Origin of the sequence: Lysinibacillus sp. IITD104 (genome assembly GCF_036698265.2) — a bacterium.
Lineage (GTDB): Bacteria > Bacillota > Bacilli > Bacillales_A > Planococcaceae > Lysinibacillus > Lysinibacillus boronitolerans.
The window spans coordinates 2,934,056-2,991,726 of sequence record NZ_JBAHYH020000001.1; the positions used below are offsets into that span (position 1 = coordinate 2,934,056).

53 protein-coding genes, 1 other RNA gene and 1 pseudogene (2 of these 55 running past the window's edge) are annotated in these 57,671 nt (G+C 38.9%); 8 read left to right on the forward strand and 47 right to left on the reverse strand.

The window, feature by feature from the left end; translation table 11 throughout:
- The 4 genes in view from V1L66_RS15050 to V1L66_RS15065 are tightly spaced (at most 32 nt apart) and all read right to left on the reverse strand, a layout consistent with a single transcriptional unit that may run on beyond the window.
- Window positions 1–184, reverse strand: partial view of an ABC transporter substrate-binding protein gene (locus V1L66_RS15050; protein ID WP_016991919.1) — the 5' portion only. It extends 1,397 nt beyond the left edge of the window; 184 of the gene's 1,581 nt are visible here — the first part of the coding sequence; its start codon is at window positions 182–184; the stop codon falls past the left edge of the window.
- A 32-nt stretch (window positions 185–216) separates the two neighbouring features.
- Window positions 217–1,008 (reverse strand): IclR family transcriptional regulator, encoded by a 792-nt coding sequence (locus V1L66_RS15055; RefSeq protein ID WP_016991920.1) that lies wholly within the window; start codon window positions 1,006–1,008, stop codon window positions 217–219.
- Window positions 1,005–1,982 carry an ABC transporter ATP-binding protein gene (locus V1L66_RS15060; RefSeq protein ID WP_036077504.1) on the reverse strand — a complete coding sequence of 326 codons (978 nt, stop codon included), beginning with the start codon at window positions 1,980–1,982 and terminating at the stop codon, window positions 1,005–1,007. Before V1L66_RS15060 ends, V1L66_RS15055 begins: the two co-directional genes overlap by 4 nt.
- A complete protein-coding gene (locus V1L66_RS15065) occupies window positions 1,957–2,970 on the reverse strand; it encodes an ABC transporter ATP-binding protein (protein WP_026023343.1) in 1,014 nt (337 codons plus the stop codon). The genes V1L66_RS15060 and V1L66_RS15065 overlap by 26 nt, the downstream gene beginning before the upstream one ends.
- A gap of 481 nt (window positions 2,971–3,451) precedes the next feature.
- On the opposite strand from V1L66_RS15065, the gene V1L66_RS15070 reads away from it, so the two are divergent.
- The 4 genes from V1L66_RS15070 to V1L66_RS15085 all read left to right on the forward strand — a co-directional run bounded on the left by V1L66_RS15070 (window position 3,452) and on the right by V1L66_RS15085 (window position 6,535).
- Window positions 3,452–3,913, forward strand: a complete 462-nt coding sequence (locus V1L66_RS15070) for a chemotaxis protein CheX (RefSeq protein ID WP_004269332.1) — start codon at window positions 3,452–3,454, stop codon at window positions 3,911–3,913.
- Window positions 3,914–4,248: 335 nt separating this feature from the next.
- Window positions 4,249–4,371 (forward strand): hypothetical protein, encoded by a 123-nt coding sequence (locus tag V1L66_RS15075; RefSeq protein ID WP_009370491.1) that lies wholly within the window; start codon window positions 4,249–4,251, stop codon window positions 4,369–4,371.
- Window positions 4,372–4,395: 24 nt separating this feature from the next.
- Entirely contained in the window at window positions 4,396–4,887 is a 492-nt protein-coding gene (locus V1L66_RS15080) for a cytochrome b5 (RefSeq protein WP_004269330.1), read from the forward strand.
- Complete coding sequence (locus tag V1L66_RS15085) at window positions 4,874–6,535, forward strand: b(o/a)3-type cytochrome-c oxidase subunit 1 (protein WP_048390013.1); 1,662 nt, start codon at window positions 4,874–4,876, stop codon at window positions 6,533–6,535. Before V1L66_RS15080 ends, V1L66_RS15085 begins: the two co-directional genes overlap by 14 nt.
- A 65-nt stretch (window positions 6,536–6,600) precedes the next feature.
- Here V1L66_RS15085 and V1L66_RS15090 read toward each other — a convergent pair.
- The 29 genes and pseudogenes from V1L66_RS15090 to V1L66_RS15230 all read right to left on the reverse strand — a co-directional run.
- Window positions 6,601–6,879: pseudogene (locus V1L66_RS15090) on the reverse strand (carboxypeptidase M32); the annotation flags it as partial.
- Between the two features lie 426 nt (window positions 6,880–7,305).
- A complete protein-coding gene (locus V1L66_RS15095; protein WP_036077509.1) occupies window positions 7,306–7,572 on the reverse strand; it encodes a hypothetical protein in 267 nt (88 codons plus the stop codon).
- Window positions 7,573–7,915: 343 nt separating this feature from the next.
- Window positions 7,916–9,412, reverse strand: a complete 1,497-nt coding sequence (locus V1L66_RS15100) for a carboxypeptidase M32 (protein ID WP_333005876.1) — start codon at window positions 9,410–9,412, stop codon at window positions 7,916–7,918.
- Window positions 9,413–9,488: 76 nt separating this feature from the next.
- Window positions 9,489–10,583 carry an AraC family transcriptional regulator gene (locus V1L66_RS15105; protein ID WP_333005875.1) on the reverse strand — a complete coding sequence of 365 codons (1,095 nt, stop codon included), beginning with the start codon at window positions 10,581–10,583 and terminating at the stop codon, window positions 9,489–9,491.
- A 267-nt stretch (window positions 10,584–10,850) separates the two neighbouring features.
- Complete coding sequence (mdh, locus tag V1L66_RS15110) at window positions 10,851–11,798, reverse strand: malate dehydrogenase (protein ID WP_016991928.1); 948 nt, start codon at window positions 11,796–11,798, stop codon at window positions 10,851–10,853.
- Window positions 11,798–12,166, reverse strand: coding sequence for a BMC domain-containing protein (locus tag V1L66_RS15115; RefSeq protein WP_312124495.1), 369 nt, complete (start codon window positions 12,164–12,166; stop codon window positions 11,798–11,800). Before V1L66_RS15115 ends, mdh begins: the two co-directional genes overlap by 1 nt.
- Window positions 12,159–12,443, reverse strand: coding sequence for a EutN/CcmL family microcompartment protein (locus V1L66_RS15120; protein ID WP_004269324.1), 285 nt, complete (start codon window positions 12,441–12,443; stop codon window positions 12,159–12,161). The genes V1L66_RS15115 and V1L66_RS15120 overlap by 8 nt, the downstream gene beginning before the upstream one ends.
- 36 nt (window positions 12,444–12,479) lie before the next feature.
- Window positions 12,480–13,349, reverse strand: a complete 870-nt coding sequence (locus V1L66_RS15125) for a phosphate propanoyltransferase (RefSeq protein ID WP_258860627.1) — start codon at window positions 13,347–13,349, stop codon at window positions 12,480–12,482.
- A gap of 12 nt (window positions 13,350–13,361) precedes the next feature.
- On the reverse strand, window positions 13,362–13,952 hold the full coding sequence (locus V1L66_RS15130; protein ID WP_016991932.1) for a phosphate propanoyltransferase: 591 nt from the start codon (window positions 13,950–13,952) through the stop codon (window positions 13,362–13,364).
- Between the two features lie 142 nt (window positions 13,953–14,094).
- Window positions 14,095–14,373 (reverse strand): BMC domain-containing protein, encoded by a 279-nt coding sequence (locus tag V1L66_RS15135; protein ID WP_274772468.1) that lies wholly within the window; start codon window positions 14,371–14,373, stop codon window positions 14,095–14,097.
- A 20-nt stretch (window positions 14,374–14,393) separates the two neighbouring features.
- Window positions 14,394–15,884 carry an aldehyde dehydrogenase family protein gene (locus V1L66_RS15140; protein ID WP_274772465.1) on the reverse strand — a complete coding sequence of 497 codons (1,491 nt, stop codon included), beginning with the start codon at window positions 15,882–15,884 and terminating at the stop codon, window positions 14,394–14,396.
- 15 nt (window positions 15,885–15,899) lie between these two features.
- Window positions 15,900–16,550, reverse strand: coding sequence for an ethanolamine utilization microcompartment protein EutL (eutL, locus tag V1L66_RS15145; RefSeq protein ID WP_036077522.1), 651 nt, complete (start codon window positions 16,548–16,550; stop codon window positions 15,900–15,902).
- 11 nt (window positions 16,551–16,561) lie between these two features.
- Window positions 16,562–17,572 (reverse strand): ethanolamine ammonia-lyase subunit EutC, encoded by a 1,011-nt coding sequence (gene eutC / locus V1L66_RS15150; protein WP_333005874.1) that lies wholly within the window; start codon window positions 17,570–17,572, stop codon window positions 16,562–16,564.
- A 9-nt stretch (window positions 17,573–17,581) separates the two neighbouring features.
- Window positions 17,582–18,952 (reverse strand): ethanolamine ammonia-lyase subunit EutB, encoded by a 1,371-nt coding sequence (locus V1L66_RS15155; RefSeq protein WP_008176446.1) that lies wholly within the window; start codon window positions 18,950–18,952, stop codon window positions 17,582–17,584.
- A 5-nt stretch (window positions 18,953–18,957) separates the two neighbouring features.
- Window positions 18,958–20,379: an ethanolamine ammonia-lyase reactivating factor EutA gene (locus V1L66_RS15160; protein WP_112117723.1), complete on the reverse strand. Its 1,422-nt coding sequence runs from the start codon at window positions 20,377–20,379 to the stop codon at window positions 18,958–18,960.
- Between the two features lie 17 nt (window positions 20,380–20,396).
- Window positions 20,397–20,897 (reverse strand): EutP/PduV family microcompartment system protein, encoded by a 501-nt coding sequence (locus tag V1L66_RS15165; protein WP_333005873.1) that lies wholly within the window; start codon window positions 20,895–20,897, stop codon window positions 20,397–20,399.
- 10 nt (window positions 20,898–20,907) lie between these two features.
- Entirely contained in the window at window positions 20,908–21,249 is a 342-nt protein-coding gene (eutS, locus tag V1L66_RS15170) for an ethanolamine utilization microcompartment protein EutS (protein ID WP_004269314.1), read from the reverse strand.
- Between the two features lie 26 nt (window positions 21,250–21,275).
- The gene (gene eutH / locus V1L66_RS15175) at window positions 21,276–22,520 is read right to left on the reverse strand and encodes an ethanolamine utilization protein EutH (RefSeq protein WP_036077540.1); all 1,245 of its coding nucleotides are present in this window, start codon (window positions 22,518–22,520) and stop codon (window positions 21,276–21,278) included.
- 83 nt (window positions 22,521–22,603) lie between these two features.
- Window positions 22,604–23,182, reverse strand: coding sequence for an ANTAR domain-containing response regulator (locus tag V1L66_RS15180; RefSeq protein ID WP_036077542.1), 579 nt, complete (start codon window positions 23,180–23,182; stop codon window positions 22,604–22,606).
- Window positions 23,175–24,605: a sensor histidine kinase gene (locus V1L66_RS15185; protein ID WP_258860630.1), complete on the reverse strand. Its 1,431-nt coding sequence runs from the start codon at window positions 24,603–24,605 to the stop codon at window positions 23,175–23,177. Before V1L66_RS15185 ends, V1L66_RS15180 begins: the two co-directional genes overlap by 8 nt.
- A gap of 256 nt (window positions 24,606–24,861) precedes the next feature.
- Complete coding sequence (locus tag V1L66_RS15190; RefSeq protein ID WP_258860631.1) at window positions 24,862–26,769, reverse strand: ATP-dependent DNA helicase; 1,908 nt, start codon at window positions 26,767–26,769, stop codon at window positions 24,862–24,864.
- A gap of 85 nt (window positions 26,770–26,854) precedes the next feature.
- A complete protein-coding gene (locus V1L66_RS15195) occupies window positions 26,855–27,991 on the reverse strand; it encodes a class I SAM-dependent RNA methyltransferase (RefSeq protein ID WP_036077548.1) in 1,137 nt (378 codons plus the stop codon).
- A gap of 3 nt (window positions 27,992–27,994) precedes the next feature.
- Window positions 27,995–29,740, reverse strand: coding sequence for a GGDEF domain-containing phosphodiesterase (locus V1L66_RS15200; protein WP_036077551.1), 1,746 nt, complete (start codon window positions 29,738–29,740; stop codon window positions 27,995–27,997).
- 492 nt (window positions 29,741–30,232) lie between these two features.
- Window positions 30,233–30,613, reverse strand: an RNA gene (rnpB, locus tag V1L66_RS15205) — RNase P RNA component class B.
- Between the two features lie 60 nt (window positions 30,614–30,673).
- Window positions 30,674–30,970, reverse strand: a complete 297-nt coding sequence (gene gpsB, locus V1L66_RS15210; protein ID WP_004269307.1) for a cell division regulator GpsB — start codon at window positions 30,968–30,970, stop codon at window positions 30,674–30,676.
- A 124-nt stretch (window positions 30,971–31,094) separates the two neighbouring features.
- Window positions 31,095–32,345: a ribonuclease H-like domain-containing protein gene (locus V1L66_RS15215; protein ID WP_312124501.1), complete on the reverse strand. Its 1,251-nt coding sequence runs from the start codon at window positions 32,343–32,345 to the stop codon at window positions 31,095–31,097.
- 153 nt (window positions 32,346–32,498) lie between these two features.
- Complete coding sequence (locus V1L66_RS15220; RefSeq protein WP_258860633.1) at window positions 32,499–34,766, reverse strand: DEAD/DEAH box helicase; 2,268 nt, start codon at window positions 34,764–34,766, stop codon at window positions 32,499–32,501.
- Entirely contained in the window at window positions 34,741–35,124 is a 384-nt protein-coding gene (locus V1L66_RS15225; RefSeq protein WP_333005872.1) for a YppE family protein, read from the reverse strand. The genes V1L66_RS15220 and V1L66_RS15225 overlap by 26 nt, the downstream gene beginning before the upstream one ends.
- Window positions 35,125–35,333: 209 nt before the next feature.
- Entirely contained in the window at window positions 35,334–35,528 is a 195-nt protein-coding gene (locus V1L66_RS15230; RefSeq protein ID WP_036077560.1) for a hypothetical protein, read from the reverse strand.
- Window positions 35,529–35,908: 380 nt separating this feature from the next.
- Here V1L66_RS15230 and recU point away from each other — a divergent pair, with 380 nt between their 5' ends.
- Window positions 35,909–36,553 (forward strand): Holliday junction resolvase RecU, encoded by a 645-nt coding sequence (gene recU / locus V1L66_RS15235; protein WP_036077562.1) that lies wholly within the window; start codon window positions 35,909–35,911, stop codon window positions 36,551–36,553.
- A 2-nt stretch (window positions 36,554–36,555) separates the two neighbouring features.
- Window positions 36,556–39,234: a penicillin-binding protein 1A gene (locus V1L66_RS15240; protein ID WP_258860635.1), complete on the forward strand. Its 2,679-nt coding sequence runs from the start codon at window positions 36,556–36,558 to the stop codon at window positions 39,232–39,234.
- Window positions 39,235–39,399: 165 nt separating this feature from the next.
- Here V1L66_RS15240 and V1L66_RS15245 read toward each other — a convergent pair whose 3' ends face one another.
- From V1L66_RS15245 to V1L66_RS15275, 7 genes are all read right to left on the reverse strand, one after another.
- Window positions 39,400–39,714 (reverse strand): YpoC family protein, encoded by a 315-nt coding sequence (locus V1L66_RS15245; RefSeq protein ID WP_016994288.1) that lies wholly within the window; start codon window positions 39,712–39,714, stop codon window positions 39,400–39,402.
- On the reverse strand, window positions 39,711–40,373 hold the full coding sequence (gene nth, locus V1L66_RS15250; protein WP_016994289.1) for an endonuclease III: 663 nt from the start codon (window positions 40,371–40,373) through the stop codon (window positions 39,711–39,713). Before nth ends, V1L66_RS15245 begins: the two co-directional genes overlap by 4 nt.
- Before the next feature lie 12 nt (window positions 40,374–40,385).
- On the reverse strand, window positions 40,386–41,114 hold the full coding sequence (locus V1L66_RS15255) for a DnaD domain-containing protein (protein WP_016994290.1): 729 nt from the start codon (window positions 41,112–41,114) through the stop codon (window positions 40,386–40,388).
- Between the two features lie 77 nt (window positions 41,115–41,191).
- Complete coding sequence (gene asnS / locus V1L66_RS15260) at window positions 41,192–42,487, reverse strand: asparagine--tRNA ligase (protein WP_333005871.1); 1,296 nt, start codon at window positions 42,485–42,487, stop codon at window positions 41,192–41,194.
- Between the two features lie 28 nt (window positions 42,488–42,515).
- The gene (locus V1L66_RS15265; protein ID WP_016994291.1) at window positions 42,516–43,709 is read right to left on the reverse strand and encodes a pyridoxal phosphate-dependent aminotransferase; all 1,194 of its coding nucleotides are present in this window, start codon (window positions 43,707–43,709) and stop codon (window positions 42,516–42,518) included.
- Between the two features lie 16 nt (window positions 43,710–43,725).
- Window positions 43,726–44,208 carry a DUF5590 domain-containing protein gene (locus tag V1L66_RS15270; protein ID WP_016994292.1) on the reverse strand — a complete coding sequence of 161 codons (483 nt, stop codon included), beginning with the start codon at window positions 44,206–44,208 and terminating at the stop codon, window positions 43,726–43,728.
- 318 nt (window positions 44,209–44,526) lie between these two features.
- Window positions 44,527–45,951, reverse strand: a complete 1,425-nt coding sequence (locus V1L66_RS15275; protein WP_333005870.1) for a tetratricopeptide repeat-containing diguanylate cyclase — start codon at window positions 45,949–45,951, stop codon at window positions 44,527–44,529.
- A gap of 321 nt (window positions 45,952–46,272) precedes the next feature.
- Between V1L66_RS15275 and V1L66_RS15280 the strand changes: the two genes are divergently transcribed.
- Window positions 46,273–48,120, forward strand: coding sequence for a multicopper oxidase family protein (locus V1L66_RS15280; protein WP_333005881.1), 1,848 nt, complete (start codon window positions 46,273–46,275; stop codon window positions 48,118–48,120).
- 61 nt (window positions 48,121–48,181) lie between these two features.
- Here the strand turns inward: V1L66_RS15280 and V1L66_RS15285 are convergent, their stop codons facing one another.
- Window positions 48,182–49,432 (reverse strand): MFS transporter, encoded by a 1,251-nt coding sequence (locus V1L66_RS15285; RefSeq protein WP_333005869.1) that lies wholly within the window; start codon window positions 49,430–49,432, stop codon window positions 48,182–48,184.
- Between the two features lie 193 nt (window positions 49,433–49,625).
- On the reverse strand, window positions 49,626–50,507 hold the full coding sequence (locus V1L66_RS15290) for a LysR family transcriptional regulator (RefSeq protein WP_333005868.1): 882 nt from the start codon (window positions 50,505–50,507) through the stop codon (window positions 49,626–49,628).
- A gap of 129 nt (window positions 50,508–50,636) precedes the next feature.
- On the opposite strand from V1L66_RS15290, the gene V1L66_RS15295 reads away from it, so the two are divergent.
- Complete coding sequence (locus V1L66_RS15295; RefSeq protein ID WP_333005867.1) at window positions 50,637–51,839, forward strand: MFS transporter; 1,203 nt, start codon at window positions 50,637–50,639, stop codon at window positions 51,837–51,839.
- Between the two features lie 108 nt (window positions 51,840–51,947).
- On the opposite strand, the gene V1L66_RS15300 is transcribed toward V1L66_RS15295, so the two are convergent.
- From V1L66_RS15300 to V1L66_RS15320, 5 genes are all read right to left on the reverse strand, one after another.
- Window positions 51,948–53,183, reverse strand: coding sequence for a Zn-dependent hydrolase (locus V1L66_RS15300; protein WP_333005866.1), 1,236 nt, complete (start codon window positions 53,181–53,183; stop codon window positions 51,948–51,950).
- A gap of 186 nt (window positions 53,184–53,369) precedes the next feature.
- Window positions 53,370–53,828 carry a nucleoside deaminase gene (locus tag V1L66_RS15305; RefSeq protein WP_333005865.1) on the reverse strand — a complete coding sequence of 153 codons (459 nt, stop codon included), beginning with the start codon at window positions 53,826–53,828 and terminating at the stop codon, window positions 53,370–53,372.
- Window positions 53,829–53,841: 13 nt separating this feature from the next.
- The gene (arcC, locus tag V1L66_RS15310) at window positions 53,842–54,792 is read right to left on the reverse strand and encodes a carbamate kinase (protein ID WP_016994302.1); all 951 of its coding nucleotides are present in this window, start codon (window positions 54,790–54,792) and stop codon (window positions 53,842–53,844) included.
- A gap of 2 nt (window positions 54,793–54,794) precedes the next feature.
- Window positions 54,795–56,273, reverse strand: coding sequence for a cytosine permease (locus V1L66_RS15315; protein ID WP_333005864.1), 1,479 nt, complete (start codon window positions 56,271–56,273; stop codon window positions 54,795–54,797).
- A 31-nt stretch (window positions 56,274–56,304) separates the two neighbouring features.
- Window positions 56,305–57,671, reverse strand: partial view of a DUF1116 domain-containing protein gene (locus V1L66_RS15320; protein ID WP_333005863.1) — the 3' portion only. Its footprint extends 61 nt past the window's final position; the window shows 1,367 of its 1,428 coding nt (coding positions 62–1,428); its start codon lies off the right edge, out of view; its stop codon occupies window positions 56,305–56,307.

Consider the following 57,671-nt stretch of genomic DNA (forward strand, 5'->3'; position numbering starts at 1 on the left):
CCCAGTTTTGTGGGTCTCCTGCCACACGAATAACTAATTCATTTCCACGTGTTGCTGCTGGATTTTCACCAGATGATTTACTACTATTTTTACTTTCGTCTTTTGATGATGTACCGCCACTACATGCTGTTAAAACAATCATTATACAAACAAGTAATAGCGCAATCCATTTTTGTTTCTTCATACATTGTTCATCCCCTTTTGTATTTGTGCTATCTATACGCCATAAGGATATGGCATCGAATAACCTAGTTCAGCAGATATTGAAGCTGCCGTTTCCCACAGACCTTCTAAAAATTCATTTATTTTTTCTTTTGGTATGAGTGTCTCTATGCCCGCTATACTAATCGAGTATTCTACCTTGCGTTCACTATTGAAAATCGGTACTGCTATTGATACAGTGCCTTCTTCCAATTCTGACACGCTGTAGGCATAGCCATTTTTTTTCCCAAATTCAATTAGTTCAAATATCTCTTCATCAGTAACAGGTGTTCCACTAGCATATTTTTTACGAGTTTTTTGAAGTACCTCACTAATTTTTTCCTCTGATTGAAAGGATAAAAGTATTCTTGAACAAGCGCCTGCATAAAGAGGTGCTCTTCTCCCCACCCGTGTATATAATAAAACTGGTTTTAAACTTTCGATTTTTTCGATATAAAGACCATCTGTTTCATCCAGTATGCTTAGTTGAACAGCCAAGTCAAACTTCTGTTGCAACATCTTCATATACGGTATAGCCAAAGAACGAATTTCAATTGAATTTGCAGCAATTGCACCTAATTCAATGAGTTTATTCCCAAGTAGATAATGATCACTCAATACTAACTGTCCACCGCTTTGAACGTAAGGACGTTTTAATACGCCTAAATCTGTAAATGTTTTTAAAAACCTATGTAAAGTCGGTTTAGGAATATCCGTTTCGATCGCTAGCTCGTCTAACCGCCAAGAAGGTTTTTCTTCAGTAAATAACGTTAAAATATTAATACCTTTTTCCAATGTTTTGCTCATGTTAATCGCTCCATTTGCTCTTCATAAAGTAAACAGGAAACTTCATGCTTATCGCCAATTTTTTTAAATTTCGGAGGTGTCACTTTACATATTTCCATGCAGTTTGGGCATCGTGTATGGAATGTACAACCCGATGGTGGATTAGCAGGATTGGGAACATCTCCACTTAGCACAATTCGCTCCTTTACTTTTGAAGGATGAGATTTTGGTAATGCCGATAGTAAAGCTTTTGTGTATGGATGTTTAGGATTATTAAATAATTCGTGTTTATCTGCCATTTCCACTAACTTTCCTAAATACATTACCCCTATGCGGTCACAAAAATGATGCACTACACTTAAATCATGTGATATGAAAATGTAGGTAAGGTTCATTTCCTTTTTTAAATCTTTCATAATATTTAATACTTGAGATTGAATGGAAACATCCAGAGCAGATACTGGTTCATCTGCAACAATCAATTTTGGATTGGACACTAATGCTCGAGCAATTCCAATCCGTTGTCTTTGACCACCTGAAAATTCATGTGGAAAACGTTCTAACTGCTTTTGTGTAAGTCCAACCTGTTTAGCTACTTCATAAACGCGTTGTTTTCTCTCTTCCTTTGTACCTATTCCAAAATTCACCAAAGGTTCTTCGATTATTTTAAACACCTTCATACGAGGATTAAGGGAAGAAAAAGGGTCTTGAAAGATGATTTGCATATCACGGCGCTTTTGACGTACCTCTTTTGGGCTAAGAGTGGCAATATTTTCTCCATTCAGTAAAATTTCACCCTCAGTAGGTGTTAGAAGCTGAATTAATGTTTTACCCATAGTGGACTTTCCGCACCCAGACTCTCCGACAATTCCTAAAACCTCACCCTCATTTACAAAAAATGAAACATCATCTACTGCTTTTAAATGACCTGAACGTGATCCTTTAACTGGAAAATATTTCTTTAAGTGTTTAACTTCTAACAATGGACTGCCCATTGACAATTCCCCCTCCTACTTCGTTCTCTTCGTACAGCCAACATCTAACTTTGGTACCAATAGAGGTTGTATATAGATCAGGCTTCTTTTTACATTGATCTGTTGCAAATTCGCAGCGATCGAAAAATCTACAACCTGAAGGCATATCGGATGGTGATGGCACCACCCCTTCTATTGATGGAAGGTACTCTTGTTCTGATTCAATGTCAGGCAATGAATTTAATAACCCTTTTGTATATGGATGAAGCGGATAATTAAACAAATCTAGCACTGTTGCCTCTTCAACAATTTCACCAGCATACATCACAATTACTTTCTCACATATTTCTGCTACTACACCAAGATCATGGGTAATTAAAATGATGGACATATCTAGTTTTTCTTGTATGTCTCTCATTAAATCTAAAATCTGAGCCTGGATTGTCACATCTAATGCTGTAGTAGGTTCATCTGCAATTAATATTTCTGGTCCACAAGCCAATGCCATGGCGATCATAACCCTTTGTCGCATTCCTCCTGATAATTGATGAGGATATTCATTCACTACTTTATCTGGACGAGGAATACCTACGAGACGAAGCATATCAACGGCACGTTCATGAGCTTCTTTCCTTGAAATTTTTTCATGGCTATGAATCATTTCCATAATTTGAGAACCAACCTTATATACTGGATTGAGCGAACTCATTGGTTCTTGAAATATCATAGAAATTTTTTTCCCACGAATCTTTCGCCATTCCTTATTCGACTTTTTATTAATTTGTTTTTGATCTATGTAAACTTCTCCACCTTGCCAGTTAACCCCAGCAGGTAACAATCCCATAAGTGAAAGTGATGTCATGCTTTTTCCACAACCTGATTCCCCTACAATCCCCAAAGTTTTTCCTTTTTCAAGTTGAAATGATACTCCATTCACAATGGCAATATCTTTTTTATTTTGTTGAATACCTATTTTCAAATCGCTTACTTCTAAAATATTCAAACTCATTTCCCCCTCCGTTCCAAAATATGAAACGCGATTCCATTTTTTAAAATCTTAACAGAAAAACTTGGTTATTTCAATAGTTTTCAGAAAAAAATAAAAATTCATCTTAATTAAATTATTCCGAAAAAACATTTAATTTTTTTATCATTCCTAGAAATACAAAAAAACATGGTCCGAATATTCGGACCATGCCTATAGATGTTTAACAAGTATTAGCTCTTATTTCAAATGTGCAGTTGCCTGGTTCATGACGTATTTTCCAACTCCAATATAGATCACTACTGCTGCTCCAATCAATACGAAAGTCATTGCGAACCGCTCCTTCTTAGTTATTTTTCGTTAAGTTTTCAGACGTTTACATTGAATTTGAAAATCATTCTCATTAATATATTATAAATTTCACGTTAATTCGTCAAGACATACTTTCATCTTACCCTTTTTACATGGTAAGATGTAGAAAAGTCGGAAAAAGGATGCGGTAATGATGAGTAATTCGAAGTACTTTCAAACTATTTTAAACGGGACAATCCACGCTTTAAAAACCATTCTTCCTATGGATATAGAAGTAAAGTCGCCTAGTATTATTTCTGAACCCTTTCAACAGCAACAAATGGGCGTATTAATTGGCTTAATCGGAGATTTAAAGGGACGCGTTATCATTGACTCCTCCCCCGAAGTGTTCAGCGGGATCGGTAGTACTATGTTCGGTATGCCGCTTGAAGGAGAAATGCTAGAATCCTTTACAGGGGAATTTGGTAACATGATTGCAGGAAATTTATGTACAGCTGTTGGGCAAGAAAGCTTAGAAATTGATATCACTCCGCCAACAGTGATGGTGGGCAATACAAAATTATATGGCTTTGAAAAGGCCTTTGCTCTCCCAGTTTCGGTCCCAAGCGTCGGTGCCCTAACAGTTCTATTAACAATTGAAGAAGAAGCGGAATAGAAGCTTGGTAGGTTTAAAGTCTGTTCCAAATAAGACATTGTATGCAAGACATTCAGCATGTATGTGTAAGATTTGCCTTTCGCCCACAAGGGAATGAGAAGGACTGTTCTCCCTTCCTTAAAATCTATTATTTTTATTAAAAAAAGTTAATTACAATCATTAAGCAAGCCATCTCAATGACTTTTGAGATGGCTTGTTTTTTTTCTCTCTTAAATCCTTCACACTTTCTTCACATAATTCTTCTAGAAGTGTGATTTTTTTCACATCAAAATGCAGGGGATTTTTATATGATGACTGTAAGAAACACAACAATAAAAAGCGTAGGAGGAGCAAAAATGGCAAATAAAAAGAAGTCAGATGAAAATTTAAAAGGTTCACTCTATGCAGTTTTTGGAGTAGGTATTATCATCATTTTACTTTGGGTGTACTGCTTCGATTTGTTCATTGGACGGTTTTAATCTACGAAGAAGGGACAGAAACATATGCACATACATAAGTATGAGAAATACTGGCTTGTGTTTGGAGTTACCACTTTAGTGGCATTCCTGATCATTCTCGGTATCGGAGCATTTCATCAAGGCTCCCATCCAAACAATGGTAAAAAAACACTAGATTACGAGAAAGTGAAAGAGACAGCGCCTTTTGATAATCCAGGTGTCCATAAGGTTGAAGGTAAAGATTGGGATTACGAAGTGGTAGTAGTTGCTTCTGCATTCAATTATAATCCTCCACAAATTGAGGTTCCACTTGGTGCAAAAGTGAAATTTATCGCGACAAGTGAGGATGTTATGCATGGTTTTGAGGTTGCAGGTACGAATATCAATATGATGCTTGAGCCTGGCTATATTTCGGAATATGTAACAGAAGTCAATAAGGTCGGCGAGTTTTTAATCGTATGTAATGAGTATTGTGGTACAGGACATACGATGATGCACTCTATGCTAAAGGTGGTGGATTCAAATGAGTCACACTAATTCAATGACAAAAGTGGATCGTCGAGATGCAAAGCTAGCAATGGCACATATTTACGTGGCATTTATCGCATTGTTATTAGGTGGTCTTGCAGGTTTATTACAGGTTTTTGTACGTTCTGGTCAATTTACATTACCAGCAGGCATTGGTTATTATCAAGTATTAACAGTTCATGGTGTATTACTCGGTCTTATATTAACTACATTCTTTATTTACGGCTTCCAAATTGCAAGTGTAAGTCGAACATCTGGTACGTTCACTGATACTCAGAGAAGACTTGGCTGGATTGGTTTCTGGTTAATGACGATTGGTACAGCTGCTGCCGCAACGATGGTGTTATTGAATAAAGCAACTGTTCTTTATACATTCTATGCACCATTAAAGGCACATTGGATTTTCTATTTAGGTCTTACATTAGTCGTTGTTGGTTCTTGGGTTGGCGGCGCAGGTCAAATTTTACGTTATGTCCAGTGGCGCAAGGAAAATAAAGCGAGTGGACAACGCAGCCCGTTACTATCATTTATGGTAGTTGTTAATAATTTAATGTGGTTCGTGGCAACGCTTGGTGTTGCAGCTTCTGTTTTAATTCAATTATTACCATGGTCCTTAGGTTTAATTGAACGTGTCGATGTAGCATTATCACGTACCCTTTTCTGGTATTTTGGTCATGCACTTGTATACTTTTGGTTATTACCTGCCTATATGGTTTGGTACGTAATTATTCCAAAAGTAATTGGTGGAAAAATTTTCTCCGATTCTTTAGCAAGACTTTCGTTTATGCTGTTCTTACTCTTCTCTATTCCTGTTGGGATTCACCATCAGTTAACAGAGCCTGGTATTGATGGTACATGGAAGTTCATTCAAGTTGTTTTAACATTTGCTGTAATCGTGCCTTCTCTCATGACGGCCTTCTCGATGTTTGCAATGTTTGAGTTACGTGGACGTGAATTAGGTGGCAAAGGACTATTTGGTTGGTTTAAAAAATTACCTTGGAAGGATGCTCGTTTCTTCGTACCATTTATCGGTATGGTGTCATTTATTCCAGGTGGTGCAGGCGGTATTGTCAATGCCTCTTATCAAATGAACCAATTAATTCATAATACTATTTGGGTTACAGGGCATTTCCATTTAACGATTGCCACAGCTGTTGTTTTAACTTACTTCGGTGCGGCATTCTGGTTAATTCCACATTTAACAGGCCGTACACTTTCGAAGTCTTTAAATAATCTTAGTAATTTCGCTGGTATCTTATGGGCTACTGGTATGACGATTATGTCTTCAGCAATGCATATTGCTGGTCTGATTGGTGCGCCTCGTCGCTCAGATTACTCAGAATATGGTGGCGCTCAGCAGGCTTACGATTGGATTCCTTATCAAATCGCACAAGCTGTGGGTGGAACAATCCTCTTTATCGCCATCCTAGTGATCATTTATATCGTCGTGAAATTAGCTTGGTTCGCACCTAAAGGTGACGAAGAATTCCCTGTAGGTGACGTACATGAGCTTAGCGGTCCGACACCAGCTATTTTAGAAAACTTTAAAATATGGCTTGTTATTTTAGTAGCCTTAATTTTATTCGCTTACACAGTACCAATTATCGATATTATTTCGAACTCACCAGCCGGCTCCAAAGGCTATCAATTGTGGTAAGCATCCAAACGCATCTTCCTATAAAAAAGCGATTTCTCTGTAACGAGAAATCGCTTTTTTTCACTTTATAATTGATAGAGTTTCGTATATTTTTCTTGTAAATAGTCTGCTAGGTACTTCGCATTTAAGCCTTCCCCTGTCGCTTCTTTCAGCAATTCAAATGGCTTTTTCAATGCTCCATATTGATGAACTTTATCAGTTAGCCACTCTCGAATTGGCAGTAGCTCTCCCTTTTCTAGTAGCTCATCAAAGTTTGGAATATCCTTGTCCATCGCATGTTTCCACTGCGCGGCATAAATCATACCTAACGCATAGGATGGGAAGTAACCGAACATGCCACCTGACACTCACTAAAATGTCTCTCGATGTTGCTTACTCTGAAAATCGTCAAGTAAATCCCTCAATTACTCATAAATTTAAATAGTTGTCCCATAATATCATATTCTTGAGCAGGAATTGCATTAATTAACTTATTATATTTTCCATCTGCCTATGTTCCTTCTTTTCCATATAAAAGTTACCAAGTTACATATACTTCACAAACTTAATCGAATTCTAACATAAACTTCTTGTTGATTAGATTTGTAATAAAGTTTGATTAAATTAACGATATCAACCTTGATATGAGAACAAAACTAAAGAGCAAGTTTTGAAAAAATGATTGTTCAAAGCTTGCTCTTATTTAATGGGATAGATTAAATTTTTTAAAGTTCGATAATTTTTGAAACTCTTGTTGTACAAAGCGCTACGTTAACTCAATTAGTAATTCATTATTTAACCAACGTTTGAAGACTTATTAACACGGGGGCATACACAACTAGTGGAATAAGCAAAATTACTGCACCAATTTTTTTATTCCCCTTTTGTAATAATAAAAGAGTAGTCAAGAAAAATAATGGATAAATAATAAAAGTAATTATTAATACACCATCAACTACTTGATACAATTTTCCTGTAAATGCACTTATGAATGGGATTGAAATCCATTCTAGTACGCAAAATGCAATAACCAATATCCACAACCATTTAAGTGTCACCATAATCACCCCTAAATTTTTAATTGGTCAAAAAAGTATCATACATAAGCTACACAAATAAATATTTACTCAACAATCTGGCCAGATTGTTTAACACAATAGTTCAATTTAAAAATGACTCTTTATAATGTTGAACATTATAAAAAAATATTGATGTAACATGAAATGTAGCTTACTTTCAATCTTGACTTGTAATTTTAGTAGCCTTATTTATATTAGCTTACACAATTCCAATCTTCGAAATTATTTCAAATTCACCAGCGGGCTCAAAGGCTTTAAGCTTTGGTAAGAATATTTTCAAAGCAACAAGCGATTTCTCTAAAATGAGAAATCGCTTGTTTTTCTATAGCTGATATAGCTTTGTATATTTTTCTTGTAAATAATCTGCTAGGTACTTCGCATTTAAGCCTTCCCCTGTCGCTTCTTGTAATAGCTCGAATGGCTTTTTCAATGCCCCATATTGGTGGACCTTGTCTGTTAACCACTCACGAATAGGTAGTAGCTCTCCCTTTTCTAATAGCTCATCAAAGTTTGGAATATCCTTATCCATCGCGTGCTTCCACTGTGCTGCATAAATCATTCCTAATGCATAGGATGGGAAGTAACCAAACATGCCACCTGACCAGTGCATGTCTTGTAATACTCCCTGTGCATCTGTCTCAGGACGAATACCTAAATATTCCTCATATTTATCATTCCATACTTGCGGTAGATCTTTAGCTTGTAAATCCCCATTGAATAAGTCACGTTCAATTTCATAGCGAATCATGATATGTAATGGATATGTTAGTTCATCTGCTTCAATGCGAATCAATGATGGTTCTACCATATTGATGGCACGTAAAAAATCGGCTAATGGCACATCACCAAATTGAGCTGGTGAGAAGTGCTGAAGACGCTCATAGTTATGCTCCCAGAACTTTTCATTTCTGCCGACAAAGTTTTCATAAAATAATGATTGTGATTCATGAATCCCCATCGATGTACCAGTAGCTAATGGTAGACCAGCAAGTTTTTCATCAATGTTTTGCTCATACATCGCATGACCACACTCATGAATCGTGCCAAAAATAGCTGAACGGAAATCATTTTCATCATATTTAGTGGTAATACGAGCGTCACCATAATTTAAGCCGATCATAAATGGATGGACACTTTCATCCAAGCGACCAGCATCAAAGTCATAGCCGAGCTGAGTAAGCAATTCTAACGATAATTCACGCTGTGCCTCTCGCGGGAAATGCTTAAATAACATGCTAGTATCAGGTTTATTCGATGAATGAGCAATTTTTTGAACAAGCGTCACAATAGACTCTCGTAATTCACCAAATACTTGATCTACGACATCTGTTGTCATATCTGGCTCATATAAATCTAGTAATGTATTGTATGGAGATCCATTTTTAATGCCCCAATATTGAATGAATTTTTTCTGCCATTGAATGATTTCTTCTAGGTATGGTAGGAATAGAGCAAAATTATTCGTTGCCTTCGCTTCTTCCCAAGCCGTTTCTGCCTTCGATTGAAGAATGACGAATTCTTTGTATTCATTCGCAGGAATTTTTTTATTTTGATCGTAATTCTTTCTTACTTCTTCTACTAAACGTAGTGTTACATAGTCAAGATCAGCTTTTTGTGCCTCTAATGCTACTAAAAGCTCTCCTAGTTCTTCACTCGTCTGCATATCAAATAAGGAGGCTGATAATGTACCAATTACCTCAGAACGTTGTGCTAACCCCTTTTTCGGTGCACCCGTCCGCATATCCCAATAAATCACATTGAGCGCTTCCTCATAATGCTGCATTTTCTTCACATAGTCTGTAAATTGTTGAACAGTCATGCATTCATCCTCCTTTTCACGTTATTATTTTATCATATTTTCGAAAATTTTGTATATTGCGGACTTTCCAGGATAATTATTCAGAATATTCCTTTTTTATCTTCTCTATTATTTTAATATATTGTCTATCCCCCAATCCATAGTGTGGAAATAGAGAAAACAATTGCTTTAACAGGTCATTTTGAGATAGATGGAGGTGTTTTTTTATATACACAGTGATCTCATTCTCTTCATTTAAATAGCTGAAAAATAATTGAATGCCCTGATACATGACAGGTATAAGCGTTGTCTTGGGTAGACAATGGTGCATCAATACCTCCTGATAGACCTCCCCATACGGTCCAAGTTTTATCTCTGTTTCTTCCACTTCATAGGTCATTTCCTTGACCATATAATAATAGACTTTACCTTGATAGCTTTGTTGCTCTAGGAAAGCGAGGACGGTCAATAAATTCATCTGACAAAACATATCATCTCCAAACCATAAAACAATACATTCATAGTCATTTGTTAACAATGGCTTTAACGGATTCAATGTCACCTGCTCATATTGTTGTAAAGACACCTCATGCCCTATAGCGCGTAGTTTATTAAATTCTTCACTGAAAATGGGACTAATCGTTGGATTCGCACACATCGCTTCATTGAAAGGAACGTAATCGCTGTTGCCCATTAATTGTTGTTTTGCGAACTCCTCATACATCATTTGACCATTTAATACATTCAATAGCTTCTGATCGTATTGCGCATTCATCTTCTCTTGTAATACATCAATTTTTAATTTCTGAGAAATATCCATCGTCAACCATCCTCCATCATCCTGTAATCTCAACTTTACAAAGGTTTGTAAAGGTTTAGGGGACTTTCTGTAATCATTCGGACTTATACCAAAGTACCTTTTAAAACCTCTAGAAAAGGATTCCTGCGATGAAAAGCCGTAGTGAAAGGCGATGTCGATTATTTTCTTTTGGGGATCTTTTAATGCAGTAGTAGAAAGATAGATTTTACGTAGTGATCGATATTTTTTAATCGTCATCCCTGTCGCCTGATGGAATTTAAAAGAACAGTAATAAGGAGAATAACCCATATCCTTTCCTAATTGCTCCAATGAAAATCCTTCTGATAGGTGACGCTCAATCCAATCAATCATCTCCTGTACAATGTTGTTCATCCACATCCCTCCTAATTTCATTATAGTAGAAGCGATAATGATTTTTATGATATAAGTTGTGAATGAAAAAAACTGCAGCAAACTTTAAAGTCTGCTACAGTTTCTGCTCCCATAAATACAGGAGAGCTTTCTATATAATTGGGGATTTATACTAGCCTTCAAGTCATGTTCGGTTTCCAATCAAACATTTTTTGAGCTATCATGAAATTTTATTGGAAAGAAAGTTGGGGATCCTTTCGATCCATTGAAAAATAGAGTCTGTTTACTCTATTCAATGTTTTGGCAAATAGCAATTACCTGTTTCACAGCCTCTGCAGAGTGCTGAAGGGCTGTTTGTTCTTCATTTGTTAGGTGCAATTCAATGACAGATTCGATGCCATTGCCACCTAAAATAGTTGGTACCCCTAAAAAGAGATCGTGGTACCCATATTCTCCTTCTAATAGGGCAATAGAAGGGATAATTTTTCGTTGATCTTTGATAATAATTTCAACCATTTGGGCACACGCTGCTGCTGGTGCATAGTAGGCACTACCATTACCTAGTAAGCCAACAATTTCACCGCCGCCTTTACGCGTACGCTCCACGATTTGCTGTAGTCGTTCCTGAGGAATTAGTTTCTCTAATGGAATGCCGCCTGCATAGGAATAACGGATTAATGGTACCATTTCATCGCCATGTCCTCCTAGGACGAAGCCTGATACATCCTCTGGTGCAATGTGAAGCTCCTGCGCCACAAACGTGTTGAAGCGAGCTGTATCTAATACACCAGATTGACCAATGATACGATTTTTGGCAAAGCCTGTTTCCTTATGACACACATACGTCATGGCATCAACAGGATTACTCAACACAACAACAATACTATTTGGAGCATAGTGTTTAATTTGTCTTGAAACCTGTTGAATGATTTTAGCATTTGTTGTGACTAAGTCATCACGACTCATCCCTGGTTTACGTGGAATACCTGCTGTAATGACAACAATATCCGCACCAGCGATATCTTCATATTGACTCGTGCCTTTAATGGACACATTGAATTTTTCGATGGGGCCTGTTTGTAGCAAATCCAAAGCTTTCCCTTTTGTCGGGTTCTCGGCCTCTGGAATATCAACAAGCACTACATCGCCTAATTCTTTCTGTGCTAAAAATAAACTCAGTGTGGAACCGGTGTGGCCTGCTCCAATAACAGCGATTTTATTTTTACGAAATGCCATTATGCCTCACCTCGATTATCTGTCGCTGATGTTGTTTCTGTTGTTTTTTTAGCACGCATTGCTGCTGGTGCAGAGACAGCCTTTTTCTTTGGTGCCTCTGGTCCTTTAATCATTTTAAAGACATCTTCATCAGGTCTCGGAATGACGTGAGCGCCTAATAATTCACCAACACGCATAGCGGCTGCTTTTCCAGCCTCTACTGCGGCTTGTACAGAACCTACGTCACCCTTCACGACAATCGTCACGATGCCACCATCCACAAACTCTTGTTTGACGATTGTGACGTCTGACGCTTTAATCATCGCATCAGCAGCTTCATAAGAGCCTACTAATCCTTTTGTTTCGATCATTCCAATTGCGCTACTCATTGTCCTCACCTCTCATTACTTCCGTAGAATCAATAATACCAATGACAACTGCATCAATCGGTAACGGATTATCTTTCATGATATAGCGAGATGACCCACCACTTGTAATCAGGACATCATCACCAATACCCGCTCCTATACGATCAGCTGCAACCATTTCTGTGCGAATCGGCTGTTGATTGGAATCAATAGGTTGAATGATTAGTAGCTTTAAACCATTCAGTCCCTCTTCCTTGCGTGTTGCCCATACACTGCCTATCACTCTTCCCATTTGCATGAACTTCACCCTCTTTATGCGACACACATTGTCTAACTACTCTGAACGAATCGTTAATGTTTTATTTAACTCTCGCAGCTTATCATAAGCCAATGCTGTCACAATGGTTTTCTTTGGAACGACAATTTCTTGTGCATCGATATCGAGCACTTCTATTTGTGAAAGTAGCTTTTTGTCATAATGATAGACGGACGGTTGCTCTACTTTCTGTACGACTGGCGACTGCTCTTTCACAGTGATCATAGGTTCACTTACTTGATGATGCACGATTTCTGCAAGCGTTCCTTGTTGAATTAACCCTGCATTTGCTTCATCTGTATCAATATGCATTTCTAAGCGATAGCGCTCTGAAACACGGATAACCACATTCGATAAAATAATTGGGCGAATACCTTCTACCTTAATTTGGACAGATTGCCCATCTACGACTTGGAATCTCGCACTATCCGCTGGGGACATATGAATATGTGCCTGTGCAATAATGAGGCCTTCCTTTAACACAACACTTCCCTTTGGACCAATTAATGTAACAGGACTGGAACCTTGAATATCACCAGAAATTCTTAATGGTGGCTTCAGACCTAATTTCATAGCATCTGTCCAGCTTACTTCCACTTGGGATAAGGAACGAGCGGGACCAAGAATACGCACTCGCTCAATTGACCCTTTTGGACCTGCAATTACTACAGTTTCCTCCGCAGCAAATTGCCCTGGCTGTGAAAGCTCGAATTTCGGTGTGAGCTGATAATTTTCACCAAAGAGCTGTTCCACTTCTGCTTGTGCAAGATGGACATGGCGGGCAGAAACACCAATCGGAATTTTACCGTCATGTGGAGGGGAAGATTGATTTTTTAAGACCTGTTGCAGAACTTCTTCCACAATTTTTTGCACTAAATTTTCTTGCATCTTGCCTCCTCCTTACGATGATACTTTTATTAATTTACCCTGTGCCTGCTGTTCGATAAAACCAGCATTTGCTTCATCTGTATCAATGTGCATTTCCAGACTAAAATCATTGGAAACACGTACAACGACACCTCGGAAAGTGACAGGTCGATCACTTACAACTTCCACTGAAACTATTTCATTATTGCGTACTTCCAATGCTTTGGCATCTTCCTCAGTCATATGAATATGCGCTTGCGCAATGATGACTCCCTGCTGGATCTCTATTTCTTTGTCTTGAGAAAGTATTTTAATGCCCGCAGAATTGTCTATATCACCTGATTGGCGTAAAGGTGGTGTCACTCCTAGCTTCATGGCATCAGTGCGGCTTACCTCTACTTGGGTTGCTGGTCTTACAGGTCCAAGGACACGGACATTATGAATAACGCCTTTAGGTCCCTCAATAGAGACGCGCTCTTTTGCAGCAAATTGCCCTGGCTGTGATAAGTCAAAATCTTTCGTTAGAGTCGCATTTGGGCCAAAAAGTGCTTGTAAATCCGCTTCACTTAGATGGATATGACGAGCCGAAATGGCCACTGGAAAAGTTTTTATTGCTGTTGTCATGTTAGCCACCTCTTTATTTTATGGATTGATATTATCAGAACAAGTTGAGAGCTGTTCTAAAGTTAGATCCAGCTCTCCTCTATAAATGGTAGTTATTTTTCCATCTATAGCGTTGGGAATTTTCTATCCAAAGAATATGAAATTATGCTTCTGCTTTTGGTAGAATCATTTCTAATTCGTGGTGTGGACGTGGAATTACATGGACAGATAATAGCTCTCCTATACGTTGTGCTGCTGCTGCCCCTGCATCTGTTGCTGCTTTTACTGCACCTACATCACCACGTACAAGAACTGTTACGATCCCGCCACCAACATGAACTTTTCCTACTAAATTAACGCTTGCTGCCTTTACCATTGCGTCTGCTGCTTCAATTGCTCCTACTAAACCTTTTGTTTCTACCATTCCTAATGCTGTACTCATTTGTCATTCCTCCAAATAATTTATTTATTTTGTAATGTGATTTGTTTTAATACTTGATCGACAATTTGCTGAACCATTGTTGTATCTAGAGCAGGCTCTTGTGAAACTACCGACTCAACAACGGACTGTACTTCGAATTCCGGTTTTGGCACTTCGACATCTTTAATGCCATACGCCATACGTTTGATATTTAATAAATGTCTTGCTGTAATGTTGTCTGACGTAATATTGCCGCCAAATGTCCCACAGCCTAATGTAAAGGATGGCGCTAAGCCCGTTGTGCCACCTACTGCACCAATTGAGGATAATGTATTAACCACAATCCGTGATACTGGTAATTCAACAGAAAATTGCTCTGCTAATGCTGCATTTTCAGTGTGAATTGAGCATGTATGTCCGCGTCCTCCAATATTTAGTAGGTCAATCATCACCTGCTTGGCTTCTGTACTGTTTTCCACAATATAAAGCGCAAAGATTGGTGATAGTTTTTCAAGAGAAAACGGAATATTTTTACCAATCATTGTTTCTAAGCCCACAAGAACTTTTGTATCGTCTGGTACTGTAATACCAACAGAATCTGCTAGGCAAGTAGCTGATTTACCAACAATCTGGGGATTAACTTTCCCAGGAACTGGCGAGATCAATTTTTCCATTTTAGCTTTTTCTTCGGCATTTAATAGATAGGCACCATTTTTCTTTAATTCTGTTTGCACTTGCTCTGCAATCACCTTATCCACAATAATGGCTTGCTCTGTTGCACAGATTGTGCCATTATCGAATGATTTACTTTGCACCAATTGACGTACAGATTTTTGAATATTAGCCGATTTTTCAATGTAAGCTGGTACATTTCCTGGCCCAACCCCATAGGCAGGTTTGCCAGAGCTATAGGCCGCCTTTACCAATGCACCACCACCCGTAGCTAAAATTAAATGAATGTTTGGGTGCTTCATTAGCTGCTGTGTTGCCTCCATGGAGGACATTGTTAAACATTGTAGTAATCCTTCTGGCGCACCTGCTTTTTCAGCAGCTACTCGACAAATATCCAAAGCCTCTTTTGTACATTTCACTGCATATGGGTGTGGACTAAGCACTAACCCATTTCTCGTTTTTAAAGAAATAAGTGTCTTAAAGATCGCTGTAGAGGTTGGATTTGTTGTTGGTACGATACCAGCAATGACACCGAAAGGACTTGCAATTTCAGCTACTTTTTTCATCCGATCATAGCCCACAATACCAACTGTTTTTAATTCTTTAATATCTTCATAGACATCTCGTGAAGCAACTTCATTTTTCATCTTTTTATGGTTAGGAATACCCATTCCTGTTTCTTGCACAGCCATTTTTGCTAAACGCTCTGCTTCCTTAAAGGCAGCATCCGCGACAGCCTTTACAATGTTGTCTACTTGTTGCTGAGAAAATTGCATATAGGCAGCCTGTGCTGTATTAGCATGTTTAACGGCATCTCTCATTTCCTGAATCGCTAATAAGTCTTTGTCTAATGTGGCCATAAAGCCGCCTCCCTTCTAGATCACTGGGTTTCTAGCTATATTTTCAATAGCTTCTCTGAATGCATGTGCCGCAGCCTCGCATGAAGATTGACTGCCAGTTAATAAGCCGCCCCCAAAATTGGTTTCAGATGGAGGACCAAAGAAAACCTTTAGCTCAACATCTGCAGCCTTTAATGCTGCATCTAATCCAACAACTGCCTCAAGCGGCGGAGCAATTAAATAAGCAAGTGGGGTGCCAACCTTTACATCTGCAAGCTCAGCAAGATACGTCCCACAGCTTGCCACGGTATGGGCAAACAAGGCATGATTGTCATTATTATTAATGGCTTCAAAATACGTATCAAATTCAATTTTTTGTTGAATGGCATCAAGACCACTACGAATTTCATCAGGTGAGCTTCCAGCAATAATGCCAATCACTTCACCTGACAATGGACCAGACGCATGTGCCGCTCCCGCATAAAAGCTTTTTGCATAGACAACATCGACATCTGCCTTTTTCGTCGCCTCGTCTAAGGCTACGTAGCCAACATCGTCGATTGTCAGTGTGACAAGTCCAATGCTATGATGATGTGGCTTTAAATCTAACTGCTCTGCTAGTTCACTGTTGACTCTTGGAATGGTTTGCATCGCCAAGATTTGCGCCATAATTTTTTGAGGATACATATTTCAGCCTCCTAACCTTCTTTTGCGACAAGCTCTACGCCACTTGCCTGATAATGCAGGATTTTTTCTACGACTGTGCCAAGATAAGCGCCCGCTTCTAATGGTGGGATACCACCCTTATGGATATTTGAAATTACCATACGTTCCGCTTCCACTGTCCCAATTCTTGGCTTGTAGCATAAATATGCACTCATTGATTCTGCCGATACGAGCCCTGGACGCTCACCAATTAGGTAAACAATAACCTCTGCCTGTAGCAGCTCACCAATCTCATCCATTAAAGCAACACGCCCTTTATCGATATAGAACGTAGTACCGATGTCAATATTTAAATTGCTAAGGCTTTGCTGAAGGGCTAAGTAAACATCTTGAACATTCTCTTCAATCGCACTTGCACTCAAGCCATTCGAGATAATAATCTGAACCTTTGGCTGTGGTTTACATTTTTCCTGAATCAATGCCTTTGATTCCTCTGATAAACGACGCCCTAAGTCAGGTCTTGTAATGTATTCCTCTTTATCTGTGACTTTCGTAGTGACCTGAAAGACATCAAGCTTTTGTAAAAGATCTTCTGACACTTCGCCATACACAGCATCTACCGCAGCAGCATGATCGAGTCGGAATTTTAACCAGGTTTTCGTTTTCGGTCTTGTCCCTGCTCTCCCTACACCAATACGAGCAGGTGTATGTTTCTTAGCAGCCTGTACACTTTCAGTTAACGATTCTTCCTCAAACTGAAAGGGCTTGATTGGCACAGCGTCATTTACTGGTTGGTTGAAAGTAGTAGAAGCAAACGTTGTTACTTCCTGGGGAGCTCCATGCTGATACAGCTGAATTAATGGCTCCTGTGATGTTGCTGTAGCTTCTGTTGTTCCTGAAGAACGATTTTCCACTGTATCATAAAATTTAATAAGTGGTTGTTCTGTTGAAGTAGCAGCTATTTCAGGTGCTTGACTACCAGTACTTTTCTCCATCTTCCCCATGACAAGCTGTGTAATCATTGAAACTAATTGATCATTCACTTGACTCACCTACCTTTCAAAAATGGATAAATCGCCAGCTCTTGCTGACAGTCGACCATTTTCATAAATGCCCATTTTCTCTAACCATGCTAAATACTCTGGTGCTGGTTTTTTACCAAATGTTTGGAGTAATGTAGCCACATCATGGAAGCTCATCGATTGATAGTTGAGCATCACATCATCGCCCATTGGCGCAGCAATAATAAAGTTAACGCCAGCAGCTGTCAGCAATACACTTAAATCTTCCACATCATTTTGGTCTGCCTTAATATGGTTGGTATAGCAAATATCTACCCCCATAGGAATACCATGCATTTTGCCCATGAAATGATCTTCGAGACCTGCTCGAATTACTTGTTTATTGTTGTATAAATACTCTGGGCCAATAAAGCCAACTACAGTGTTCACAATATAAGGATTAAAATGTCTAGCAAATCCATAATTGCGCGATTCCAGTGTTACTTGGTCAATGCCCATATGTGCCTCTGCCGATAGTTCTGAGCCTTGACCTGTTTCAAAGTAGAATAAATTTGGACCAGTACCTGTTCCTTGTTTTTTAATGAGCTCCTCTGCTTCTCTTATTAAATCAGCAGAAATACCGAACGAACGGTTAGCAATTTCTGTGCCTGCGATACTTTGGAAAATCATATCTGCTGGGGCGCCTTGTTTAATTGCCTTCATCTGTGTTGTAATATGAGCTAATACACAGTTTTGCGTAGGAATGGACCAATCATTGATGAATTCCTTTGTAGCTGTAAGCACTTTTTTGACACTTTCAACTGAATCATCTACAGGATTAATGCCGATAACAGCATCCCCAATACCATAGGACAGTCCTTCTTTTAGAGAGGCGATGATGCCATCAATATTATCTGTCGGATGATTTGGCTGTAGACGAGATGACAGCGTCCCTTTTTGACCAATCGTAATATTACACGTTGAAAGTATTTCAACTTTATTGGCTGCATGTACAAGATCTAAATTGGACATTAGTTTTGTAACAGCAGCAATAATCTCGGAATTCATCCCTTTACTTAAACGCTTTAATTCACGATCACCCGTGTCATTTGATAAAATGTATTCACGCAGCTGCTCGATGCTCCAGTTTTTGATTTCTCCATATATTTGCTCATTAATATCGCCCTCAATAATGCGTGAAACCTCATCATTTTCTTGTGGCACTAATGGGTTTTCGCGGATATCTTTAACTAAAAGCTCACTTAATACTGCCTTTGCTGCGATCCGTTGTTGAACCGTCTCAGCGGCAATACCTGCTAGCTGATCGCCTGATTTTTCTTCATTGGCCTTAGCCATAACATCTTTTAATGATTTAAAATTATATTTTTCTCCACCAAATATCACCGATAAGTTCACATTCATCCTCCTTACTTTGAATGGAAGGCAAGGGTCTTCACCACAACAGGAACGACGCCAGATGGCAGAACCTCTCCAATGTCGATGTAATCGCCCGTTTCCACTTTAATTTGATCAATGCAAATAATTGGTACTGTCGCATTTATGGCTTGTATGGTCTGTCCAATAATCTTTGCATAATCTGATTGAATGACTATGATAATTGGTATGTCCTTAGAGCATCTTGTCGCCAAATGTAGCAAAATGGCCTGACACAATGCATGTACATCCTGAAAGCTTAAATAGGGCAATTCACTAAAATAGAGGGCAAATGGCGAACGATTGTCCTGTATAGAAAATAGATCATTTGCTCTCTCTACTGCTGTCTTCACCGTCGAGTTGAAGTCTGTTGAAGGATCTATATGACAATTGAAGACAGGTACATTTTTTAGTGGTAATACCTGTGCATCCACCTGAATGGTTGCCCCACTGATTTCAGTGGTTTGTGTACCAGCACCAGTCACTGTTGCACGTGCTGTTTCCTCTGGTCGTAACCATAAAAATGATTGTAGCTGTTCATGCTGAATTAGCATTTTCGCTAATTTTTCACCAATATCATCATATTGACGCTGTGTACATTCATTTTCATAAATACAAGAGGCCACACCACCCGTAAAAACGATGGCATCCACAGGTTTATGCCAGTTTGGTAAATGCCCTAGTAATAATGGATGCTTTTCATCTCTGCATTGCCCATGAAGAATCATGGCAAGTGTTTGCACCATTTCTTCAAGACAATGTGTCACTCGAATATCTTCGGCCGCATCACCGACCGCTAACGGATTAGCCCATCGTTCCATCAATCGCATGAGTGGCGGAGAAATTGATTGAATCTTGCCATCCTTAAACTCAATCAATCTACCACCAACATGTAAGGTACATGTACCAATGACCTCTCCAAACTGCATAACAGCAATATTCGCTGTCCCTCCACCAATATCGATATTGGCGATGACTTTGGATGAATTCTTTGATTGCTGTAAAGTACCTGCCCCTTTGGCAGCAATGATGCCCTCTAAATCAGGACCTGCGGTAGCAACTAAAAAATGACCTGCGCCATCTGCAATGGTATGGACAACCTCACTTGCATTTTCCTTCGTGGCTGATTCACCAGTAATGATGATGGCCCCTGTTGCAATATCAGATGGAGCAATTTGTGCCAATTGATACTGTTGAGAAATAAATTCCTCTATCTTTTTCATATCAATGATGTCTTTATTGATAAAAGGGGTTCTAATAATTGGACTTTGATGCAACACCGTTTTCTCAATAATTTCAATCCTTGGCACATGTGTTACGCCAGCCACATTCTTTAACAGAAAACTACTGACAACCATTTTTGTGGTACTTGTCCCAATATCAATGCCTGCACTAAATATTTTTTCAGTTTTCACCCTACACCTCCCTCTCGCTACTGTAAGCAATACATGAGATACGGACTATCGCTTTCCTTAACAAATTGTTGAATTTCTTCATTTGTCTTGAGTTGAATCAATGGTTCAATCAATTCAATGCCAAGCTTTTGCCAGGAAGAGGTTTGCACGATAGGGCCCTGCGTCATAACATTTTTTAATAAGGCGGTAGCCCTTTCTACATCTGCATCAGGGGCATCAATCTTGGTAATAACCCCTATTTGTATTTTGGGAATCCCTAAGCTGAATTGCGGAGGGAATACACTCCTTGCTGATGTGGCATCCTGCAAGTAAATCACATGGGTTACTTCCAAAGATGTTGCCATAATATTTCTGTAATACATTGGATTTTCAACATATTCACCTGGTGTATCAACAATCCAGTCATCATAAACGAGTGCTTGTGTTTTGTTGGCACTGCTTTCTTTGCCCAACAATGTATTCATCAATGTTGACTTTCCTGCTTGCACACCGCCTATTATCATTACTCGATTTTTCATATGACACATCCTATGATTTTGTTATTTTTGATGGTGTATAGCCTAATACCTCGGATAAAAAACGATTGATTTCTAACATCGCCATTTCTACCTCTGACACACTACCAACAATAACGAGACTACCTGTAAAACGATCTAAAAACCCAAGTTTGACATTGGCAGCCTTTGTTGCTAAGTCCCCTGCAATAATTACCGTTTCACTTGGTGTACAAGTCATAATGCCAAGTGCACCTGCTTCTTGGATACCTAGCTTTTGAAACATTTCTGGATCAGGATTGGCAATAAGGTGACTCAATGTTAGCTGTTTACCCGGCACAAACTCCTGAATAAATCGTTTTTTCTCTTCACTCACACGTCATCACCTCACTTTTTAATCAATTAAGATTTTTGATCTGTTAAATACTCGCCTTCTTTGATAATGCCAGCCTTGCGATCTTCAATTTCCAACCTTAATGCAGTTGGTACTGAAAGCTTATAGGCTAAAATAATCGCAATAACACCCGCTAAAAACTTCCCTGCAATAACAGGTAAAATAATAGTTGGCTGGAAGTTCGCCGTGAATGATAAGTGATCACCTAATAAGAAGGCCGAACATACACCAAATGCAATGTTAATCACTTTGTCTTTTGGTGGCATATGGCGAATGAGTGTAAACATCGCTAAAATATTTGCAATCGTTGCTAAAATCCCAGCACTCCCTACAGAGGATAAGCCTAATTTTTTACCAGCTGCTTCAAGTGGTTTGGAAGCATACTTTCGAATTAGATACACCATTGGGAAGGCACCCGCTAGCATAATTCCGATATAGCCGGCTGTTTCTAATGCTCGGAACTGGTCGATTTCATCAGCCATGATTGGATCGAAGCCCCACGCACCAAAAATCTTTGTAAAAATACCTGTAAAAATTTCAACAATAGAGAACACTAACACCAGTTTAATTCCCGCATCCATTACACGACCGAAGACCATAAAGCCAGTAATCATGCCGTTTGGAATCAGCTTTAAGCCTAGTGCGATTAAGATAACGAAAATGAATAAAGGTAGTAAGTTAATTAATATTTGTAAAACAGAAATGGCAAATACATATGTAGGCGCCTCTGTTGTACTAATGACTTCACGTACTTCTGTGTTGAATAGCACAATCATGATGGAAGAAATAAATGCACCAATCGGGATTGTTAATACGCCAGCCATAATTCCTAGCGCCATATATTTATGATCACGCTTATCCAACATCGCAAGACCCATTGGAATCGAGAATACGATAGTAGCACCTGACATAAAACCAACAACAAGAGCCATTACCCATCCCTCATAAGACTCCTTTAACGCATTGGCTAATTGGTAACCACCCATGTCCGAGGCTAAAATCGTCGTCGCTGCGATCGCAGGATCTGCACCAATTAACTCAAAAATCGGACTAATAAAATGACTAATAAACCATGTTAAGTAAGGTATAGCTGCCATGATCCCTGCTGCTGGAACAAAAATATGACCAACCGTATGAATTCCATTCATAAATTCTTTCCCAATTCCATACTCAGCATCTCGGATAGCTCCGATTGCCCCTAAAACAGCACAAATCATAATAATATAAACGATAATCGTTCCTATCATTGCCATCTTACTCATCACCCCTTTTTTATTTATAAATTTATATAAAAAAAGGCACTTTAAAGAAGAAATCTCTTTAAAGCGCCTTTGCTTCAACTATTGACTTGTAAGTTGTTAATAATTTGCTGTGCAATCTGCACCATTTCCTGTTGTGTTTGCATACTTTCATTGCGAATCTTACGGTAAGCCTCGTCCTCGCTTATATTTTCAGCCTGCATCAGCAAGCCCTTCGCTCGTTCAATGACTTTTCGCTTATCTAATTGTGTTTGCTTATGCAAGATCTCCCCATTGAGACGGTTGAATTTATCAATTTGATGAAAAGCAACCTCTAGCACAGGCAACACATTTTTTTCAGAAAACGGTTTCATTACATATCCTAATATATTATCCTGCTTCATGTATAGCAACAATTCTTTTTCACTATATGCCGAGATGAAAAGAACAGGTATACCAAGCTGTTGTTCAATAATTTTACTTGCCTTTAAACCATCAAGTTTAGGCATTTTAATATCCATTAAGATTAACTGTGGTTTATGTAAAAAGGCTAATTCAATGGCAGTTTCTCCATTGTTCGCTTGAGCTACAACTTCGTAGCCGTTATCTTCTAACATAAACTTCAAATCAATCGCAATCAGTGATTCATCTTCGACAATCATAACTTTCCTAGTCATTTACGATAAATACCTCCTCACTTACAGGGAACTGAATCTGAGTATGTGTACCTTCATTACTAGGGATAATTGAAAATGAGCCAGCTAAATCATATTCTACAAGCCTTGTGATAATCTCCATACCAAAAGATGCCTTCACCTCTTGCATTCCAACGCCGTTGTCAGAAATATGAAGCGAAATTGTAGAATCTTCCTGAATGAATTGAATATCGATGATTCCTTCATCACGTCCGATAAACGCATACTTTAATGCATTTTGCAGTAGCTCACAAATAATGAGTGCTAAAGAGACTGCCTTTTTTGAATGGCAGAATACCCGCAAATTTTCATGATGAAAGGCTAGTTGAATAGTTGCTGTATTAGACGTATCAATCATTTTATGACCAATTTTTTTAGCTAAAGCGATAACGTCTACTCTTTCTTCCGCGTTATCTTCATTTTCTAAAATCAGCTCATAAACCGATGAAATACTATAGATTCGATTTAATGCCTCTTGAAAAGCACTTGCATTCGAAGCAGACAGCTCATTGCGCATTTGTAAACGTAATAGACTTGTCACTGTCTGAAGATTGTTTTTCACGCGGTGGTGAATTTCTCTTATCGCAAATGTTTTCATCATTAGCTCATTTTCTTTCAGCTTAAGCTCTGTTAGATCATGAATAATGAGTAGTGTGACTTTCTCGTTATGACTGCGAATTGGAATTTTCTTCACAATAAAGGATTTACGATCAATTGTAATTTCAAGGAAAAAGACATCGTCGCCTTTATCATAGACCTCCTGTAAAAAAGGTAAGATTTTATCCAATGCTACATTGTCAAAATTTTCTAATCCAGATAGCTCTGAAATAAAATGATAGCCAGCAGGATTACTATAAATCACTTTATTTTCGTGATTTGTGAGAATAATCGACTCTACGAGTAAATCAGAAACAACTGGAATCGGTTGAGAATTTGGTTCAACAATATGCTCAATTAATGCAAAAGGCATATTCTGAAAATCATCCTTCGGTGTCGTTTGCATCTTCACCATTTTTTCCTGAATCAATACAGCAATTACTTGCTGCTGCTCATTAAAAATGGGAATGACATTTTGCTCCACCGTAATGCCTTCCTGCGTAATTGCTCTGGAAATGGATGATTTTTCTTTATGTTTAAACGCAGCAAATACGGCTGGTTCAAAACTTTCAAATACGAATTTTCCGATAACTGATTTTTCGTATAAACCAATCTCTTTCTTTGGGAATGCCTCTGCCACAACAATTGCATGCGGTAAATTCTCCAACAAGCAATCTATGAACATGTAACAATCAGTCAACTCAGCATAATACGTTAGCGTAGCCTCTATTTCTATTAACTTGTCAATATCCGTTGCCGATAGATTTGTATATTTTCTACACAATGATTGAATGTTCGACAGGTTCAAGCCCCCTATCAAGGAATAGTCAGCAAGCAAATTGACTATTCTTAAAAATCTTTGTCATTATTATAAACCTTTTGTGAAATTATTTTCAATACAAAAAATATATTCTTCCACAAGATTTCGTTGCATTACAAAGAACTATATAGCTTAAAAGAGAAATATTCAACAGTTTTTTAAAGAACCATAATTTAACTACGCACATAATGTTATTTTAAAATAACAAAAAACGAGCTTACCTTTTGGGTAAACTCGCTTTTTTCTACTTGATTTCTGGAACAACTGCTACTATATTTTCAAAGGCTGCACGCTGTTTTTGTTCATCTTCATTTAATAATATGTGAATATCACCATGGTCATTCGATGTCCGAATTAAACGCCCCATCCCTTGCTGCAAGCGTAATTGCATGAAAGGTAGCTCCACCTCTTCAAATGGGTTTTCGGCAAATGTACGTTTCGCATCAAATAATGGGTCCTGTGGAGGAAACGGTAAATCATAAATAATCACACGCGTTAATGCTTCCTCAGGCAAATCTAACCCTTCCCATAAATGATATGAACATAATGTTTTAACTGTTCCTTGCTGGAAGTCTCGAACAATGGCTGATAGCTCTCGATCTCCCTCAAATGCTACATACATACGTTCCATTAGCGGTAATTCCGCCTTGAAGTTTAGCATGGCTTGCTTCGATTTAAATAAAATTAACGTTTGCTCGCCATCACGCAGCAACTGCTGAACACGCGCTGTTTTGTCTCGCTGTGTAAGCTCATGTAAATAGATTTTCATAACCTCTTCATAGTCGAATGGGGATGGTACAGAAAATGATTGGTAATCTCGAATTCCTAAACTATAGGCAATATAAGAAAAGTCTTTATTGACCGATAACGTGGCAGAAGAAAAGACGATTGGAAGCTTTTTAGAGAATAATTTTTCTGCTAAAACTTCTGTGATTAAACGAGGCATAATGACGAGCGTTTCTTCACCATCTGTTTCCTCTAACCAATCTACTGCATCTCCCTGTGCGATGAAAATACGCAATGAAGCCTCATATTGTTCTAAATATTCTTCCGCCATATTTAGCTCATATTCAGGAATCATGTACATTTCTGATTCAAAAACGAATTCCTCCATCAATGTTTCTACATCATCTATTAACTGCTTCCCGTAAGCGAGCAATGTTTTTGATTTGTTTATGCGTTTGCGATCTTCATTAGAAGCGACGATATCATCACGAAGTTGATCAAAAAATAGTTCATGATCATCCTGTAATTTCTCCATTGCATACAGTGTGCGCTCGCGTACACCATCTACCATCAAGCGCTCCAGTAATTGCACAATGGTCGTTGCCTGTACTTTATAGGTCATCGCTTTTTGCGCAGCATACTCCAATAAATGTCCTTCATCCAGCACCATCATTGATACCTCAGGCAGTAATGCTAGCTGACCTTCACGCTCACGAGATTCCTTTGTAGCCAAATGCTCCATTAGAAAATCTTGCGAACAAATAACAAGATCAGTTGATTTTCGATAATGAGAGCGATGCAATGTTTGCCCACAGCGATTACGAAGATCACAAACCGAGCATTGCATAATCGAATTGTAATTAACCTTTTGCCAATCCTCATCACTGACAGTTGGATAATCACTGCGTTCCCCATATGGATGAACAGCAATCATCGAACCCTGTGCATAAACACCATCAGGGATAGAAAAGGCAATATCGTCAATCCATTCATCCGACTCCACTTTTTCTGCTTCCTCAAAGCGTTTTAAGCATAAATACTGATCTCTCGATTTTGCTAGACGAACATCAATATCAAGTCCTAACGTTTTTTGGAGTTTATAAATATCGCCCCCCTCTTTTACAAGTTGGTCGATTAATGTTTCATCTGCACAAGCAATCAACGCAGGTTTCCCTGTGTAGCGTGCATAGGAAATGGCTGGAAGCAAATAAGCGATCGTTTTGCCAGTTCCCACTCCTGCCTCTGCAAAAAGAACATTCTTTTCTTTTAGTGCTTGTTCTATTTGATAAGCCATAAAGATTTGCTCATCACGGCATTCAAAGCCCTTTTCTGGTAATTCATCATAAAGAACATCGCCCATCCAGTCACCTAATGAATCGAAAAATGAACGGTCCTTTGATAATGCAAATGGTAAAGATTTACGCAATTAGTGTTCCCCCTCTAACTATCTGGTGCTATTATACGCGACGAAACGGAAGATAAGAAAAAATCTTATCTTCCGTTACTATTCGTTAATCTCTTTTAGACTTTTGACCCCAGAACTGATAATAATTTGTTTCAATAAAACCATTAAATAATTTACGCTTTTTCGTCGCTTGGCGTCCATATAATTCTTCAAAATTCTTCATGGAGGATAGCATATATACAGACCAAGTTGGATAGTTTTTCATGACCTTCCCAACATCACGGATCACCTGTTCCACGACTTCCACATCACCAATACGTTCTCCGTACGGCGGGTTTCCAATCATGACGCCATCCGTTAACTGTGTTGTAAAATCACGTGCTTGCATTTGCTTAAACGTGATTAACTCTCCAAAGCCTGCTTCCGTAGCGTTTTCTTGTGCAATGCTGACCATGCGGTGATCAATATCGGAGCCAATTATTTCTAATGGCTGATCATAGTTCGCTAAACTCTCTGCTTCATCACGAACCATATCCCAGATTGCAGCTTTCATCCATGGCCAGTCCTCAGAAATGAATTCACGGTTATAGCCAGGAGCTATGTTTTGTCCAAACATCGCCGCTTCCAATGTAATAGTACCAGAGCCACAGAATGGGTCAACAAACGGACGATTTGGATTCCATTTCGAAATTTGTACAAGTGCAGCAGCTAATGTTTCTTTTAATGGTGCCTCACCTTGTGCCTGACGATAGCCACGCTTATGTAGGCCAGCACCAGATGTATCAATCGTTAGTGTCGCCACATCCTTTAAAATTGAAACCTCAATTTTGTAAGTCGCTCCAGATTCATCTAAAAAGCCAAGTCGTTTATAATGCTGTTTCATTCGCTCAACGATTGCCTTTTTGGTAATGGCTTGACAATCAGGTACACTAAATAGTTTCGATTTTACGGACTTTCCTGAAACAGGAAAAGCAGCGTCCACTGGTAAATACTTCTCCCAAGGGAGTGCCTTCACACTTTCAAATAATTGTTCAAACGATTTTGCTGGGAATTGCCCAACGACAATCTTTACACGATCCGCTACACGTAGCCATAAATTGGTACGAGCAATCGCCGTTTCATCACCTTCAAAATATACTTTGCCATTGTCAACGGTTGTTTCATAGCCAAGTGCTTTTACTTCTTGTGCCACAATAGCTTCTAAGCCCATTGCTGACGTAGCTACTAATTGATAGTTTGCCATAAATTATTTCCTTCCTTGATGCTCAATTTCCCAATACTCCATAAACTCCATCAATTCGTTTAACGGGAGTGGTTTGCTGTAATAATAGCCTTGGATAATATCACAGTTCATTTTACGTAGTATATCCACTTGTTGTGCTTGTTCTACACCTTCAGCAACAACTTTCATTTTTAGGCGATGGGACATTTGAATAATAGCATCTACAACTGCCTGTTTTTCATCGAGTGATCCAATATGCTGAATAAAGCTACGATCAATTTTTAAACAATCTAATGGGAAGCGAACTAAATAGCTTAAGGACGAATAGCCTGTCCCAAAATCATCGATTGAGATTTTAAAGCCTAATTGTTTTAAACGAACCAATTTACTGACAGTCTCATTGGCACTGTTCATCACCGTTCGCTCTGTCACTTCTATTTCAAAATTGTTAGCTGGCATATTATAGCGCTCTAATATTGTTTGTATCGACTCCAAAAAATTCTGCTGTTTAAAGTGAATGCTCGAGATATTAATGGCGACAGGTGTTTTCCAACCATATTGTTGCATTTGAATGACTGCCTCACATGCTTTTTCAATAATGAGCTCACTTAATGGAATGATTAGACCTGTATCCTCCGCATAAGTGATAAACTCCGCAGGCGACACAAAGCCTAGCCTCTCGCTATTCCAGCGGACTAGTGCTTCTAAACCTTGAATCTGCTCATTTTCCATAGCAATCTTTGGCTGAAAATATAGTTCAAATTCACGGTTTTCTATTGCTCTTCTTAACTCAGAATCTAGCAATAGCACTCGTTGTGCGTCTGTTTGCAGCTCATCAAAATAAAAGGAATAGCCGTTCAATTCATTCTTTTTTGAATACGTCATTGCTCTATCTGCACAATTGATTAGTTCTTCTGTGTTCTTACTATCAACTGGATAAACGCTAATACCAATACTTGTAGAAATAAAAACTTCCTGATCATTTATCATCATTGGCTGTTCAATACTACTAATAATTTGTTCAGCGAATTTTGCAGCCTCTTTCACATTTTTCACATTGGTTAATGTAATGACGAATTCATCTCCGCCATATCTTGCAATAATATCTTTATTTTTCAGTAATTTTTTTAGTCGATTTGCTACTTCTATTAAAATTGAATCTCCAACAGCATGGCCTAATGTATCATTAATTTGCTTAAATCGATCCAAATCTAAGAAATAGATCGCATGCTGCACTGAATGAGAAATAGCAGAAGTCGATTCCAAAAGATTATCCATTCTTTCGATATAGGCAAAACGATTGGATACATCTGTTAATGAATCCGTGAGCAAACGCTTTTCTAATTCATTTTCTACTATTTTTCTTTCAGACAAATCTGTGAAAATACCACAGTAATTTGTAACCTCACCCTCATCGTTGGTTACACAAACAATTGTTAACCATTCAGGATATACGTCTCCAGTTTTACGACGATTCCATATCTCACCTTGCCAAATGCCTTCTTGTCGTATCTGCTCCCACATCTCTAAATAGAACGGCAATTCATGTACACCAGATTGTAAAACGGCTGGCGTTTTGCCAACCACATCATCACATGTATAGCCTGTCACAAATTCAAAGGCAGGATTAACCATTACTATTTTTTTGTATTCATCAGTAATCATGATACCTTCAGATACATTTTCGAAGATTTTAAGTATTAAGGTAGTCGGATATTTAGATATCAGTTTCAGTTTATCCGTACTTTCCCAATTGTTTACTCCGTTCATGTTTCCGCTCCATCCTATCTCTCTATACTCCCCCTCAGAAGGGCATTTCGTCAGGCCAACCACTATGTAATCTATTACGCTCGGCGTAATTGTCACTGACGCTTCTCTTTCGCGCAATGAATGCGTCCAGATTTTTCGAACTAGCTCGAAAAGCGTCTCACGTAAATCTGTGACAATCGCCTAAGGCAATCTCTTGATGAACAGGTAGCACTACATCATCTAAAATGATAAATCATTTAAAGAACTGTTTGTCCTGGATACCTGGCGCATTTGCTTACATTACAAAATATGTGAGCAGTCAAGATCAATACATCACATTGATGCGATAACCGTTTTCAGATGTTGTGACTTAGAAGCGGTAGCGATACTTCTCAAACGTATAGCGCATACCAAGACTTGATTAACAAGGTTACTTTTTCCTCATGAATTCAAAATAAAAGCTCTCCACCGAGTTGGAGAGCGCTTGTTATTTCGTAGATAAGCATCAAAAAATTCCATAAGCCATGTTTTGTTCCCGAGTACTCAAACAGCTTGCGCCTCGTACGATCGGGTGGTAATCATCTATCTACAGAGCAAACTCTGTCCCTCTATCCGTTCAATTCCTTCTAGAGAGTGCCCCTACCATAATTTGGGTTTCTCACTCGTGGGGTTTACCTCGTTCCACCTTGCAAGTTTCCAAGCAAGCTTCGTCACTGTGGCACTTTCAGGAAGTGTCAACCATATCCAGAGGACTTAGGTTTTCCTTCCGCCGTCAGCCTTAATAGCTGCCTTACCTTATTTTTTCAGTAAGCACGAACACTACGGTCATCTCAGAACCGTGCGAGCATGGACTTTCCTCTACGACGTCTAGCGCCGCAGCGATTACCAGAATTTCGTGATGATACGAAAGATTATACTAGAGTTTTATGTTAAATACAATATAATTGACTAAAATTATTCGTACAGCTTGCTACCAAATACATGTTTTTCTAAATTAGAAAGACGTTTTAAAATATCAAAATTCGTTGTACCAGCTGCCGCTGAAGCAACAGGTTGTCTCTTAGGTGTGCTTTCAATTTCTTCTTTTAATTGTCTATTTTCTTCACGTAGTTGGGCCACCACTTTTTCAAACGTTTCATAGTCTTGAATAATTTCATCAAGAAAAGAATCTACTTCTTCTACATTGTAGCCTTTAAAGTTCTTTTTAAATTCCTTTTCAAGGATCATTTTTGACGTTAATTTAATGTCCATTCACATCGCCCTTCCTCACACTACATACACATATACATTATAATAGCATACTTCATCACATTATATCGTCTGAAAACACTAATTGTAAGGCTAAACTTGTCGTTTCATGCGCTTACCTAGGAATTTATTTCTTATTTCCTAATCTGCGTAGTCTCTTTTCCCAAGAAATTTCCCATTTTTGTTTTTGTTCTGCTCTCCATTGCTCATGATCTTGAATGAGACGTATGCCTTCTTGCGTATAATAAAGGGCCTGCTCATAATCCTTCATTTGGTGCTCATAAAGTATGGCTAGCTGCTCAAGGGCATGTAACTTTGTTCTTGCTTCAACAAAATGAAGAGAGGCCACGAATGAGTCAATAGCTTCACTGTAGCGTTTATTCTTTTTGTGCTGTATTGCTAAATAATATTGAGCATGGCCCGCTTCTAGTGCATCAAATTTCGATGTCACTTTTTCTAAAACCCTCACACTTTGTGTGCTTTCTCTTAAATCACCATACCATTTCCCGATGTTGGTGAAAGTTTTTGCCGATTCTTCCTGGTCCTGCTCAAACAATAAATACGTAGAATGACTATACAGTGTGATTAGTGATAGTAAATCCCACTCATTATGATGCAATACCTTCATAAGTGCATCAGGTACGCCACTTTTTACAGCATCCAAATAAATAATAGGTGCGAGATGGCCTGGGATATCCCCTTTACGCGAAAAACCAAGCTTTTCTTCCTCGACAGATTTTAATTTTAAGCGCTCCATATCATTTTTCCATAAACGCTTCGAACTATGCAACAAATCGATCTGTCGCTGCGAGCGTAATTTGGGTAAAGTTTTTTGATGCAATGTCCATCGTGTTTCAAGCTGTGGCCAATCAAAGCTTTTCCCATTATAGGTAATCACGGTAGCCGACTTTTGCCAAAGCTTGGATTCAAACAAGAAGGCTGCTTCATGTGCTGGATCTGCCATAATATATTGTGTGAGGATGAAGGATTCTTCAGCTACCTCTAAAAATCCAAGCAAAAAAATATGAGTCCCAACGCCCTTTAAACCTGTTGTTTCCGTATCAAAAAATAAGATGGACTCTTCCATATCGAGCGCATAAGGATGATCAAACTCAGCATCTTGCCATTTTTTCAGGGCTTCAAAGAATGTTTTTAGCTGATAATAACCATGCTGATAGCTAAACGGATAGCTTACTTGACGCTTAAAGACGATGCCAAAATCATTTTCAACAACTGTTAGTCCTGCTCGTTTCCATTGCTCTGTATAGCTCGGCCTAGCAGGTTTTTGGAACGCAGGTTCTTCAACTTTCTGTTTAGCAGTCACTGGTTTTTTTCCAAGCATTTTTTTCATTTGTAATATTTTATTTTCGTAAGACATGAATTTCACTCATTTTCTGCTTATAGTATAAGACATCTCTCTTGCAAGAGTATCATGATTGTTAACCTCATTCAAAATATTCTTCGCCTCGACTTACCATGAATACAAATAAGAGGGTGGAAGAACCAATTCGCGTTCTTCACCCTCTGTTTGCTAAGCCATTAATTGTTGCAGTAATTTAGCTACCTTCCCTTTTGTTTGAAGCAATGATTCTTGTGCCCCAATACAGGAAGGACAGCCTGATTCACATGCACAATTTGCGACATGCTCATATGTTTTCATGATTAGTTCTTCCCAGAGTTCATATACCTTTTCACTTAAGCCGATGCCACCAGGATACTTATCATAGACAAAAAACGTTGGCTGCTCATTATGTGTAGCCTTCACCTGCGGTACAACGGCTACATCACTACTATCACATTGGATAAATAAAGGAATGAAGGCGTTCATCGCATAGGCTACTCCAGTCATAGCATCTGTTAGCTCTTCCTCAGTCCATTTATCTGGTGCTGTAAACGATAGCCACGAAGCACTTGTATGCATTTCATCTGGTGGTAAATGTATAGGTCCTGAGCCAATATTGTCATGTGTGCCGAAGCGGATTTTCTTGAAAATCGTTGCTTGTGCAACTAAGCCAACATCGCCAAAGCAAATCGTACCGCCCGCATATGAACGGTTACGATCTTCCTCTAAAACTTTCATTTCAACGGCTAGATTGGCATCTGTATAGTAATCAACATCTACTTCACGTACGTAGGCTTTCTTTTCCTCCCAGTCAAGCTTCTCTACTTGGAATTGAATACCTTGGTGCAAGTAAATGGCTTCTTCATGTAAGAGTGTCATGGCACTATGACGATCCATTTCACCAATAACCTTTGTCTGTGCAGGAATGGTAAGATCAATAATGACTACATTTTCCTGTGACGCTGAACGTAAGCTAATATCATGTGCCGGGAAACGATCACTCATCCAATGCCATTTATCACTTGTCTTAAATACTACCCCTTCCTCTGCTAAATACTCCAACAATTCCTGTATGTCATATTCTCCATACGTATCGCCTGTTGAGAAAGGTAGCTCGAAGGCGGCACATTTCAAATGATCCATTAAAATCAACATATTTTCTGGATAAATACGTGCTTCCTCTGGTGTACTGCCTAGTAAAAATAGTGGATGATTGACCACATACTGGTCCAATGCCGAAGATTGCGCAACATAAATAATCAATGCCTCATCCTGACGTCTCCCTGCACGTCCTGCTTGCTGCCAAGCACTCGCAATATTTCCTGGATAACCGGTCATAATACATGCTTGTAATTGACCGATATCGACACCTAATTCTAATGCATTGGTGCTAACTACTGTTTGAATCGTCCCATCACGCAAGCCTTTTTCGATGACACGTCGCTCAGATGGTAGATACCCACCGCGATAGCCACGTACAGATTCATCGAGTAGCTTATTACGTGTCAGTTCCTTTAAATAGGTTACAATCATTTCTACTCGTACCCGACTTTTGGCAAAAATAATGGATTGAATGCCGGCCGTGTACAGCCTTTTAGCTAAATCACTAACCTCTAATACTGCACTTCTACGCACGCCAAATGTTTTATGAATAATCGGCGGATTGTAAAAAAGAAAGGTTTTCTTACCAACTGGAGCACCCGAATCAGCAATGAGCATATGTGATTCATTCGTTAACAGCTCAGCAAGCTCTTTAGGGTTTTTAATGGTAGCTGATGTACAAATAAACACAGGTTTACTACCATAAAAGTCACAAATTCTTTTTAATCTCCGAATAACATGCGCCACATGGGAACCAAACACACCTTTGTATGTATGCAATTCATCAATCACGATATATTGTAGATTTTCAAAGAGTGAAACCCATTTTGTATGATGCGGCAAAATCCCCGAATGAAGCATATCTGGATTCGTCATCACGATATGCCCCGCCTTACGAACCTTTTGGCGAATACCTGGAGCTGTATCTCCATCATAGGTATAGCTTAAAATCTCCTCACCACTTTGCTCGATTAGTTCATTCAAATCATTTTTCTGGTCCTGTGCCAGTGCCTTTGTTGGAAATAAATAAATGGCACGTGCATTTTTATCTTCCATTATTTTTTGTAGCACTGGTAGATGATAGCAGTAGGATTTACCGGAAGCAGTTGGCGTCACCGCAGTAAAAGACGTACCACTCTGCGCCAAATCAAAAGCCTCTCGCTGATGTGTATAAAGCTGCTCAATACCACGTGCCTGTAAGGCTTTCACTAATGACGGATGTAAATTCCTCGGAAAAGGTGCATAGTTAGCTGGGCGACCTTCTAATGTTTGCCAGTGCAGGATACGCTCTTTTAGTTCTTCATCATATCTCCACTCTTGTAAAAGCTCACTAATCGTTCGTTTCTTCGATAGCATCCGTTTCTGCCTCCTTTACTAATCGTTCAAATATTTTCAATGTATAGGAAGTAGAATGAATCGCATCTAAAAAACGTTTTTTACTCGTTTCTTTATAAAAAGATTGCACAACAAATTGCTCCATCGACTCTACGGCTGAAGCAATTTGTTGCGTATGCATGTATTTCGGTCGATTTTTTTGAATCCATGTATTGGCTTCCTGCTGCCATTCCTTCAAAAGTTGATGGATTTCATCTGCATGTGGCTTTACCTCTTGAAAAAAATCAGGTGTTCGATCTTCCTCACGCATTTGCCAAAACCGGGAAACGCATTGATCACATTCATCTATTAATTTGGATGTTTGTTGGATAACTAACAATTTTGCACCTCATCTCTCATCAATTACAAATAGCAAATATATTTCGTAGTGATGGCATATACATGGTGAGTATGTCTTGTCCACCACTTCAGCTATGGAAATATCACTGCTGATGACACCTATTTACCACAGCATTATGGCAAATATTGTATCATTCTTCATGCTATTGCGTTACTTCAATTGCTATGAGATAAGTGTACCAAAGTCTATCATTTTTCACTACTAATAGGCGAACAAGCATTCTTTACTTGCCAGTTCTTTTCTGCTAAGCTTACTTTCTGGCTAACCGCTTTGAGCTGCATAAAAAAATGCAAACGATGAGCATTGTTTTCCAGTGACACTCTCGTGAAAAGTAATTGATTGACCAGATCTAACTGCGCAACTAATTGTTCTAACTTGTTCAAAATAACGCCTCCTTTGCTTTACTTTAGTATTCCTCGTATGTATAGAATTACCTTCATACGTGACAAAATAAGCGTAAGTTAGCTGAAAGAAGAAGATTTTCGATAAAATTTTAAGAGCGAACCTCCCACCAAAAAAATCGTCATGAATGAAAGGTCACTGTGTGAGTATATTTTCATCCCAATGACCTACTTAAATTTATCAGTTATTTTGACGATTTGAGTAATAATGAAGCTGGCGATTTTTCGACGCAAATTATTTATACTTACCATCTGTTTTCTACTATTCTAGTAACAATTTCATGACTGATGGAGGTAGAGAACCGCTATTAAAACATGGTAAACTAGTGGATAGAAAAGCAGTAAGGTAAAGGGTGAGCTTAATGACAATTCGTTATCCAAACGGGAAATTGTATACCCCAAATGCTTCTGTACAGAAAACAGAAAAAAAGAGCAAAAACAAAGATTTATCTTTTAGTAATCGTGGGAAGACGCTAGAAGATGAAATTAATGAAGCAAACGACTATTATATAAAAAGGCGACTTGCTATCATTCATAAGAAACCTGTTCCTGTGCAAATCGTCAAAGTAGAGTACCCTTCACGAAGTGCTGCTGTCATTCGTGAAGCTTATTTTCGAACACCCTCTACAACCGACTACAATGGTGTTTGGAATGGGCATTATATAGATTTTGATGCAAAGGAAACAGCTTCCAAAACGAGTTTCCCCTTAAAAAATATTCATGAGCATCAAATGACACATATGCAGCAAGTGACGGAACAAAATGGTGTGGCTTTTATTATCGTTCGCTTTTCTGCTTATGAACGATATTTTATTGTGCCATATGAAGTTTTACAAAAGGCCTGGCAAGCAATGGAGAATGGCGATCGTAAATCGATACCCTTTTCGATCATCGAAGAAGAGGCATATGAAATTCCCACGAGCTATTATCCGCGTATCGATTATTTACCCATCATCCAACAATTGATTGATGCAAAATGCTACGGGTCTGAAAGTGAGGAGAAATAAGAATGACTGAACGTCGTCGAACACGTGGAGAGCATCAAAAAGCTCTCGCTGAAAAAAATAAAAAGAAAAAAACGAAACCAGCCTCATCGGCTAAGTCATGGTTTAAACGCATTTTCTTAACAGTCTTAGCAATCGGTGTAGCAGGCTTAATCGGAGGAGCTGCATTATTTGCCTTCTATGCAAGCTCGGCTCCAGAGCTCGATGAAGAATTACTGAAAGATCCCGTTTCTTCAGAGTTCTACGATAAAAACGGTGAATTATTTGCAACAATCGGTGCTGAAAACCGTAAATATATAAAATATGAAGATATACCTGAAGATATGATCAATGCTATTCTGGCTACAGAAGATGTACGCTTTTTTGAGCATCATGGTATGGATTTTTATCGTCTAGGCGGTGCTATTCTAGCAAACTTCCGTGATGGCTTTGGTGCGCAAGGTGCATCGACTTTAACACAGCAAGTAGTCAAAAACTCATTTTTACAAAACGAGAAGAAATTAAAGCGTAAAGCACAGGAAGCATGGCTTGCCTTCCAATTAGAGCGTAAGTATACAAAAGAAGAAATTTTTGAAATGTACTTCAATAAAATGCTTATGTCAGGTCGTATCTATGGCTTCGGCACAGCCGCACAATATTTCTATGGTAAAGAATTAAAAGATTTAACATTAGATGAAGAAGCATTATTAGCAGGGTTAGTGCAACGACCAAATGCGTATAATCCATTAAAAAACCCTGAGCTTGCTAAAAAACGACGTAATACTGTTTTAGGTTTAATGTATCAACATGGAAAAATTACTAAAGCCGAAATGGAAGAAGCGAAGAAAGCAGAAGTTCAATCAGGTTTAGCGGATGACGCAACACGACAATCATTTGCAGGTTCCAAATATGATGCCTTCCTTGATGTTGTTATTAACGAATTAGAAAATAATGGTGACGGTTCGGCAATGGCAGAAGGAATCAAAGTCTATACGACGCTTGATCCAAATGCTCAACAAGTTGTAGAAAATGTGATGAATGATGATAGTAATTTCCCAACTGAAGATATTCAGTCAGGTGTGGCGGTTGTTGATACAAAAACAGGTGCCATTCAAGCCGTTGGTGGCGGTCGTAAATATGGTGCAGAACGTGGCTGGAACTATGCCGAGGACTTAACAAATAATCAACCAGGTTCCACAATGAAACCGTTAGTTGACTATGGGCCAGCAATCGAATATTTAAAATGGTCTACAGGTCAAACACTTGTCGACGAACCAATGAATTATACAGGTACAAAGCAAACAATCACAAACTGGGATGGCAGATATATGGGTGCCATGACTGCACGTAAAGCATTATATGCTTCACGAAATGTTCCAGCTGTCAAAACATTACAGGAGGTTGGCACTGACAAAGCCAAGGAATTTGTTGGACGTTTAGGAATTGAAACAGAAAACCTTTATGAGTCAGATGCAATTGGCGGTGGTGCTATTACTATCTCTCCTATTCAAATGGCAGCTTCCTATGCTGCTTTCGGTAATAACGGGGTCTATACAGATCCACATTCGATTACAAAAATTGTTTATCGTGATGGTAAAACGTCTAAAAACTATACACCTGAGTCTAAAGTGGCTATGAATGATTATACGGCTTACATGGTAACAGACATGCTACGTGATGTAGTCAGCAATAAGCCTGATGCTTCAGGAACTGCTGCCAATGTGCCTGGCTTAGATATCGCAGGTAAAACAGGTACAACCAACTATTCAGCAGAAGACTTTAACAAATATAATTTACCAAATACAAGTGTGCCAGATTCATGGTTTGCTGGTTACACAACTAACTATTCCATCGCTATATGGAGTGGCTATGAAAAACACTTTGATCCAATTACAACGTGGGAAGAACGTCGTTTACCACAAAACTTATTTAAGACGATTATGCAAGAAATTTCAGCGAATGTTGAGACAGCTAGCTTTAAAAAGCCAAGTACTGTTGTAGAAGCAACGGTGGAAGTAGGCTCTAATCCTTTAAGATTGGCAAGTGACTATACACCTAGCGAACTACGTCAAACAGAGTTATTCGTTCGCGGAACTGAACCAACAGAGGTTTCTGAGGTATATGAGGCGCCAGAATTATCTACACCTTATAATGTTTCAGCAAGCTTAGATTTAGGAGCACAGTCTATCAATATTTCTTGGGAACATGATGCCATCCTAAATCCAGAAACGGATGAACCATTACCAACTTCATTTGAAGTTTCTGCCACACGTGAAGGTGGAGAAACGGTTATCCTTGGCACAGCAGATACTAAAGGCTTAACGGTTGCCAACACGCTTGAAGATGGTAATTATACAATCTCTGTCGTAGCTATTGTAGATGGCACACGCAGTGAGCCTGGAACAACTACCTTCCAGATTACAAGTACCTCTGAGGAAGATTTGGAAACGGAAGATCCAGATGAACCAGATATTGATTTACCGATTGATCCTGGTCAAGAGGACAATGATCAAGGTAATCACAATAATGGCAATGGCAACAACGGCAATAACAACAATAATAATGGTAATAATGGGCATGGTAATGGCAATGGGCATGGTAATAACGGCAATGGTGGAAACAATGGCAATAATGATGGTAATCAGCAGCCAACACCTCCTACAGAGCCTACCAACCCAAATGAAGAAGACCAAAGCTCAGAATAAAAAAAACCGAGAAGCAGTTCATTCACTGCTTCTCGGTTTTTTATTAATGAAGGATCTGAGGAGGCTATCCGTCAGTTTTGACGTTCTATCCGCCACTTTTACACTCTATCCTTCACTCTACACAGTCTATCCGCCACTTTTCGCGACCTATCCTATCCATCTACTCTAGCTTTTACTAGCTTGAATCCGCAGTCGTGCTGTGCGCTTTTTCGTTTCTTTAAATAGCTCATCTAGTTGACGATAGCATGCATATTGACCTGGCTTAGCTTTGATAAAGGCTAGTCGCTCAACCCCATTAATGGGTAGCACTTCATCGCCTGCAGCTTGCACTAGTTGTTCAAATAGCTCAATAGCTTCTTCCATTAGCCCTTTTGCTAGACCGTTTCTGGCATCATGCGCTGTATGGATAGCGGCTTGTAGTGTAGTCCATTGGGCAAACCATGCATCTACTTTGTCTTTTGCAATGGCTTCACTATTCATGCTTCCTTCACCAGGCCTTTCTTTAAACGCTTTTGCCCTTCACGACAGTCGTCGAGTAAAGGACAAGTATGGCATCCAGGATTTTGGGCCTTACAATGATAACGTCCAAAGAAAATTAATTGGTGATGTGTTTTTGACCATTTGTCCATTGGCGTTTTCTTCATAATCGTTTCTTCCACTTCAAGCACCGAATCTTTCCATCGACAGAGCCCAAGGCGTTTGGATACTCGCTCCACGTGGGTATCCACTGCAAGCGCTGGAATATCGAAGGCTACTGACAGCACAACATTGGCCGTTTTTCGTCCTACACCTGGTAATGTCACCAATGCTTCACGTGTTGCAGGGATTTCGCCACCGTACTCATCTAGTAAACGTTGACAAAGAGCCTGAATGTTCTTCGCCTTATTGCGATAAAGGCCAATAGAGCGAATATCCTGTTGCAACTCCTCTAAAGAAACAGCTAAATAATCTTCTGGTGTTTTATATTTTTGAAATAAGGTTTTCGTTACTTTATTGACTAGTACATCTGTACATTGTGCAGATAATAATGTGGCAATCGTTAGCTCAAAAGCATTGTCATGGACGAGCTCACAATGTGCATCGGGAAACATTCGATCCATTTCTTCTAGACAATGCTCCCACTGTTTTTTCGTTAACAAACTGGATGCCCCCTATTCTCTTTCTTCCAACCAATTGTAAAAAGGAACTCTACCCGTTGATTGTGTTTCTTGTTGAACTGTTCGAGCTGGTGCTCTGTTAAAGGTCTGTTTCTCACGGAACTGTTCACTTTGCTTTTGTGCTGCTTGTGGTGTTGTAATATTTTTCTTTTTCCATTCTAATAAAATGCGATCAATATAGCGAATACTCAGTTTCCCAGCAAAGACAGCCTCCTTGAGCGCCTCTTTGATGAGTGCTGGACTATGCTTGTCCTCATCAAGCCAGCATCCAATTTTTTCAAGTTCTAAAGGAGATAAAAGGCGCCCCATTTCCTCTTCAAAAAGACGGAATATCTCCCCTTCTTCTTGTTGAAGTGTCACTGCCGTTTGTTGCTGCTCTTTCATATCGATCATCTGCAAAATGCGCTCCCATAGCGGGTATACGGAATACTTTTCATAAAGCTTCCCACCCGCATCAACATCTCGTGTAATTTCAAGAAAACCCTTCTGCATTAATCGCTGCAAACGTGATGTAATGTCATTGTCAGACATTGTGAGACGGTTCTTTAGATCATTAGGTGTTGGGAAGTCATTCTCCTCCATATGAAAGGCTAATAAGTGCATGACAATTAGCGCCTCTTCATCCTCCATATTTAACTCCTTATAAAACTGAAAAAAAAGCTGAGGAATGGGAATCATTCTCTGCTCAGTCCATGTACGGAGTCGATGATTATTTACGTTCATTATTCTCCAGACTCCTTCTTTAAGTAAGTAGAAAAGCCGCGTAGATAGTTCACTACGCGACTTTTAAATTGATTAGCTTATGGATATAAGCGGTTCAGTAAACGTGGGAATGGAATTGTTTCACGGATATGCTCTGTGCCTGAAATCCATGCTACAGTTCGCTCTAACCCTAGACCAAAGCCTGAATGCGGGACAGAGCCATGTTTGCGAAGCTCTAAATACCAAGCATAGGCATCTAATGATAGGTTATGCTCTTCCAGACGTGATTTTAATAGATCGTAGTCATGGATTCGTTCAGAACCACCAATAATTTCTCCGTAACCCTCTGGTGCAATTAAATCAGCACATAATACAACATCATCACGATCTGGGTGTGGTTGCATATAGAACGGTTTAATGCCTACTGGGTAACAAGTAATAAATACTGGTTTGTCAAATGAATTCGCAATCGCTGTTTCATGTGGCGCACCAAAATCATCGCCCCACTCAATATCGTCGAAGCCTTTTTCGTGTAAAAGCTTTATCGCATCATCATAAGAAATTCGAGGGAATGGCGCTTTAATGTTTTCAAGTGTTGATGTATCACGGCCAAGTCGCTCAAGATCTAATTTGCAGTTTGCAAGTACAGATTGTACGATGTGCGCTACATATTGCTCTTGTACTTCTAAATTTTCTTCAAATTCTACGAATGCCATTTCAGGCTCAATCATCCAAAACTCGATTAAATGGCGACGAGTCTTAGATTTTTCAGCACGGAAAGTTGGACCGAATGAGAATACTTTTCCTAAAGCCATCGCAGCCGCTTCCATGTAAAGCTGACCAGATTGAGATAAATAAGCATCTTCATCAAAATATTTTGTATGGAACAGCTCTGAAGTACCTTCAGGCGCAGAACCTGTTAAAATTGGTGGGTCCATTTTTGTAAAACCGTTGTTGTTGAAAAATTCGTATGTAGCGCGAATAATTTCATTACGAATTTTCATAATGGCATGTTGTTTACGAGAGCGTAGCCATAAATGACGGTTATCCATTAAAAATTCTGGACCATGTTCTTTTGGTGTGATTGGGAAATCTGTTGCTGCATGTAGTACCTCGATACCAGTTATAGCAAGCTCACAGCCAAAGCTTGAACGTTCGTCAGCTTTCACCTCTCCAATCACATACATAGAAGTTTCTTGGGTCATCCCTTTTGCCGTAGCAAAAATTTCTTCGCCTACTTCTTCTTTCACTACAACGCCTTGTACAAAGCCAGAGCCATCACGTAGCTGTAGGAACGCGATTTTTCCGCTTGAACGTTTATTGGCTAACCAAGCGCCAATTTTGACTGTTTCACCGATATGCTGTGGCATATCTTTAATCATTATTTTTTTCATAGAAATCCTCCAAAGTTGACTAGAAGGATTAGTCTTGCCATTTTGATTTTACAAATGTATCAATACGACGGACTGCCTCTTCTAATAAGTCTAAAGATGTAGCATAAGATAATCGCATAGTAGTTGGTGTACCGAAGCCAGAGCCTGGAATCACTGCTACGTTTGCTTCTGTTAAAATATCCGCAGCAAATGCATCTACTGAATCATAGCCAGTGTGAGCCATAGCCTCTGCAACGTCTGGTAATAGGTAGAATGCACCCTGCGGCTTTAATACATGGAAGCCAGGAATAGCACTTAGCTGCGGGTAAATTTTTTCAAGACGAGATTCAAATGCTTGACGCATTTCCTCTACCGCATCCTGAGAGCCATTATACGCCTCCACAGTTGCATATTGTGCTGTTGTTGTCGCATTAGATGTTGAGTGTGATGCAAGGTCAGTCATTGCTTTAATAATGTCTGCGTCACCTGCAGCATATCCAATACGCCAGCCTGTCATAGAGTGAGATTTTGCCACACCATTTACAACGATTGTACGTGCTTTCACTGCATCAGAAAGTTGTGCAATTGAAAAATGCTCAATACCATTGTATACAAGCTTCTCATAAATTTCATCTGACACGATTAAAATATCTTTTTCTTCTGCAACAGCAGCAAGTTCTGCTAGCTCTTCACGAGAATAAATCATGCCTGATGGGTTACTAGGAGAATTGATAATCACTGCTTTTGTCTTGTCTGTCACAGCTGCTCTCAGTTGATCCGCTGTAATTTTATAGCTTTGTTCACGTGTACCTTCAACATATACTGGTACGCCGCCAGCTAATTTCACTTGTTCTGGATAAGACACCCAATAAGGAATTGGAATAATAACCTCGTCGCCCTCATTTAAAATCACTTGGAATAGCGTGTATAAAATATGCTTTGCCCCTACACCAACAATGATTTCATTTGGCTGATAGGCAAGGCTATTGTCACGTTGAAGCTTATCAATAATGGCTTTTTTCAGAACTGGAAGTCCACCAGCAGGTGTATATTTTGTATATCCTTTTTCCATTGAATCAATGGCAGCATTTAAAATATTTTGAGGTGTATTAAAGTCTGGTTCACCAGCTCCAAGACCAATAACATCAATACCTTGCTCTTTCAATGCTTTTGCTTTTGCAGTAATCGCTAATGTTGAAGATGGTGTTAAAGTTTTTACACGTGTTGCTAATAAATTTTTCATTCGGGATCTACTCCTCTTATAAATTCGTAATGCGCTTCCACCAGTCGCCATCCTTAAACAGAATATAGACATAGTTGAGCTGGTCGTGGTCGTTCAAATACGTAATTTCCCAAACTGCGCCAGGCTCCTCATAGCCTAATTTCATGTGGAGGACTTTTTGTACATTTCCTTCATTTTTAAAAACCGATAATGCTTGCTTTTCCGTAATACCATCTTCTAATAACACTTCCTGAATGGAATCCTCGTCTAGATTCGTCGGAACAAAGACAGCTTTTTTATCACCGTATTCGTCTACCCCGAACACAGTAACATACGAATGTTTGCCATTATATGTGTAGGACTCCGATACAATTGCGAGGGCTTTGGCATCGAGTGCCAACTGTTCAGCCTGCTCTTCAATTGAACGGAACGGAGCCTCGGCTTTCCAGAGTACTAAAATACTAATGACAAGTGACAACGAAACAATAAAGACAGAAATGAAAATTAACCAGTTTTTCATCTATTCACCTTATGTTTCACATCGAGCTGTTTTGGCATAACACATAGCTGATGCATGTGTGTGTCTATAACTGTGTAACCATTCATTTTGCTTTCCATTTTGTCAACCTGCTTTCTTTCCTCATACCACAACATTATACAACAATTTTGTGCTGTCGTGTTTCTTAATTTCATATATTGTACGTTGCTAGAACAACGTTTTCAAATGATGACTACAGTAAATTTCATTCCACCACATAGAAGCCTCATTTTGGGTATAAAAAACATGGTCCTTTCACAAGAAAAATTCCTATTTAGCTATGTAAATAGGAATCTGTCATTATGATAATTCGTATAGCACGCAGCTAGCACGACCATTCGCTTTTGCTTGGTATAAACAGCTATCTGCTTGCTCAAATAGCTCCTTGTATTGATAGTTTTTCTGATTATTCACACAAGCCCCCATACTGACACGTAAAGGATAGCTTTGCTGTTCTTGTTCGAGCTTTAGTGAGAGCAAATAGGCATGTGTGTTATGGACCAATGTTTTGATATAGTCTTTTTGCGAATGCCTGAAACAAAGGATGAATTCATCTCCACCATAACGAATAATTTTCACATCTTCATCCTGTAAAAAATCCTGCAAGCTGTTAGCTAAAAGCTGTAAAATCATATCTCCAAATAAATGACCATGCGTGTCGTTAAATAGTTTAAAATAATCGACATCCAAAACCGTAATACATACATAGGATTGCGTTATTTCGGCTGCATTGAGCCATTCCTGTAGCTCATAATCTAAAAAATGACGATTTAAAACGCCTGTTAATGGATCATAATGCGCTTTTTTCTCAAGCTTTTCCTTTTGTCGCTTAAATTCCAAATTCATTACTTGTTGTAATAAATTTGCAACACTCATTTTTTCCGAGAGATCAATATATTCACGCTGTACATCAAAAATTTCATCTCGCCAATCCAATTGATACAATACATTTAACAATAAGCGCATCACTTTTTTTGTAATAGGCTTATCTCCATAAGATTGGGCAAGATCTATGGCTTGTTTATAATAGAATACGGCTTCTTCAAGCTTTTGTTGCTTTTCAAATAAAAAACCGTAGCCAAACAATGCCGCTACCTTTTCTCGTTTATGGTGATGAATAATGTCAGAAGATAACGTCCTGTCCAGCAATGCCTTCCCCGTTATAAAATCCCCTTCTAAAATATACACATCTGCTAAATTATTATTAATACGAATATCATGTAATTTTGCTAGATCAGGCATTGTTCTAGCTAAGGATTTATTATACTCTCTAGCTAATAGCCCCGCTTGAAGTGCTTCCTTTGTACAGCCCTTCTCTACCTCTAAATAGCACAGATTATTATGACAGCGAACAAGCATGATAGGATCTTGTAGCTCATGTGCATAGGCGATAGATTTTTTTGTCATCTCTACCGTTTTTTCACGGATGCCAACTAAATCATAGATTAAGGACATCACTAAATGATACTGCATTAAATCTTTTGTCGTACCATAATCTTGACAAATGGCCTCATACTCATGAATTAGGCTGACCATGCTTAATGTGTCACCTAAAGAATGATGAACTAATATTTTTTGATAGTACAAATCCATAGCATATGGATAGTTATTGCTCTCTAATGCGACTAAAAGACCTTGATCAGCAAGCTTTAGTGCTTCCGTTAAATACCCCTTTGTGCGCATCTCCATTATCGTTTTATTTAATTCTTCTAATGTTAATTCCACCGTTTCACCACTTCTCCATGCCCCATATCATCCAGTTTACTTTGTGCTTTCTCAATTATAAGACATATTTATTCACTTCGTCCGCCTTTTTCGTAAGATACCAACTATTACCTACAACGCAAAAATCTCTTGTGATGATTGTTTTAAGATCTTACATCTGTTTGCTTTAAAATGAATCATTTTATTTCCATAATATGTAGTTAAATTTTTTATGTTCTTTACACATTTTTCTCCATTTTTGTCCCCGTTACCTGTTGTTTTTACCCATATGATGAGTCAATTAGCTTTTTTAGTATCGAAAAGGGACGTGATGTTGTGAGTATGCAAATTAACCCTTCTGTTCCAGCAACGATTCCAAAATTTGTTGATGAACTTCCAAAACCAATGATCGCCAAACCAAAATACAGCAGAGGGCAACAGAAGAATGATTATTACGAATTGGTCATGATGGAAGGCCAGCATCGTTTTCATAAGCATTTTCCAAACACATTAATTTGGGGCTACAATGGGCTTTACCCAGGACCAACCATCGAAGCTTCTAAAGATAAAACGATTTATGTGAAATATAAAAACCAGCTGCCCTTACAGCACTTTTTGCCAGTAGATTTTACACTTCATGCTGCCAACGATTCACAAGAAGTAAGAACAGTTACTCACTTACATGGTGCCAATGTGGATTGGCAGAGTGATGGCCATCCTGAAGCATGGTACACAAGAGACTATCGGCATACTGGTCCAAAATTTAATAAGGAAATACATGAATATACGAACCATCAGCCAGGCACTACCATGTGGTATCATGACCATGCCATGGCTTTAACACGTTTAAATGTATATGCAGGATTAGCAGGCTTTTATTTACTCAGGGATGCCCTTGAGGAACGCTCTAACTTACCATGTGGCGACTATGAATATCCGATTTTAATACAAGATAAATCATTTAATGAGGATGGCTCATTGTTTTATCCTGATGAACCCCCCTTTCCCGTGCCCGTTCACCCCTCTATCACACCAGGCTTTGTTGGCAATACGATAGTGGTTAACGGAAAACTATGGCCTTATTTAGATGTAGAGCCACGTAAATATAGATTTCGTTTTCTAAATGGCTCTAATCGACGTGGCTATGTCATCAGTCTGTCAAATGATCAGCCAATGTTTCAAATTGGTACAGATGGCGGTTTCTTACCAGCCCCACAACTTATTCAATCTGTCGAGTTGCTACCAGCTGAACGTACGGATGTCATTATCGATTTTTCAAGCTGTGCTGGACAGGAAATTACCTTACTTAATACTGATACCGATTTTAGTGATGAACATACAAACGTGATTATGCAGTTTCGAGTAACTGTGCCTTTGAAATGTGAAGATACAAGTGAAATTCCAGAAAGACTTGCCGTTTCTATGGATCTACATCCACACCATGCACATATTGAAAGACAACTACCATTGACGGCGACTACCGATGAGTTTGGGCGACCTATGTTGCTATTAAATGATCGTATGTACCATGATCCGGCAACGGAAAAACCTTCTTTAGATAGTGTGGAAGTTTGGAACTTTATTAATGCGACACCCTTTATCCATCCTATTCACCTGCATCTCATTCAATTTAAAATTCTGGAACGAAGGCCGTTTGATTTAGAGATCTATCAAAATGAAGGCATCGTTCAATTTACAGGGCCGCCTGAAGAACCAAGAGACTATGAGCGAGGTTGGAAGGATACGGTGAAGGCTGACGCTGGAAAGGTGACGAAAATTATTATGCATTGGAAAGATCATATCGGGAATTATATGTGGCATTGTCATTTCCTAGAGCATGAGGATCATGATATGATGCGACCCATTCTCGTTATGAAAGACGTCCATGCTGTCCAGCAGCCGCATGTAGCAGTAGAACATCCAGCAACACATCAAGAAGCAACAGCTCCCACAAATCCTACGAGCACGACAAGTACTACCCATCATAGCGAATCTTCAGCACCACTATTAAATGCGGTAGAACACTCATCACATGAGGAAGAAAGGGTAGACTCACCTACTGAAGAGGAATCCATTACTTTTCATATAGGAGATAATACACAACATATGCCAACACTACTGTTTCCAGCCCTTCCTTCCAATACTAATACCAGCAGAAATAGGCCTCAGCGTAGAACCCGAAGATTTTAGCTAAGTATTGCTATACAAAGAAAACTACCAATGAAAAGGTGGTTTTCTTTGTTCTAGCAATTTATTTAGCCTCCAATCGCCATATTTTTTTCGTTACGAAGGCTAATAATAATACACACATAGATATCATAAGGACTGGTATATAGATGTTGCCTTGAAAGAACTCAAATAACAACCCATACCCCATTTGCCCAAGTGGTGCCATACACTGTGATACTGCCATCATAATCGCCATGACCTTCCCTAATTGTTCATTGGGTGTTTCTTTTTGGACAAGGGTCATTACGTAAATGGAGATGATCGTCATCATCATCGCAATGATAAGAGCACAGCCAATAAATAAGCTATACGAGGGATAATAGCCAATTTGAAGTGCGCGAGGGAGCACAGCCATAGCCATGGGAATTACCAAAAAGGCTGACACCAATACCCAAATATAGAGGGTGTGAATATGCAGCTTTTTTGCAAAGTAACCCATTGTTAACGCGCCTAAAATCGTCGCAAAATCAATAATGCCCATTCCTATTCCATACAATGTATCACTACTTTTCATCGTGACACGAAGAATAATAGGCACACCGACGATAAAAAGTGGGGTCAATAGTAGATTCAATAAAGCAGCTAGTAGCGTGCATTTTAAAATAAATGTTTGCTTTACCACATAAGTAAAACCTTCTTTCATGTCTTTCATTAAAGTCGGTACAAAATGACCATCGTAGCTACGATTCACATATGGAATTGTCATAAACATTTCTACAATAGCTGTAAAGAAAAATAATAAACCACTTACTATGACGAGAAGCTTGAGGCCAAGCATTCCATATAAAATCCCCCCTAGCACAGGTGCTGTCACCCCTGCTAATGCCTGAACCCCATTGACCATTCCATTAGCCTGCTCAAGCTTTTGTTCGCTGACTAATAGTGGAATACTAGCCATTACAGCTGGCGTGTACATTGCACTAATGAATGAAAGTAGCACCATAACCAAGCCAGTCCATAGCACAGAATGATTGTCTGTTAGCAATACAATTAAAAAAATCAATACAATCCCGCTACTGACAAAATCAAATAGGACCATTAAATTTCGCCGATTAAAACGATCTGCTAGAGCACCACCAAATGGTGTAAGTAAAACAGGTAGGCTTGAAATAGCAAAAAGCACAGCAAAAAGATCTGCCCGTCCTGTTATATCTAAAACAAAAAGTGAAAGAGCAAATCTTAAAAGCGCAGAGCCTAAAATAGAAATAATCTGCCCCACTACCATAATGATAAAATCCTTTGAAAAGCCTTTTTCTTTGACTAGCATTTCCATATAAAAAACACCCCTCACTATTTTTAGACCGACAGTCGGTCATTTAATATGTTAAAAAAATGTAGGCGCAAGTTGAGGCTTTACAGCTTCTTGGTCTTGCCCTACAGAAATAGACTGACTGTCGGTTTATAAATAGTATATGTGAACGCTTCAAAAAAAGGAACATATTTTTATATCTTCCTTTTTGTTATTCCTATTTGCTTTTAAAGTAATGTTTAATTTGCTCAATCATAGCTGTTGTTGCCTGACTGACATAGCGATCTACGCGGTAAATAATGGATAAGCTACGGCTTGGAGCACCATTTGAAATACGTATACTGCACAAAGTAGGATCATTCATTTGTTGGAGCAAAGGATAGGGTTGCACCGTTACACCAATATTGGCTCGAACAAGATTCAGAATGGACGTGACAGAGCTTGTCTCAAGAATAGAATGGAGGTGAAAACCATGCTTTTTTACAGCCTCTTCTACAACCTCTCTACCAAGAAAGCCTTCTGGATACATCACCATAGGAAGGCCCTCTAATTCAGCAATTGGGATCACTGTTTGCTTTGCCAATGGGTGCTCCTTTGAAACGGTTAGTACATATTCCTCTTTACATAAAGGGATAATGACCAATCGATCATCTGATTCAACATTCGTCCCAATACCGATATCCACTTCATTTTCGAGAACCTGCCGCATAATATCGATGGAAGCAAGTATCTTTAATTTTACCTTTGGAAACTTTTGATGGAAATCTATCACAAGCTGTGTGATCCGATAATCAAGGTCAGATGGCATGATGCCAATACTTATTTGTCCCCCTTCTAGCGCCTGTAAATCTTTAATCGAATCTTTGACATTTTGTAATGTATTAAATATCTCTGTCGTATAGCTAAACAAAAGGGAGCCTGCCTCAGTCACAACAATTTTTTTGCCAATACGATCGAACAATGGCATTCCTAGCTCATCCTCCAGCACTCGTATTTGCTGGCTTAATGTTGGCTGAGAGATGCCAAGTTTCTCAGCAGCTTTTGTAAAATGTAGCTCCTCACAGACTGCCATAAAATAATGCAGATGCCGTATTTCCACATGGATCACGCCCTATCATAGTTTATAACTATCATTGTAATAGTAATAATAGTATTGTTCAATCGTTCTGATTCCTATAGACTTCAATTTGGGCTTACTATTTATTTGATATGACGGAGAGAAAAGACAATGCATATAAAACGCAAAATTATACCAATTATCGCCATTATTTTAGCTTCTTTTAATTTACGGCCTGTCATTACTTCGGTGTCCCCTTTATTAGGAACTATTCGTCAGACTTTACAAATGAGCGCAGCTACTGCTAGTTTGCTAACTTCTTTAGCTGTGCTCTGTATGGGCTTATTTGCACCTTTCGCAATCAAACTAGCCAATCGTTGGAGTATCGAGCGAACTATCGCTTACGCTCTTATTCTTATTGGACTAGCAACAGCTACCAGATATTTTGCTAATACTGCCTGGGTCATGCTAGTAACAGCCTTGTTATCAGGCATTGGCATTGCCATCGTGGGACCATTATTATCAGGCTATATTAAGGAGAAATTTGCAAACCCTTCCCGTGTAGTGGGTATTTACTCGCTAGCACTTGTAGTAGGAGCTGCACTTGGCTCAGGGCTTTCTATTCCATTAAGCCATCTTTTTCATTCATGGCAAGCTTCTGTTGCCTCTTGGGCTATTCTTGCTTTAATCGCTTTATTCTTTTGGTGGAAGCCAATCGAACAGCAAGCAGCTACAGCAACAGTCACAGATTCACCTAGTTTGAGCAACAATGCGAAGCAAATGTTACTGAGTCAAAAGGCATGGCTTTTAACAGGCTTTTTTGGTTTGATGGCCTTCATGTTTTATACCATCATGGCTTGGTTACCTCCCATCGCTGAAAATTTAGGCTATAGCAAACACGACGCTGGAATGATGCTGACACTATTAACTGTTGCCCAAATGCCAGCTACATTTTTAGTGCCTATTTTAAATAACCGTTTTCAGCATCGAGCCGTATGGCTAGTAGGTAGTTCATCATTAGAATTAATTGGTTTATTGATGCTACTGTTTTCTTATAATCCTTGGCTGAGCAGTATGCTAATTGGCATTGGTGCAGGTGGGCTATTCTCATTAGGGCTAACATTGCCAATTGATGAGGCAAAAGATATTCACGAGGCTAGCTTCTTAGCTGCCATGACACAATCAGTTGGCTTTGTATTTGCTGCTTTGGGCCCTTTCTTTGTCGGTCTTGTTCGAGATTTCACAGGCAATTTTACAACTGCTATTATTGGCATGATTATCCTCGTCATTGTGATGATTTTGATTCAACTTAAAATTGGAAACCAGAAGGAACCGCAAATACATCCTATTCACATGAAAAAGACGACTTTCTAACAAGGAAGGTCGTCTTTTGATAATGGAATCGATTTTGCGCCTTTGTTGTATTGCCTACATGGGGTGACACTGGCAATACATGTAGCGTCTTCACATGATAATTGCTAATTAGCTGACTGAAGCATATTTTAGAACAACTGCCTCTAAAACATCAATTCCTATTAATATATCTTCTAGCTCCGTATGTTCATCAGGATGATGACTTAAACCATCCACTGAAGGAATAAAAATAAGGCCAACTGGTCCGAGCCTCGTCATATTCATAGAATCGTGACCTGCTCCACTTTGCATATAGTGATAGGAGAGTTTCTTCTCTACACAAATTGCTTCTAAATCTTGCATTAGCTTTGGAGAAAGTAGGACAGGCTCCTCTGAGCTAATGACATTGTATTCAATCGTAAGCTGTCTCTTTTGTTGAACGTTTGCAATAACCGTATAAAAATGCTGAAGAACTCTTTCTCTTGATTCCACAGAGGATGATCGGATATCTACAGTTAACTCCACTTCACCTGGAACTACGTTCATTGAACCTGCCACCACCTCTAGTATCCCAACTGTTGCCACAGTCCCAAACTCCTGCTCTGCTATCGCTGCTTTTTCCAATTCTAATGCCAATTCGGATGCTCCTAAAAGAGCGTCCTTTCTCATATTCATTGGAGTCGTGCCTGAATGGGATGCTTTTCCATTTAACTTCATTAAAAGGCGAACTGGTGCTGCTACCCCTGTGACAATACCAATTTTCTTTTCATAGTTAATTAGCAATGGTCCCTGTTCAATATGCAATTCGAAAAAGGCATGGAATCCTTCATCTACTCTTGTCGCTTGATCAACACTACTAAAATCAAGTCCACAATGAGCAAAAGCCTGCTCCATCGTAATACCATCTCGATCAACTAAATGGCGATATTTTTCTTTATCGATTAGTCCTGCCATTGCTTTACTGCCTACTGTCGACACACCAAATCTTGAAGACTCCTCACAGGCAAAGGCGATAATTTCAATTGGATGCTCTGTCACAATAGATCGCTCGTTTAATCGCTTGATGACTTCTAGGGCAGCAGTTACGCCCACAACGCCATCATATTTACCGCCTTGATAGACAGTATCTAAATGGGATCCCATGACAACAGGCTGCAATCCTGGCACACTGCCTTCTCTTCGAGCAATAAGATTACCACAATGGTCAATATGAATTTGAAGATTTTCATCTTTACATAAACGAATAAAGGCATGTAAACAAGCCTGTTCTTCATTCGTATAGGCAACTCTCGTAATTCCTTTCTCGCCTGAATTGTATTGATTCATTTTATCTAGTAATTGTTGATAACGTTCTTTATAGATCATGTAAACAGCTCCTTTTGAAGAATTACGAAGATGAAAATCAACCAAATGTACGCTTGTATAGTATCTTTTTTCATTGTATCAATTCTTTTACACTTTTTTGATTGAAAATTAGAAAAGGGATTCTCCATAACGAGATCCCTACTCTAATTCACTGGAAAGACTTAAGCAGACTATAACTGCTCCAATCTATTTACTATTCGCCATTTTGTCATTGAAATGATGGAACAATGCATCACATTCTTCAGTCGTTTCAATTTTTTGCATGTTCAGTACACTTTTATCTTTACCCGTTAAGTAATCACGTAGATGCATATCAGAGAAGCCATGTACATGAGCATCTTCTGCTGTATTACAATAATGAACTTCTTTAATACCAGACCAAATGATAGCGCCCACACACATTGGACATGGTTCGCAAGTAGCGTAGATAACACAATCCGATAAATCCATTGTGCCAAGCTTTTTAGAGGCTTCACGAATGGCTACTATTTCTGCATGTGCAGTGATGTCTGTATCACGCATCATTGTATTGCCAACAACAGCGATGATTTCATCACCTCTTACAATGGTTGCACCAAATGGTCCACCAATATTTTGATTGATACCTTCTTTTGTTTTGTCAACAGCTAGTTGAATATAATCCACACCGTGATTCCTCCTAGTTAATAATATGAGTACCAGCCTGATTATTGATCGCTTCTTTCAGACTTTCAGGGTTTGTAATAATTACTCGATGACCACCATTTTCTAAGAAGCTTAAGCTTGCTTCGATTTTTGGTAGCATACTTCCTGGCGGGAACTGATTATCTTGAACATGCTGCTTTGTTTCCTCAACTGTAATTTCTTCAAGTGCTTGTTGTTCAGGTTTTCCAAAGTTAATAAACACACGAGGAACACCCGTCGTAATAATTAATGAATCTGCATTTACTTGTGCCGCTAATAAACTTGTCGCAAAGTCTTTGTCAATGACTGCATCTACACCCTCGTAGACATTGTTTTCTTTTTTCACAACTGGAATTCCACCACCGCCTACAGCGATCACGACATAATCATTATCAATTAATGATTTAATCGCATCTTTTTCCACGATATCGATTGGTTTTGGTGAAGGCACAACGCGACGATAGCCACGGCCAGAATCCTCTACCATTTTCCAATCTGGATGCTCTACTAGCATCGCCTCCGCTTGCTCCTTTGTAAAGAATGAACCAACTGGCTTTGTAGGGTTAATAAAGTTGGGATCATTTTCATTGATTTCAACTTGTGTAATTACACTAACTACCTTTTTATTAATTTGACGTTTAGCCAGTTCGTTAATTAATGCTTGCTGAATTAAATAGCCAATTCCACCTTGTGTGTCAGCCACACAGTTTACTAGAGGAATTGCTGGCATACCCGATACCTCATTAGCAATTTCACTTCTTTGTAATGTGAAACCAACTTGTGGACCATTGCCGTGTGTGACAACCACTTTATATCCTTCCTGAATCATATCCGCGATATGTTCAACAGTTTGAGCAACTGCCTGTTGCTGACTTTGAATGGATTCGCTACCACTATCTTTTACCAACGAGTTACCGCCGATTGCTACAATTACTAATTTATTCACAACTACACCCCTACTTCTTTTTCTACACTATTTTGAACATTTTGCTGATTAAATCTATATAACAGCGTATATAAAATGAATGACACGATCAGTCCGCTAAAGAAAGCAAAGTTATTTAGCTGTACTAAAAACGGCACACTTTTCAGGAAAGCACCTGACATTGGTAAGAGGAAGCTTATTAATAGAACGATACATGCTACGATGTTATAGCCAGATTTATAAGCGCCATTATGACCTTCTTCCACATAAATCAAAGATAAATCTAAACGTCTTTTACGCTCGATAAAGAAGCTAGACAACATAATACCTGCGATTGGTCCAAACATAGAGCCTATAAAACTATAGAAGAAAAACAACGTCTCTGTACTCGATACGAGTTTCCAAGGCAAAATGACTGTGCCAATAATAGCTGTTAAAATACCTGCTGTTTTGACAGTAAAGACTTTAGGGAATAAAGTTGTCATTTGTAATCCAGATGGTAATAAATTACCGAAAACTACAAAAGCTGTTGCGCCCACATTTAAGGCTAAAATTAACACAATTACTGAAAAGGGATTTTGAATTTTATCAATAGCGTCCACAATATTAAAAATTGGTTGCCCGAAAGCAATTTCTGTCCCTGCTATTAAACTAATACAAGTAATCGCAAATAATAGATACGAGCCGATCATACCAATGGATAAGCCATAGATCATTGCTTTTGGTGATTTAGCTCTATGCGTAAAATCTGCAATGTTTACAATTGGACCAGCCCAGTTAGACACCAATGCGCTAACACATGCAATAAAGACCAATGGACTTTCCATCGTTGTTGAAGGCTTATAGTCTAAAATTGGTCCAATTCCTCCAGCAATATTAATTGCCCAAATCGCTGCGCCAATAATGAAAATATAAACAATTGGTGATGAGTATTTACCGAAGACTGTTAGCATGTCCATGCCGCCTAAAAATAGTAAAACTGTAACTACCCATAAAATAATATAAGAAATCATTGTCGGAACATCTAAGCCAAAAATAGCGAAGTCTCCACCAATAGACATATAGTTCGGAATGAATCTTGCAAATAATACATTAAGGGATTGAGCGCCCACAACGGTCGTCGTACCAAAGAATACAACCCCTGCAATCAACCCTCGACATAACGCCGGAATAATAGAGCCTTTCACTCCAAATGAATCTCTTAGTAATATGGCAAATGGAATGCCATATTTAGAGGCGGAATATCCATTTAAGCAATAGCCTGCTGAGACGATTACTGCTGAAAGCATAATGGCTAAGAAAACTTGATTAACTGATAATCCTAAGACAAAAAACCCTGCAACCGTCATATAAGACATAATATTGTGAACTGCGCCCATCCACACGGTAATGTAGTTAAAGATTCCCCAGTCTCTTTCTTGAGGACCTTTTGGTAAAAGTTCTTCCGAATAGCCAAGTGCTCTATAATCTTGATTGGACTGTTCAATTTTTGCATGTTCCATAGAAAGCTCCTCCTACTTATAGGAAGTGGGCTTAAGCCCACTTCTCACTAATTGTAATTAATGCTTTTTCAAAAGCTTCCATTGGAGGATTTGTAATACCAGCACCAATCATACCGATTCCAGCCTCTTTATGTGCGATAGCTGTATTAATAATTGGAAGAATACCTGATTGGATGACTTTGCGAATATCAATACCAGTAGGAATTCCCATGAAGTTTAATAATGGAATGGTAATATTTTGGTTTTCTGTCGTCGTAATTTCTTTCATTTTACGAGAATAACCAATTGCTTCATCCACTGTTCCACCTACTAAAGCAACGATTGCTGGTGCAGTAGCCATTGCGAAACCACCAATACCGTAAGTTTCTGTAATAGCACTATCCCCTATATCAAGGCCTGAGTCCTCTGGTTTATAGCCAGCAAACATCGGTCCGATTACTTTTTGTGCTGGGCCAGTAAACCATGTATTACCTGGCATGCCACTAATACGAACACCAAATTCTACACCGTTACGTGCCATTGTTGTCACGACTGTACTATATTCGATGCCATGTGCAGCATCTAATGCACATTTACAGCATGCCATCCATGTAGGACCTGAGAAATAATCACTACTTGCCACGAAATCAAATACTGCTCGCTTCTGTTCAACAGGATAATCTGTTTCTAAGATATATGGTGTCAGTGCTTGAATTAATAAGCTTGTACCTGCATTATTACGGTTATGGCATTCGTCGCCCATGTGGAGCGCTTGTGCAAGCATTAATCGTAGATCGATGCCATCTTTATTTAATTTCATTGCATCACGTAAAATTGGTCCTAACACATCACGCATCCATATTAATCGCTCGACAACGCTATCATCGTTGGCACCCATCCGTAAGATTTTTGCCATTTGCTCACTTAAATTTGTATAGGCGATATTGCCATACGTTTTATTTTCAACGATGTGCATAAACATCGAAGCAGATGTTACCCCAGCCATTGAACCAACTGCATTATGCTCATGGCAAGGTGAGAATGTGATATCTCCAGACGCCGCTACCTCTGCTGCTTCTTCTAAATCTTTCGCTAATCCTTCGAATACAAGAGCACCCATAACAGCGCCCTTCATTGGTCCATTCATATTTTCCCAAGTAATGGGTGGTCCTGCGTGTAAGATTGTTTTTTTCGTCATGCCAGGTACAACTTTGATGGCTTGATCGAAACCAATCAGCACGGGTTGAGAGTTCACAATTTTTTCCACCGCAAGACGATTTGCTGCTTCGATTTTTTCGGCAAGTTCTGCTTTATCGATATTGTTTAGTGCTGCAATAATTTCTGGCTTACCTCCACCTGGTGGTGACCACTCTAGGTGTGTAGCACTTGCATTTTGTGCTAATATATCATCCTTAAAAA

Excerpts from the sequence above, each read along its gene's own strand:
- V1L66_RS15200 (WP_036077551.1), bottom strand. The coding sequence starts at position 29,740 with ATGAACGGAGTAAACAATTGGGAAAGTACGGATAAACTGAAACTGATA.
- V1L66_RS15270 (WP_016994292.1), bottom strand. The coding sequence starts at position 44,208 with ATGAAAAACTGGTTAATTTTCATTTCTGTCTTTATTGTTTCGTTGTCA.
- V1L66_RS15195 (WP_036077548.1), bottom strand. The coding sequence starts at position 27,991 with ATGGCAAACTATCAATTAGTAGCTACGTCAGCAATGGGCTTAGAAGCT.
- V1L66_RS15180 (WP_036077542.1), bottom strand. The coding sequence starts at position 23,182 with ATGACTAGGAAAGTTATGATTGTCGAAGATGAATCACTGATTGCGATT.
- eutL (WP_036077522.1), bottom strand. The coding sequence starts at position 16,550 with ATGTATCCTCAAAAAATTATGGCGCAAATCTTGGCGATGCAAACCATT.
- V1L66_RS15075 (WP_009370491.1), top strand. The coding sequence starts at position 4,249 with ATGGCAAATAAAAAGAAGTCAGATGAAAATTTAAAAGGTTCACTCTAT.
- V1L66_RS15285 (WP_333005869.1), bottom strand. The coding sequence starts at position 49,432 with ATGGAAATGCTAGTCAAAGAAAAAGGCTTTTCAAAGGATTTTATCATT.
- V1L66_RS15165 (WP_333005873.1), bottom strand. The coding sequence starts at position 20,897 with ATGAAAAATCGAGTAATGATAATAGGCGGTGTGCAAGCAGGAAAGTCA.
- recU (WP_036077562.1), top strand. The coding sequence starts at position 35,909 with ATGACAATTCGTTATCCAAACGGGAAATTGTATACCCCAAATGCTTCT.
- V1L66_RS15240 (WP_258860635.1), top strand. The coding sequence starts at position 36,556 with ATGACTGAACGTCGTCGAACACGTGGAGAGCATCAAAAAGCTCTCGCT.
- V1L66_RS15120 (WP_004269324.1), bottom strand. The coding sequence starts at position 12,443 with ATGCAAATGGGAAGAGTGATAGGCAGTGTATGGGCAACACGCAAGGAA.
- asnS (WP_333005871.1), bottom strand. The coding sequence starts at position 42,487 with ATGAAAAAAATAATGATTAAAGATATGCCACAGCATATCGGTGAAACA.
- V1L66_RS15245 (WP_016994288.1), bottom strand. The coding sequence starts at position 39,714 with ATGAATAGTGAAGCCATTGCAAAAGACAAAGTAGATGCATGGTTTGCC.
- V1L66_RS15315 (WP_333005864.1), bottom strand. The coding sequence starts at position 56,273 with ATGGAACATGCAAAAATTGAACAGTCCAATCAAGATTATAGAGCACTT.
- V1L66_RS15060 (WP_036077504.1), bottom strand. The coding sequence starts at position 1,982 with ATGGGCAGTCCATTGTTAGAAGTTAAACACTTAAAGAAATATTTTCCA.
- V1L66_RS15085 (WP_048390013.1), top strand. The coding sequence starts at position 4,874 with ATGAGTCACACTAATTCAATGACAAAAGTGGATCGTCGAGATGCAAAG.
- V1L66_RS15105 (WP_333005875.1), bottom strand. The coding sequence starts at position 10,583 with ATGAACAACATTGTACAGGAGATGATTGATTGGATTGAGCGTCACCTA.
- V1L66_RS15255 (WP_016994290.1), bottom strand. The coding sequence starts at position 41,114 with ATGAACGTAAATAATCATCGACTCCGTACATGGACTGAGCAGAGAATG.
- V1L66_RS15115 (WP_312124495.1), bottom strand. The coding sequence starts at position 12,166 with ATGAGTAGCGCAATTGGAATGATCGAAACAAAAGGATTAGTAGGCTCT.
- V1L66_RS15135 (WP_274772468.1), bottom strand. The coding sequence starts at position 14,373 with ATGAGTACAGCATTAGGAATGGTAGAAACAAAAGGTTTAGTAGGAGCA.
- V1L66_RS15155 (WP_008176446.1), bottom strand. The coding sequence starts at position 18,952 with ATGAATGTGAACTTATCGGTGATATTTGGTGGAGAAAAATATAATTTT.
- V1L66_RS15100 (WP_333005876.1), bottom strand. The coding sequence starts at position 9,412 with ATGACTGTTCAACAATTTACAGACTATGTGAAGAAAATGCAGCATTAT.
- V1L66_RS15220 (WP_258860633.1), bottom strand. The coding sequence starts at position 34,766 with ATGCTATCGAAGAAACGAACGATTAGTGAGCTTTTACAAGAGTGGAGA.
- V1L66_RS15070 (WP_004269332.1), top strand. The coding sequence starts at position 3,452 with ATGAGTAATTCGAAGTACTTTCAAACTATTTTAAACGGGACAATCCAC.
- eutH (WP_036077540.1), bottom strand. The coding sequence starts at position 22,520 with ATGGCAATGATAGGAACGATTATCGTTTATATTATTATGATTTGTGCT.
- V1L66_RS15280 (WP_333005881.1), top strand. The coding sequence starts at position 46,273 with ATGCAAATTAACCCTTCTGTTCCAGCAACGATTCCAAAATTTGTTGAT.
- V1L66_RS15300 (WP_333005866.1), bottom strand. The coding sequence starts at position 53,183 with ATGATCTATAAAGAACGTTATCAACAATTACTAGATAAAATGAATCAA.
- V1L66_RS15065 (WP_026023343.1), bottom strand. The coding sequence starts at position 2,970 with ATGAGTTTGAATATTTTAGAAGTAAGCGATTTGAAAATAGGTATTCAA.
- V1L66_RS15140 (WP_274772465.1), bottom strand. The coding sequence starts at position 15,884 with ATGGCCACATTAGACAAAGACTTATTAGCGATTCAGGAAATGAGAGAT.
- V1L66_RS15080 (WP_004269330.1), top strand. The coding sequence starts at position 4,396 with ATGCACATACATAAGTATGAGAAATACTGGCTTGTGTTTGGAGTTACC.
- gpsB (WP_004269307.1), bottom strand. The coding sequence starts at position 30,970 with ATGGACATTAAATTAACGTCAAAAATGATCCTTGAAAAGGAATTTAAA.
- V1L66_RS15265 (WP_016994291.1), bottom strand. The coding sequence starts at position 43,709 with ATGAAAAATTTATTAGCAACACGTGTAAAAACTTTAACACCATCTTCA.
- mdh (WP_016991928.1), bottom strand. The coding sequence starts at position 11,798 with ATGGCATTTCGTAAAAATAAAATCGCTGTTATTGGAGCAGGCCACACC.
- V1L66_RS15055 (WP_016991920.1), bottom strand. The coding sequence starts at position 1,008 with ATGAGCAAAACATTGGAAAAAGGTATTAATATTTTAACGTTATTTACT.
- V1L66_RS15215 (WP_312124501.1), bottom strand. The coding sequence starts at position 32,345 with ATGTCTTACGAAAATAAAATATTACAAATGAAAAAAATGCTTGGAAAA.
- V1L66_RS15130 (WP_016991932.1), bottom strand. The coding sequence starts at position 13,952 with ATGACAACAGCAATAAAAACTTTTCCAGTGGCCATTTCGGCTCGTCAT.
- V1L66_RS15125 (WP_258860627.1), bottom strand. The coding sequence starts at position 13,349 with ATGCAAGAAAATTTAGTGCAAAAAATTGTGGAAGAAGTTCTGCAACAG.
- V1L66_RS15295 (WP_333005867.1), top strand. The coding sequence starts at position 50,637 with ATGCATATAAAACGCAAAATTATACCAATTATCGCCATTATTTTAGCT.